Source organism: Slackia sp. CM382 (assembly GCF_000293015.1).
Lineage (GTDB): Bacteria > Actinomycetota > Coriobacteriia > Coriobacteriales > Eggerthellaceae > Slackia > Slackia exigua.
The window spans coordinates 1-56,178 of record NZ_ALNO01000016.1 but is presented as its reverse complement, the minus strand read 5'-3'; the positions used below and the strand labels follow the sequence as shown (position 1 = coordinate 56,178).

At 62.4% G+C, this 56,178-nt stretch carries 51 protein-coding genes and 4 tRNA genes (1 of these 55 only partly in view); 14 read left to right on the top strand and 41 right to left on the bottom strand.

Going from position 1 to position 56,178, the window contains the following annotated elements:
- From HMPREF1155_RS05535 to HMPREF1155_RS05520, 5 genes are all read right to left on the bottom strand, one after another.
- A protein-coding gene (locus HMPREF1155_RS05535; protein WP_009078610.1) for an ABC transporter ATP-binding protein crosses the window boundary here: on the bottom strand, positions 1 to 968 show its 5' portion. Its footprint begins 778 nt before the window's first position; only the first 968 of its 1,746 coding nucleotides appear in the window; it begins with the start codon at positions 966 to 968; the stop codon falls past the left edge of the window.
- A gap of 10 nt (positions 969 to 978) precedes the next feature.
- Entirely contained in the window at positions 979 to 2,742 is a 1,764-nt protein-coding gene (locus tag HMPREF1155_RS05530; protein WP_238319121.1) for an ABC transporter ATP-binding protein, read from the bottom strand.
- Positions 2,743 to 2,879: 137 nt separating this feature from the next.
- Positions 2,880 to 3,485: an MptD family putative ECF transporter S component gene (locus HMPREF1155_RS05525; RefSeq protein WP_009078448.1), complete on the bottom strand. Its 606-nt coding sequence runs from the start codon at positions 3,483 to 3,485 to the stop codon at positions 2,880 to 2,882.
- Between the two features lie 247 nt (positions 3,486 to 3,732).
- The gene (locus tag HMPREF1155_RS08895; protein ID WP_238319138.1) at positions 3,733 to 4,701 is read right to left on the bottom strand and encodes an AraC family transcriptional regulator; all 969 of its coding nucleotides are present in this window, start codon (positions 4,699 to 4,701) and stop codon (positions 3,733 to 3,735) included.
- A 411-nt stretch (positions 4,702 to 5,112) separates the two neighbouring features.
- Positions 5,113 to 5,535, bottom strand: coding sequence for a molybdopterin-binding protein (locus tag HMPREF1155_RS05520; RefSeq protein ID WP_009078309.1), 423 nt, complete (start codon positions 5,533 to 5,535; stop codon positions 5,113 to 5,115).
- Positions 5,536 to 5,625: 90 nt separating this feature from the next.
- Here HMPREF1155_RS05520 and HMPREF1155_RS05515 point away from each other — a divergent pair, with 90 nt between their 5' ends.
- Positions 5,626 to 6,711 (top strand): helix-turn-helix transcriptional regulator, encoded by a 1,086-nt coding sequence (locus tag HMPREF1155_RS05515; RefSeq protein ID WP_009078552.1) that lies wholly within the window; start codon positions 5,626 to 5,628, stop codon positions 6,709 to 6,711.
- Positions 6,712 to 7,048: 337 nt separating this feature from the next.
- Here HMPREF1155_RS05515 and HMPREF1155_RS05510 read toward each other — a convergent pair whose 3' ends face one another.
- From HMPREF1155_RS05510 to HMPREF1155_RS05490, 5 genes are read right to left on the bottom strand one after another with little or no spacing between them, the layout of a single operon-like run.
- On the bottom strand, positions 7,049 to 8,791 hold the full coding sequence (locus tag HMPREF1155_RS05510) for an ABC transporter ATP-binding protein (protein ID WP_039993430.1): 1,743 nt from the start codon (positions 8,789 to 8,791) through the stop codon (positions 7,049 to 7,051).
- 2 nt (positions 8,792 to 8,793) lie between these two features.
- Positions 8,794 to 10,578 carry an ABC transporter ATP-binding protein gene (locus tag HMPREF1155_RS05505; RefSeq protein WP_009078255.1) on the bottom strand — a complete coding sequence of 595 codons (1,785 nt, stop codon included), beginning with the start codon at positions 10,576 to 10,578 and terminating at the stop codon, positions 8,794 to 8,796.
- A gap of 2 nt (positions 10,579 to 10,580) precedes the next feature.
- Positions 10,581 to 12,206: an ABC transporter ATP-binding protein gene (locus tag HMPREF1155_RS05500; RefSeq protein WP_009078720.1), complete on the bottom strand. Its 1,626-nt coding sequence runs from the start codon at positions 12,204 to 12,206 to the stop codon at positions 10,581 to 10,583.
- The gene (locus HMPREF1155_RS05495; protein ID WP_238319136.1) at positions 12,203 to 12,877 is read right to left on the bottom strand and encodes an energy-coupling factor transporter transmembrane protein EcfT; all 675 of its coding nucleotides are present in this window, start codon (positions 12,875 to 12,877) and stop codon (positions 12,203 to 12,205) included. Before HMPREF1155_RS05495 ends, HMPREF1155_RS05500 begins: the two co-directional genes overlap by 4 nt.
- Before the next feature lie 34 nt (positions 12,878 to 12,911).
- On the bottom strand, positions 12,912 to 13,586 hold the full coding sequence (locus tag HMPREF1155_RS05490; protein WP_009078332.1) for an MptD family putative ECF transporter S component: 675 nt from the start codon (positions 13,584 to 13,586) through the stop codon (positions 12,912 to 12,914).
- A gap of 134 nt (positions 13,587 to 13,720) precedes the next feature.
- On the opposite strand from HMPREF1155_RS05490, the gene HMPREF1155_RS05485 reads away from it, so the two are divergent.
- Positions 13,721 to 14,734, top strand: coding sequence for a helix-turn-helix domain-containing protein (locus HMPREF1155_RS05485; protein WP_009078311.1), 1,014 nt, complete (start codon positions 13,721 to 13,723; stop codon positions 14,732 to 14,734).
- 84 nt (positions 14,735 to 14,818) lie between these two features.
- Positions 14,819 to 15,781 (top strand): RsmB/NOP family class I SAM-dependent RNA methyltransferase, encoded by a 963-nt coding sequence (locus tag HMPREF1155_RS05480; protein ID WP_009078224.1) that lies wholly within the window; start codon positions 14,819 to 14,821, stop codon positions 15,779 to 15,781.
- A gap of 20 nt (positions 15,782 to 15,801) precedes the next feature.
- Here HMPREF1155_RS05480 and HMPREF1155_RS05475 read toward each other — a convergent pair whose 3' ends face one another.
- On the bottom strand, positions 15,802 to 16,527 hold the full coding sequence (locus HMPREF1155_RS05475; RefSeq protein WP_009078621.1) for a CpXC domain-containing protein: 726 nt from the start codon (positions 16,525 to 16,527) through the stop codon (positions 15,802 to 15,804).
- Between the two features lie 342 nt (positions 16,528 to 16,869).
- On the opposite strand from HMPREF1155_RS05475, the gene HMPREF1155_RS05470 reads away from it, so the two are divergent.
- Positions 16,870 to 17,880 (top strand): asparaginase, encoded by a 1,011-nt coding sequence (locus tag HMPREF1155_RS05470; RefSeq protein WP_009078307.1) that lies wholly within the window; start codon positions 16,870 to 16,872, stop codon positions 17,878 to 17,880.
- On the opposite strand, the gene HMPREF1155_RS05465 is transcribed toward HMPREF1155_RS05470, so the two are convergent.
- From HMPREF1155_RS05465 to HMPREF1155_RS05450, 4 genes are all read right to left on the bottom strand, one after another.
- Positions 17,874 to 19,133 carry a DUF2130 domain-containing protein gene (locus HMPREF1155_RS05465; protein ID WP_009078461.1) on the bottom strand — a complete coding sequence of 420 codons (1,260 nt, stop codon included), beginning with the start codon at positions 19,131 to 19,133 and terminating at the stop codon, positions 17,874 to 17,876. The genes HMPREF1155_RS05470 and HMPREF1155_RS05465 overlap by 7 nt on opposite strands.
- A gap of 265 nt (positions 19,134 to 19,398) precedes the next feature.
- Complete coding sequence (locus HMPREF1155_RS05460; RefSeq protein WP_009078141.1) at positions 19,399 to 20,454, bottom strand: hypothetical protein; 1,056 nt, start codon at positions 20,452 to 20,454, stop codon at positions 19,399 to 19,401.
- A 144-nt stretch (positions 20,455 to 20,598) separates the two neighbouring features.
- Positions 20,599 to 20,674 (bottom strand) — tRNA-Lys (locus tag HMPREF1155_RS05455).
- A gap of 85 nt (positions 20,675 to 20,759) precedes the next feature.
- Positions 20,760 to 20,836 (bottom strand) — tRNA-His (locus HMPREF1155_RS05450).
- 248 nt (positions 20,837 to 21,084) lie between these two features.
- Here HMPREF1155_RS05450 and HMPREF1155_RS05445 point away from each other — a divergent pair.
- Positions 21,085 to 21,160: transfer RNA gene (locus HMPREF1155_RS05445), tRNA-Arg, on the top strand.
- A gap of 137 nt (positions 21,161 to 21,297) precedes the next feature.
- The gene (locus tag HMPREF1155_RS05440) at positions 21,298 to 22,569 is read left to right on the top strand and encodes a DUF4190 domain-containing protein (RefSeq protein ID WP_009078188.1); all 1,272 of its coding nucleotides are present in this window, start codon (positions 21,298 to 21,300) and stop codon (positions 22,567 to 22,569) included.
- Between the two features lie 272 nt (positions 22,570 to 22,841).
- On the opposite strand, the gene HMPREF1155_RS05430 is transcribed toward HMPREF1155_RS05440, so the two are convergent.
- From HMPREF1155_RS05430 to HMPREF1155_RS05425, 3 genes are all read right to left on the bottom strand, one after another.
- Positions 22,842 to 23,801 carry a hypothetical protein gene (locus HMPREF1155_RS05430; RefSeq protein WP_009078761.1) on the bottom strand — a complete coding sequence of 320 codons (960 nt, stop codon included), beginning with the start codon at positions 23,799 to 23,801 and terminating at the stop codon, positions 22,842 to 22,844.
- An 87-nt stretch (positions 23,802 to 23,888) separates the two neighbouring features.
- Positions 23,889 to 24,026, bottom strand: coding sequence for a hypothetical protein (locus HMPREF1155_RS09060; protein ID WP_009078574.1), 138 nt, complete (start codon positions 24,024 to 24,026; stop codon positions 23,889 to 23,891).
- 17 nt (positions 24,027 to 24,043) lie between these two features.
- Positions 24,044 to 24,988, bottom strand: a complete 945-nt coding sequence (locus HMPREF1155_RS05425; RefSeq protein WP_009078541.1) for an ABC transporter substrate-binding protein — start codon at positions 24,986 to 24,988, stop codon at positions 24,044 to 24,046.
- A 452-nt stretch (positions 24,989 to 25,440) separates the two neighbouring features.
- Between HMPREF1155_RS05425 and HMPREF1155_RS05420 the strand changes: the two genes are divergently transcribed.
- From HMPREF1155_RS05420 to HMPREF1155_RS05405, 4 genes are all read left to right on the top strand, one after another.
- Positions 25,441 to 26,139 carry a ComF family protein gene (locus HMPREF1155_RS05420; protein ID WP_238319118.1) on the top strand — a complete coding sequence of 233 codons (699 nt, stop codon included), beginning with the start codon at positions 25,441 to 25,443 and terminating at the stop codon, positions 26,137 to 26,139.
- Between the two features lie 81 nt (positions 26,140 to 26,220).
- Positions 26,221 to 26,598, top strand: a complete 378-nt coding sequence (locus HMPREF1155_RS05415; RefSeq protein WP_050999276.1) for a hypothetical protein — start codon at positions 26,221 to 26,223, stop codon at positions 26,596 to 26,598.
- Between the two features lie 63 nt (positions 26,599 to 26,661).
- Positions 26,662 to 26,736, top strand: a tRNA-Thr gene (locus tag HMPREF1155_RS05410).
- A gap of 66 nt (positions 26,737 to 26,802) precedes the next feature.
- The gene (locus HMPREF1155_RS05405) at positions 26,803 to 27,594 is read left to right on the top strand and encodes an HAD hydrolase family protein (RefSeq protein ID WP_009078500.1); all 792 of its coding nucleotides are present in this window, start codon (positions 26,803 to 26,805) and stop codon (positions 27,592 to 27,594) included.
- A gap of 60 nt (positions 27,595 to 27,654) precedes the next feature.
- Here HMPREF1155_RS05405 and HMPREF1155_RS05400 read toward each other — a convergent pair whose 3' ends face one another.
- Together HMPREF1155_RS05400 and HMPREF1155_RS05395 are read right to left on the bottom strand one after the other, a co-directional pair.
- Positions 27,655 to 28,671, bottom strand: coding sequence for an aspartate-semialdehyde dehydrogenase (locus HMPREF1155_RS05400; RefSeq protein ID WP_009078368.1), 1,017 nt, complete (start codon positions 28,669 to 28,671; stop codon positions 27,655 to 27,657).
- A complete protein-coding gene (locus HMPREF1155_RS05395) occupies positions 28,671 to 30,062 on the bottom strand; it encodes an aspartate kinase (protein ID WP_009078550.1) in 1,392 nt (463 codons plus the stop codon). Before HMPREF1155_RS05395 ends, HMPREF1155_RS05400 begins: the two co-directional genes overlap by 1 nt.
- 117 nt (positions 30,063 to 30,179) lie before the next feature.
- Here HMPREF1155_RS05395 and thrC point away from each other — a divergent pair, with 117 nt between their 5' ends.
- On the top strand, positions 30,180 to 31,667 hold the full coding sequence (thrC, locus tag HMPREF1155_RS05390) for a threonine synthase (protein ID WP_009078673.1): 1,488 nt from the start codon (positions 30,180 to 30,182) through the stop codon (positions 31,665 to 31,667).
- Positions 31,658 to 32,542 carry a homoserine kinase gene (thrB, locus tag HMPREF1155_RS05385; RefSeq protein ID WP_009078377.1) on the top strand — a complete coding sequence of 295 codons (885 nt, stop codon included), beginning with the start codon at positions 31,658 to 31,660 and terminating at the stop codon, positions 32,540 to 32,542. Before thrC ends, thrB begins: the two co-directional genes overlap by 10 nt.
- Here the strand turns inward: thrB and HMPREF1155_RS05380 are convergent.
- The 16 genes from HMPREF1155_RS05380 to HMPREF1155_RS05305 form a co-directional block, all read right to left on the bottom strand.
- Positions 32,539 to 33,492: a radical SAM protein gene (locus HMPREF1155_RS05380; protein ID WP_009078506.1), complete on the bottom strand. Its 954-nt coding sequence runs from the start codon at positions 33,490 to 33,492 to the stop codon at positions 32,539 to 32,541. The two genes, thrB and HMPREF1155_RS05380, sit on opposite strands and share 4 nt — an antisense overlap.
- A 10-nt stretch (positions 33,493 to 33,502) precedes the next feature.
- Positions 33,503 to 34,432, bottom strand: a complete 930-nt coding sequence (locus HMPREF1155_RS05375) for a DegV family protein (RefSeq protein ID WP_006361602.1) — start codon at positions 34,430 to 34,432, stop codon at positions 33,503 to 33,505.
- Between the two features lie 158 nt (positions 34,433 to 34,590).
- Positions 34,591 to 36,066 (bottom strand): nicotinate phosphoribosyltransferase, encoded by a 1,476-nt coding sequence (locus tag HMPREF1155_RS05370; RefSeq protein ID WP_009078391.1) that lies wholly within the window; start codon positions 36,064 to 36,066, stop codon positions 34,591 to 34,593.
- A gap of 71 nt (positions 36,067 to 36,137) precedes the next feature.
- Complete coding sequence (ricT, locus tag HMPREF1155_RS05365; protein WP_009078208.1) at positions 36,138 to 37,568, bottom strand: regulatory iron-sulfur-containing complex subunit RicT; 1,431 nt, start codon at positions 37,566 to 37,568, stop codon at positions 36,138 to 36,140.
- Positions 37,561 to 38,682, bottom strand: a complete 1,122-nt coding sequence (locus HMPREF1155_RS05360; protein ID WP_006361605.1) for a DNA polymerase III subunit delta' — start codon at positions 38,680 to 38,682, stop codon at positions 37,561 to 37,563. Before HMPREF1155_RS05360 ends, ricT begins: the two co-directional genes overlap by 8 nt.
- The gene (tmk, locus tag HMPREF1155_RS05355; protein WP_006361606.1) at positions 38,675 to 39,418 is read right to left on the bottom strand and encodes a dTMP kinase; all 744 of its coding nucleotides are present in this window, start codon (positions 39,416 to 39,418) and stop codon (positions 38,675 to 38,677) included. Before tmk ends, HMPREF1155_RS05360 begins: the two co-directional genes overlap by 8 nt.
- Before the next feature lie 133 nt (positions 39,419 to 39,551).
- Positions 39,552 to 39,839, bottom strand: a complete 288-nt coding sequence (gene rplW / locus HMPREF1155_RS05350; RefSeq protein ID WP_006361607.1) for a 50S ribosomal protein L23 — start codon at positions 39,837 to 39,839, stop codon at positions 39,552 to 39,554.
- On the bottom strand, positions 39,839 to 40,462 hold the full coding sequence (rplD, locus tag HMPREF1155_RS05345) for a 50S ribosomal protein L4 (RefSeq protein ID WP_006361608.1): 624 nt from the start codon (positions 40,460 to 40,462) through the stop codon (positions 39,839 to 39,841). The genes rplW and rplD overlap by 1 nt, the downstream gene beginning before the upstream one ends.
- A gap of 33 nt (positions 40,463 to 40,495) precedes the next feature.
- Complete coding sequence (gene rplC, locus HMPREF1155_RS05340) at positions 40,496 to 41,116, bottom strand: 50S ribosomal protein L3 (protein ID WP_009078446.1); 621 nt, start codon at positions 41,114 to 41,116, stop codon at positions 40,496 to 40,498.
- A 14-nt stretch (positions 41,117 to 41,130) separates the two neighbouring features.
- Positions 41,131 to 41,439, bottom strand: coding sequence for a 30S ribosomal protein S10 (gene rpsJ / locus HMPREF1155_RS05335; RefSeq protein WP_006361610.1), 309 nt, complete (start codon positions 41,437 to 41,439; stop codon positions 41,131 to 41,133).
- Between the two features lie 34 nt (positions 41,440 to 41,473).
- Positions 41,474 to 43,585, bottom strand: a complete 2,112-nt coding sequence (fusA, locus tag HMPREF1155_RS05330; RefSeq protein WP_006361611.1) for an elongation factor G — start codon at positions 43,583 to 43,585, stop codon at positions 41,474 to 41,476.
- A gap of 12 nt (positions 43,586 to 43,597) precedes the next feature.
- Positions 43,598 to 44,068 carry a 30S ribosomal protein S7 gene (gene rpsG / locus HMPREF1155_RS05325; RefSeq protein ID WP_006361612.1) on the bottom strand — a complete coding sequence of 157 codons (471 nt, stop codon included), beginning with the start codon at positions 44,066 to 44,068 and terminating at the stop codon, positions 43,598 to 43,600.
- 92 nt (positions 44,069 to 44,160) lie between these two features.
- Positions 44,161 to 44,532, bottom strand: a complete 372-nt coding sequence (gene rpsL / locus HMPREF1155_RS05320; RefSeq protein WP_006361613.1) for a 30S ribosomal protein S12 — start codon at positions 44,530 to 44,532, stop codon at positions 44,161 to 44,163.
- 293 nt (positions 44,533 to 44,825) lie between these two features.
- The gene (locus tag HMPREF1155_RS05315; RefSeq protein ID WP_009078590.1) at positions 44,826 to 45,293 is read right to left on the bottom strand and encodes a universal stress protein; all 468 of its coding nucleotides are present in this window, start codon (positions 45,291 to 45,293) and stop codon (positions 44,826 to 44,828) included.
- Between the two features lie 65 nt (positions 45,294 to 45,358).
- On the bottom strand, positions 45,359 to 46,153 hold the full coding sequence (proC, locus tag HMPREF1155_RS05310) for a pyrroline-5-carboxylate reductase (RefSeq protein WP_006361615.1): 795 nt from the start codon (positions 46,151 to 46,153) through the stop codon (positions 45,359 to 45,361).
- Positions 46,154 to 46,177: 24 nt separating this feature from the next.
- Positions 46,178 to 47,542, bottom strand: a complete 1,365-nt coding sequence (locus HMPREF1155_RS05305; protein ID WP_009078289.1) for a putative manganese-dependent inorganic diphosphatase — start codon at positions 47,540 to 47,542, stop codon at positions 46,178 to 46,180.
- Between the two features lie 145 nt (positions 47,543 to 47,687).
- Here HMPREF1155_RS05305 and sdaAA point away from each other — a divergent pair, with 145 nt between their 5' ends.
- On the top strand, positions 47,688 to 49,325 hold the full coding sequence (sdaAA, locus tag HMPREF1155_RS05300) for an L-serine ammonia-lyase, iron-sulfur-dependent, subunit alpha (protein WP_009078425.1): 1,638 nt from the start codon (positions 47,688 to 47,690) through the stop codon (positions 49,323 to 49,325).
- A gap of 206 nt (positions 49,326 to 49,531) precedes the next feature.
- Here sdaAA and HMPREF1155_RS05290 read toward each other — a convergent pair whose 3' ends face one another.
- Together HMPREF1155_RS05290 and HMPREF1155_RS05285 are read right to left on the bottom strand one after the other, a co-directional pair.
- On the bottom strand, positions 49,532 to 51,844 hold the full coding sequence (locus HMPREF1155_RS05290; RefSeq protein ID WP_009078758.1) for an ATP-dependent helicase: 2,313 nt from the start codon (positions 51,842 to 51,844) through the stop codon (positions 49,532 to 49,534).
- A gap of 79 nt (positions 51,845 to 51,923) precedes the next feature.
- The gene (locus HMPREF1155_RS05285; protein ID WP_009078175.1) at positions 51,924 to 52,856 is read right to left on the bottom strand and encodes an undecaprenyl-diphosphate phosphatase; all 933 of its coding nucleotides are present in this window, start codon (positions 52,854 to 52,856) and stop codon (positions 51,924 to 51,926) included.
- 479 nt (positions 52,857 to 53,335) lie between these two features.
- Here HMPREF1155_RS05285 and guaA point away from each other — a divergent pair, with 479 nt between their 5' ends.
- Positions 53,336 to 54,928: a glutamine-hydrolyzing GMP synthase gene (gene guaA / locus HMPREF1155_RS05280; protein WP_009078661.1), complete on the top strand. Its 1,593-nt coding sequence runs from the start codon at positions 53,336 to 53,338 to the stop codon at positions 54,926 to 54,928.
- Positions 54,929 to 55,042: 114 nt separating this feature from the next.
- On the opposite strand, the gene HMPREF1155_RS05275 is transcribed toward guaA, so the two are convergent.
- From HMPREF1155_RS05275 to HMPREF1155_RS05265, 3 genes are read right to left on the bottom strand one after another with little or no spacing between them, the layout of a single operon-like run.
- Positions 55,043 to 55,456 (bottom strand): SMI1/KNR4 family protein, encoded by a 414-nt coding sequence (locus tag HMPREF1155_RS05275; protein ID WP_009078514.1) that lies wholly within the window; start codon positions 55,454 to 55,456, stop codon positions 55,043 to 55,045.
- A complete protein-coding gene (locus HMPREF1155_RS05270; RefSeq protein ID WP_009078366.1) occupies positions 55,456 to 55,902 on the bottom strand; it encodes an HNH/ENDO VII family nuclease in 447 nt (148 codons plus the stop codon). Before HMPREF1155_RS05270 ends, HMPREF1155_RS05275 begins: the two co-directional genes overlap by 1 nt.
- Positions 55,902 to 56,177 (bottom strand): DUF4417 domain-containing protein, encoded by a 276-nt coding sequence (locus HMPREF1155_RS05265; RefSeq protein WP_009078576.1) that lies wholly within the window; start codon positions 56,175 to 56,177, stop codon positions 55,902 to 55,904. The genes HMPREF1155_RS05270 and HMPREF1155_RS05265 overlap by 1 nt, the downstream gene beginning before the upstream one ends.
- Between the last annotated feature and the right edge of the window lies 1 nt (position 56,178).

Below are 56,178 nucleotides of genomic sequence, written 5' to 3'. Positions count from 1 at the left end.
CCGCTCTTCAGCAGGGGCATGGTCTGCAGTTTACCCAATTTGCTGACGGCTGAATCAATGATGTTCATGAGCGATACCGAATTGCCTGCGAAGTCGAGGGAGGTGAATAATACGAACGATAGAATCAGGAGGAAGAGGCAGGTCGAAAGCTCCATCGTTCCCGCAAGGAAAAGCGCGGTCGAGAATGCCGCAACAACGACAGAGGCGGAAGATAGCACGATTTGCTGAACCGCCACCCAGGGAATGGATTTGAGATTGAACTCGGTGGTGCGCTGACGAGCATCGTCAACCGCTTTTCTTACAACATTGTTCTGAGTTCCCGCGAGTCCGAACGCCTTCACTACCTGCATGCCCTCTACATACTCCAATACCGCGCCGACAAGATCTTCTTGAGCTGCCTGCTTTTTAGGAGCCAAGGCAGTTAACGCATGCTGCTGCAGCCGAGCAACGCTGAAGTAGATCGCCACCGTCGCAAGCGCTATCAAGCCGATGCGCCAATCGAACATGAGGACGAATACCGCCATGACCGTCGTACCGATGACGCCCGATACGAACTGCACGAGCACAAGCGGGCCAAGCGTCTCCAACTCATCGAGCGTCGTGGTGAGAACGGTAGCCAACTCAGCTAGGTTAACGTCAGCGAAAAAACCCATGGGCACATACCGCAATCGATTGGCCACGAGCAAACGCTTGTCCCGCGACAGCGAATAGCCGATCCCATTCATAGACGCCATCGACACCGCATCGGCGAAGCACCTGCCCATAACGCCGATGAAGACGAGGGCCACGGCCTCAAAGATCACCTCGAAGGAGAAAGCGCCCGCAAGCAACGCATTGATCGCCACGTATATCGCAAAATAATCCAGCAGACCGAACAGAGCCTTAATGAAGTTGGCGGCTATGGCCTTGACGAGCAAGCCGTGCTGCGGCTCGGCAAACTGCCATATATTTCTAATCGTGTCCAGCATCGCATTCTCCCTACAGCTCTCGCGCACCGACGTGCAAATCCCACATATCGCGATATAGAGGACAAGTCGCGATCAGCTCCTCATGGGTGCCCGTCGCGACGATTCGGCCGGCATCGACGACGGCAATGCAATCGGCATCTCGCACGGTGGATAGACGATGCGCGATAACCACCAGCGTCTTATCTCGCACAAGCGCACTGAGAGCCGTCTCTATCTGAGCTTCCGAATCGGGATCGGTAAAGGCCGTGGCCTCGTCCATGACGACGATCGGCGCATCTTTGAGCATGGCGCGTGCGATGGTGACGCGTTGACGCTCACCGCCCGAAAGATATCGTCCCCCCAAACCCGTCGAAGTCTGATAGCCCTGCGGCAATGACGCAATGAAATCGTGGCATCCGGCTGCACGCGCAGCCTCTACAATCTCTTCCGATGTAGCAGAGGGCCTGCCGATACGAAGGTTCTCCTCGATGGTCGCATCGAAGAGGAAAGCATCCTGCGACACATAGGATATGAGCTTCCCTGCCTCCTCAAGCGAGATATCGCGCACATCAGCGCCCCCGATGCGTACCGCTCCTTTAGTCGGATCCCAAAACCCTGCGATAAGCTTGCCTATAGTGGATTTTCCGCCACCCGAAGGTCCGACGAGCGCAAGCTTGCAGCCCTCATCCAATGTCAAGTTAATGCTGTGCAGCACTTCGGCATCTTCTGCATCATAAGAGAAGCAGACATCCTCAAGTGATACGGATGCATCGCGTGCCGCGGAAGAGCTATCCGGCCGCACAAGATCGTTCTCGTTCACAACGGCGAACACGCGCCGCGCCGTAGATCGAACCGCCGATATCTGGTCTGGATACTTGAATGCGGCCACAATGGGTCCTACCCATGAGAGCGTGAGCACTATAAGCTGCAGGAACACCGTCGTTTCAAGCGTTCCTTGCGCCATGAAGAAAAGACCCGCAGGCAACACGAACAAAAGGGACGCGCCCATTATCACCTGCGCTGACGCGGCGGCAGGTGCGATCTCGTTCATCCATGCTATCGAGAATCCCGCATTCTTTTCCGCAGCATCTTTGAACCTACGATACGACTGGGCATCTTGATTGAAAATCTTAATGACTTCAAGCCCATTCACGAATTCGACGAGCGCGGCGTTCACCTTACTTGAAAGAGCCACTTGCTTTTGAAAATTCACGTCGTAATTCTTGAAAGCGAGCATCATGAGAGCAAGACCCAAAGGAACCACGGCGAGCCCGATGAGCCCTATACGCCAGTCGAGAACGATCATATAGGCGATGACGAACGTCGGCACGATGATGTTCGCGGTCATCTCGGGAATGACGTGCGCGAGGGTCGGCTCGAGCGACTCGATACCATCCACGACAATGCTTTTGATCTCCCCTGTTGGACGGCCTTGCACATATCCGAGCGGCATGGTGTACATTTTTTCTAATAGTTTTTCGCGAATATCGGCAAGCGTCTTGAAGCAGAAATGATGCGAAACGGCCATTGAAATCGCAGCTGCCGCATGTCCGATGGCATAAGAGAGAGCCATTGCGGCAAACCAGCCTCCGTATACGGCGACATGCCGTTCGCCCTCGATGAGAGCACCTATGATCTGCGCGAGAAGCAGATAAGGAATCACCTTTCCTGCCACACCCACCACGGCAAGCGATATGGAGGCGATATAACCTGCTTTGTATTTCATCGCAGCATCGACCAAGCGAGCGAATGCGGCTTCTTCTTCGGCAATGATCGCCTGTTGGGAATTCTTCATACTCTTTTCTTCGAGCAGGTCCTCCATGCATTCCTCCCGCACCCTTCAAATTCTTTATCAATACGCCCTCGACGACTCCATCGCCCAATCTGCAGCCCTATAAAGGGAAAAGGCTAGGCGCATTACATGAATGCTGATTATTTGAGAATAGGCTCACGTTTCACAGACTCGCCGCCATGGAAAAACTTCTCATAGACCGAATGCCCGATAGCCATTCCAAAGAAAGCGCAGATAAGGCATATTCCTATAATCGAAATGATCGCCAGCGGCGAATAAAGCATATGTTGAAGGGTATGCGCTCCATCGACGGTATAAGCATTCGGAAACATCAGCAACAGCCTGTCAACGCCAATTATGTAAAAGATGAATACCGGATGAAGGGCGTATACGACATTACTCAGAACGTAGGCACCGGTGATGCGCCATCTGTTTTTATATGCGCCCACGGGAATCAAGCACAGCTCTCCAAGAAACCCTGCAATCGCAAGTATGATCGCCATGGTCCAAAATCCCATGATCAGATAGAGAGAACCCATGATGGTGAAGTAAGCGAACGACGTACCCCTTCGAGGGACCTTCTGCGTGAGAACATAGTAGACAGCGCCTCCAAGAAACGCGCCGAATGCAACTTCACCAGCAAAGGAATAATTTCCCAAAAGCGGCGTAGCGAGCGATCCGACCAAGCTTAGTCCAAAACCGACAATGGACAGCAGAGCGATTCTGACCACATCTTTGGTTTTCATTCCGAGACCTCTTCTCTCTTTAAGGCAAGGTGTTGATATTGGATTGCGAAACGCAATGTAATAATGAGTTAGATACGACTAACTATATTTTCATATCGCCTTGAGAGACAATGCCCGATTAGCACAAGTCGCCCGTATGACATTTTTTTTGAGAGGATAAGAAGGCATGCTCTTACGAACGGACGCGCAGAACGCATCTGTCCTGGCGCGCATCGCATGAAGACCATGCCATTTCGTAAGATTCTCGTTATCTGCCGTTCAACTGATGCATCTTGCGGTATTCCAGAGGCAAAAAGCCCGTAAAACGCTTAAAGTTATATGCAAACTTGCCATGATTCGCGTAACCTACCGATTCGGATACCCTTGAAACAGGCATGTCGGTTCTTTCCAGAAGCTCTTTCGCTCTTTTCATCCTCATGTCATAAGCAAGATTTGAAGGCGTCTTCCCATACACATAGCGAAAGTAATTCTTCAACGAGGTCGCACTGATTCCGTAGATGGCCGCTAGCTCTTCCGCCGATATACGTTGGGATAAATCCCTTGCAATAATGTCGCGACACTCCTCAACGATCTGACGCTGAGCAGAAGTGATACGTCGATACCGAGGTCGTGGCTCATCTCTGAACGAAGGTGATGCGCAATATAGAAGCAGATTCTTCACTGCATCGCGCGCAACGTGTCGATCAATCCTGCCTATCGTTTTTCGAGGTGCAAGAAGTTTAAAATGCTCTTGAAGACCGCTATCGCCAGAAAATGCATAAACGAACGTTTCCGACCGATCGTGGGAAGAGACGTTTGGGAAAGAGCGCATTGCTTCATCAAACAGCGTTTTTAGGTCCGCGCTCATCGACGAGGGATTGAATAGCAATTCGCTGCCGATATAATGACCCGAAGGAAATATGTACGATTGTATTGGAAGCTTGCTTATGCTCGCTGAATTAGGCCCCAGCATAACGGATCCTGCAGCGCTGTAATTTATTTCACAACATCCTTCACTGCAAAAATTAATGAAAAGAGAATCGGTTCGAAACCAAGATGGCAACGTGATGCCGCAGGCATCGACCACGTTATACGCCACAGCAATACCGGGTAGCGGCTCGCAGAGATGCATCAATCCGCTCCCGCATCTATCATGGGAGTAATGCACGATGCACCCGTCTTCAAATATTTCCTTTCGTATGTCCCATTCTTTAGGGAAGACTGGCGGGATTTCCATCGACACTTTCATAAATCCTTATCTTGCATCACGATAGAGCCTCATGACACCACGCGAATATCCTCAAGAACGATAATTCATTCTTCTGAGAGAAGACGATCCGCCTCTTGCGAAAACAAACGTCGAGCATATTGTCGCTTTCGTACGAAACCGAGAGGGAGGGCTCACATTCTTTTGCGCGTAACACCACTCCACAGATAGAGAGTATCTGCGATTCCTACAGCATAATCCTCCGACATCTTAAGTTTTTCCATCAAGCGCACGTGCTAATTCCCATACATTCGTCAATGCTCAAACCAAAACCACGCATTCACCGTCAAATACCTTGACTTGAAAACGACAACAAATGCTCGAGAGACAAGCTGAAAAAGTCTCTCGAGCATTTGCAGAAATGCCTATGAAATTCACAGCTTAGTCGACGGCGACCATGACGTCGGTGGACTTGATGACGGCGACGGCCTTCTTGCCTTCGGCCAGACCGAGTTCTTGGATGGAGGCATTGGTGATGGAACCGGAAATGCGCACGCCGTCTTCATCCTCGATGGTCACATGCCCGTTGACGGCGCCTTCCTTGACGGAGACGACGGTACCCTCGATCTGGTTGCGCGCGGACAGACCGGCGATGCGCTCGGTGGCGAACATGACGTTAGTGGCCTTGATCACGGCGTAGCATTCCTTGCCTTCGGCCAGGCCAAGCTCCTCGACGGCCGCCATGGTGATGTCGGCGGTGATGGGGTTATGGTTGCCGCGGCAGATGACGACGACCGCGTTGACGGCGCCTTCCTTGACGGTCTTGACGGTGCCCTTGATCTGGTTGCGTGCGGAAATCTTCATGCTCGTTCCTTTCCCGGCCGTCGCGTCGCGCCGGCCTTCTCTCATGCAGATGCGGCCCTTCGCCGCCCTGCCTTTCTGACGAAATCCACTATGTCATCCATTCGGAGCTCCATGCAGCGCGACGACCATTCATCACAATCTCGATCCCGATTCGTCCCTCTTGCTCATTTTCCGTCCTCGTTTATTATTCTTATATCACTATATTCTGATTGGATATATATGACACCGAGCGACATAGCACTGAACGCAAGCGACGTGGCAAGGATTCTGCGAATCGGACGGAACGCGGTCTATGCGTTGGCGAAATCCGGCGAGCTGAAGTCCTATCGAATGGGACGCAAGCTCCTCTTCACCCTCGACGACGTGACCGAATACCTCGCACGCGTCAGAGGAGAGAGCCTCGCCGATGCGGATGCGGGCACAAGACCATCGACGCACGACATCGCCGATGCCATCGCTCCTTTCAAGCCGAATGCCGATCCGTTCGTCATCGCAGGCGAGGGATCGGTCTGCGATGAGGTGACCGGCCTGTTGCGCGCGCATGGCTTGAACGTCGCGCATCTGGCCATGTGCGACTATGCAGCCCTGGCAAGCCTCTATGCGGGAGATGCGGATGCGGCCGTCACGTGCCTGCACGATCGAAAGACCGATAGCTGCACCATCCCCTATGTCCAGCGTCTGATCCCTGGAACCTCATTGGTCGTCATGCGCATCGCTTCTTATCCCGTCGGGCTTATCGTGCGAGAAGGCAACCCGAAAGGCATCACGAGCTGGAGCTCCCTCTTCCGCCGCGGCGGCACTCTTGCGAACAGGCCGCGCGGCACGGCGGAGCGCGTGATCCTCGATGAGAAGATCGCCGCGTTCGAGCTCGTCGCCCAAGACGTCGAAGGCTACGAAAGCGAAGCGGCCACCGCCCACGATGCGGCGATGCTGGTGGCGCATGGGCTTGTCGACGTCTGCATCGGCTCCGCGCAGACGTCGAGTCTCGTCCGAGGCGTTCTATTCGTTCCTCTTCAAGCGGTCACCGCCGATCTCGTCATCGTCAAGAACGACCGCACGCGCGCGTTTTTGCAGGATGCGAAACGCATCGTCGCATCCAAGACGTTCCGCGCGCTTTTCTCGAAGGCTCTCCCCTTCGACGTCTCCACCATGGGAGCCATAACCTACGAGCTCTAGACGGATTCATGCGGCCGGCACACGGAAAGCGGCTCTCGGCATAAAGAATGTCGAAAGTTTTTTCCAAGAGTCGCTTGACCGCATCGGACTGCTGGGGTATAAAGTTTCCCGTGGTTAACATCCACTGGGAAGCGGACGGGTTCTCAAGGCAATCGGTTGCCCCCTTTTTCCGAGATCCTAGAACCCGTCGATTTTATGCGGACACCCATGGATGCAACGTCGCCTACCCGTAAGCGGACGGCACGTCAAGCACCTCTCCCCCTTGGTGCAGCGTGCCGATCCGCCTTTTTTGTATGCAGGGATGACGAGCCCGTCTATAACCCGCCGTTGCGCATCGCTAAGCGATCGTCCAACCGACCGCAGCCTTCCTCAACTCTATGAAGCTGCGGTACAAGCCCTCTCCTTCCATCAACTGCCCATGGCGTCCCTTCTGTACGATACGACCGCCGTCAAGCACGATTATCTGGTCGGCCGTCTTCACAGTGTTCAGGCGATGGGCGATGGATATGACGGTCTTGCCTGCGGTCAGCCGCGACAAGGCAGCAATGAGATCATGCTCGTTATCGGGATCGACCGAGCTCGTCGCCTCATCGAGGATGACAATGGGCGCGTCTTTGAGAATCGCCCGGGCGATGGAGATGCGCTGGCGTTCGCCGCCCGAAAGGCTCGTCCCGCCCTCTTCGAGCACCGTGGCATATCCCTGAGGCAGCGCTTCGATGAAGTCATGGCAGCACGCCGCCTCGGCCGCCGCCGCGACCTGTTCGCGCGTAGCCTCAGGCACGCCGAAACGTATATTGTTCTCAACCGTGTCATTGAACAGATAGACGTCTTGGAAAACCATGGATATCCGTGCAAGCAGACTCTCGGCCGTGCCGCTGCGCACGTCGGCTCCGCCCACCTTCACCGATCCGGAATCCACGTCCCAGAATCGGGCGATGAGATTCACCAGCGTCGTCTTGCCCGAACCGCTCGGTCCCACAATCGCGCACGTAGTACCCTCGGGGATGAACAGGCTCACATCATGGATAACCTCGCGGCCATCGCCGTATCCGAAGCTCACGTGATTGAGCGCAATGTCGTTGCCTTCCATGGCAAGCGGTCTGTCCGAGGCATCTTGTTTAGGAATATCGCAAACTTCGTCCACGCGATCGAGCTCATTGCCGATCTTCTTGGAGAGAAACGCCCCGTTGTTCGCGCTGATCAACTCTCCGTAGATCATGAAAGCTGCTACAAGAAGCGTGAGGGCCCATGATAAGGGCAGTGCACCGGAGAGGAACAGGGCGCACGCAGCGAACAGCACGCCGCAGCTGGCCAGGTTGAATACGAGCGCGTAAAGCTTCAGCAATCCCTGCCCAGCGGCTTCCTGCACGTAGTCCGCCGCGCGCTTTTCCTCGAAGCTCCGCTCGACCGACGACAAGGCATCCGCAGGTGTGCTGAAAGCACGCAAAACCGCCATGCCGCGCGCGTATTCCATCACTGCATCGCTCATCGACTCCTGCGCCTCAAGCACCCGTTTCGTCGCCTTGCCCGAACGCCTCAAGAGCACGCGCAGAACAAGGAGGCCCGCTGCTATTCCGGCGAACGTGATCGCCGCGACAGGCGGGGCCACGAAGGCGAAACCGACGCCAATGATGACGGCCATCGCAACACCGCCCGAAAGCCCCGTAAGACAGATGGTCATGAACTCCTCGAGCTGATGAAGCGTGGTAGCAAGCGTGGTGGAGATCGCGCTGAGACGCTGCTCGATGAAATAACCCATCGCGGCGCCTTTCAGGCGATCGCCTACGCGTATACGCAGATCCCTGAATATATCGAAACCTCGAGCATCCATGGAAACATCGACGGCGTACTGCATCGCATACTGCCCTGCCACGCTTACCAGCAACAGGAAAAGGCATTGCCAGATGACGTCCGATCCAAAGCCGTCACGATGCTCCAGGGCCCAGAATACGGCGATCATCATCGCCGCCATGAAGAAGCTTTTGATCACGTTGCAGGCCATTCCGATGATGAGGCTGCGTCGCGCCGCCACGGAAAAGCTGCCGGCCAGATCGAGTATCCGTTTCACCAATGCAAACATGCCTATGCCACCTCAATCGTGCTCATATGCTGGCTCCACATGCGCCCATACAGCTCGTTTCCAGCCAGCAACTCTTTATGCGTTCCGTGCCCAACGACCCTTCCGCCGTCGACCACGAGGATCTGCTGCGCATTTCTAATGGTGAAGAGGCGATGGGCGATCACCACGAGCGTCTTGCCCTCGATCAGACGGCCGACCGCCCGCTCGACGAGAGCCTCGTTCTCGGGATCGGCATAGGCGGTGGCCTCATCCAGGACCACGATGGGAGCATCCTTCAGAATCGCGCGGGCGATGGTCACCCGCTGCCGCTCCCCGCCCGAGAGCCGCCCTCCCGCCTCGCCTGCCGACGTGTCATAACCATGCGGAAGCGCTTCGATGAAGTCATGGCATCCCGCCGCCTTCGCGGCAGCAATCACCTCCTCCATCGTCGCATCCCGCTTTCCCATGCGGATGTTGTCGGCAAGCGAGCAGTCGAAAAGGAACGTGTCCTGCGCGACATAGGAGACGTTTTCCATGAGCTGCGTAAACGGGATGTCCTTTACATCGATGCCACCTAAGCGGATCGCGCCGGCGCTTGCATCCCAAAAGCCGACCATCAGCTTGGCGATGGTGCTCTTGCCTGAACCTGAAGGCCCGACGATCGCCGTGATCTCGCCCGGCACGGTAGCGAAGCTCACCTCGTGCAGCACTTCCGCGCCTTCGTGATAGGAGAAGGAGACCCGATCGAACTCGAACGAACGATCGCCCAACGTCACTCGCCCCTGAGGACGGACCAGCTCCGGTTCTCCGAGAAAGTCCCAGATCGCGTTCAGACACGCGTCCATGCGCGACACCATGCCGGCCGCCTGGGCGAATCTCATAAGAGGACCGATGAAGCCAAGAGGAATGACGATGCAGCAAAGGAACGCCGGCAGCGTCAGCTCGCCTGCCGACATGAGCATCACGCCGACAGGAAGCGAGACCAGAAGCGTGCAGGGCACCACCGACTTTATCGCCGCCATCCACACCCAGCTTTGCTTGAACCAGTCGAGCGTAGAGTCGTGATAGGCTGCCACCGCCTCCGAGAACGCCCTGTACGACGAGGCCGTTCGACCGAACGCCTTGATGACCTTGATGCCGTTCACGTATTCGACCAACGTCGAGTTCATGTGGTTCTCCGTACCGATATAGTGCGCCATCTTTTCCTGATAGCCACGCATCATGCCTGAATAGAACAGCACACCCAAGGGTATGGTCGCCAGTCCGGCAAGGCCCATGCGCCAGTCAATGACGAAAACGACCGTCATCGCCAACAGCGGACCGAATACATTGGAGGGAAGCTCGGGCATGAAATGGGCGATCGCGTCCTCGAGCATGTTGACGTTGTCGACGAAACGGTTGCGGAACACGCCCGTCGGCGTATCCACGATCGTACCCAGGGGGACGCGCGCCATCTTGGCGGCCATCTGCTCGCGCATGGTGCGCAGCGCCTTGAATGCGATCCTATGCGACATCATCGAGCTGCGCCAGGTGAGAACGAATCGCGCGACATGGGCGAACGCAGCCGCCAACGCAAGGAGTCCAGCACGTTCGAGCGTGAGGCTGCCATCGATGAGACCGGCAGCAAGCAGCGCCACGACCAGATACGGAATCATACCGCACACCTCTCCGATGCAGGCGAGGATGAGCGAAACCCCCATGCGGGCGCGGTCGGGCCGCATGAAGTAGTACAGCTTCGCGAAAGCACTCGGCCTCGCAGCACGATTCATCGGCGTCAACCGACGGGCACCCTTCGATTCCCTTTTCATGATCACGTCCTTTCCAGCTCTATCACCGCATCGGCCGCAAGGTTCACAAGCAACTGGTCATGGGTGATGATGACGATGGTCTTTCCGAATTCCGCCAGCGTCCGACACCAGTCGGAGATCTGCTTCGCACCTCTGCCGTCAAGCCCGCTCGTCGGCTCATCGAGAACCACGAGATCTGCATCGGAGCAGTATGCGGCAGCCAGCGTCACGCGCTGCTTCTGACCTCCCGAAAGTGACAAGGGATGTCGGTCTGCCAAATCACGCAGGCCGAAAGCATCGAGCGCCGTCCAGGCGCGATTCTTCAGCGCTTCATCCATCCCGCGGCCTAACACAACCTCGTCGGCCACGCTTCCCGCATACAGCTGATAGTCGGCATCCTGCATGACGAAGTAGCTGGAGCGCCTGCGATCGCTGCGCGAGATGGGCTCGTCACTGCGTAAGACCCTGCCTCCCTGTTCGCGCAGGACCCCGCAAAGCACGCGGGCAAGCGTCGTCTTGCCGACGCCGTTTACTCCGGAAACGACCGTCACGGCCCCTGATGCGAAATGCGCGCTGACCCCTCGCACCCCGCGCTTTGTTGAAGGATATTCATAGACCAGATCACGAACCGACCAATCCGACCCTTTCGTCTGGGTTGCGTTCCATGGACTCGAAGTATTCGACCGACCGAACGCGCCCGCCGGACGAAAGCGCATATGCGCAGAATGGTCTCCTGCATGCAAGACGAGCGGATCCGATGGCTTCGCCGCATGCAGAATCGGCGGCTTCGGCTTCGCGAGACTGCACGCCGGATGCGTGCCTTCACGCTCGGCATCGGGATGGCGCAATCCATAGACAGCGACCTCATCTGCGGAAAGACCCATGAATTCCTCGGCGCTCCAGCGCTTCGCGATGCGACCGTCGGAAAGACATAGATAAGCATCCGCCACAGGAGCGAAACGATGCAGGCGATGCTCGGAAATGACCAGGGCGATACCCTGTCGCTTCAAATTCGCGATAATGTCCACGAGGATTCGAGCGCCCTCGTCATCCAGGTTGGACGTCGGCTCGTCAAGCAGCAGCAGGTTGGGCCTCCCGGCAATCGCCGCCGCGAGCGCCACCCGCTGCTTCTGACCGCTCGACAGCTGGGTGAGATTCTCCTCAAGCAGATTCGTCACACCGGTGAGTCGTGCAGCATGCTTGACGCGCGCGATCGTTTCGTCGGGAGCGATGCCGAGATTCTCGGAAGCGAATGCGATCTCGTCGAACACCGTGTCCATGAAGAACTGGCTGCGAGGATCCTGCATCACTACGCCGAGGCTCGCAGCGCGACTACGAGCACTCCAATCCCGCACGTCGCATCCGCATACCTCTGTGCGACCGGCAAGGACTCCGGGAAAGAACGCGCCGGCCAACCCGTCAATCATACGCAGAACGGTGGATTTGCCGCTGCCTGAGCTCCCGCAGAGCACCAGGCACTCGCCTGCTTCCACACACAGGGATATGCCGCGCGCGCCGATGCTTTTATCCTCCGACGACCCGCATGCCCCATCGGCTTCGGGGCCGCCGTTCTCATCGGATGAGCCATACGCGAAAGAAGCGTCGAACATCCGCACGATAGGACGGGAGTCGCGCGCATGCTGCTTCATAGCGACACCGCCGACGCGATGACGAGGGCGGCGCACAGAATCGCCAGAAGTAGAATCGCCGCCGCATCCCGCCAGCAGAATCCGATATGGTATACGGAAGACCTCGTACCCGTTGCGAGCGCGCCGCGCAGCTCCGCCGACGCGGCAAGCTCCGAAGACAGTCGCAGGCTACGCATCACCAAGGGGACGTACAGGCATTCGCAAGCCAAGGCCGGGTGGAGCAGAACGTCCCGGCGCCTCGCGAAGATACCCCGCATACGGATGCCGCGTATGACCTGACAGGTCTCGAAACCGAGAAGGCTCACGAAACGAAACATCATGCACACCCCGATTCGCACGATAGGCGGAACATGCCAACGGGAAAGGGCTCCCATGATGGCCGAGGGCGAAAGCGAGAACAGAGCACAGCCCACCGTGAACGGCGGGGTCGTATGCATGAGGCTCACGAAGAGCACGCCGTAAAGGCCCGGAAGAGGAGCGAAACTCAACGCCAGAACCAAAGCGAAGAACGCGCAGCACCTCACAGCCAGGCGGACGCGGTCGTTCAAACAGAGATATACGGCGGCAGCGACCTGCAGGAGAACCTCGAGGGGCATCTCCGCGATCATGATCGTGGAGATGCCGACCAAGGCGATGGCCGCCAGATGCGTACGCGGATCCAAGCCGAGCACGCCTTGCATAGAATCGGACGCCCTCATTCGTCGCCTAGGCGATCTTCGCTTTGCGGACATGTTTCTTCAACAGGCGCGCGCCGATAAGGCCGCCTACGGCGGTACCGACGGCGAATTGCACCATCATCAGGAGTATCCACGGCAACTCGGTGTACTGCGCGACCATCGCCATTACATCCTCGGTGCTGTAGAGGGCGCTCAGCTGAGCTACGTAGGCATCTTGGAACAGAAGATACGGAATCACCCCGTAGAGACCGAAGATGACCCAATACACGAAGAACCCCATCGCGACGCGCAAGGGCTCGCGATAAGAATCTCCGCCCCACATGGAAAGCTCTCCAATCACGGCTCCGATGAGAGCGATCGGGAGACAATAAAGGCTTCCCATGAGAGCATAGAGCGTCCCGAACACCAGCGTAGTGGCTGCGAGAACGCCATGCTTTCCGACGCGATCGGCCATGACGAGATAGAACGGCGTGCTTGCCAGAGGAAACAGCCACGATCCGATAAAGAATTCGGTCTGGGGAGAGAACAGCAGGTCCTCGCCCATCTTCAGCACGAACGTGATCGCTATGATAATGAGGTTGAAGGCGACGAGCGTCACCACATCTCTCACCGTCCAGCGCTCTTTTCCTCGCTCATGGATGCGCCGCCCGTCGACCCCCGATGCTCCATCGGTCGCCCGAGCCGCCTGTCTTCCGTCCGGCATCCTGCCGCCCCTTCCCTTAGTTAGCTTCACTTAACATTTGCTATACTCACAGGAAAGAACGCTGGATTATGCCTTGTCGACCGAATGCCGTCGTTTCAAGGCAGCGGACCGACCGTTTCAGGCAGGAATCTGCGATGCAGAGCATCAAACACGACCTCTACGATGCCGCTTTCGAGCTGTACGACATGGAGCCGGCACGAGATGCCGACCGATACAATCCCGAAGGATCCCTTTACCGGTTCCAGGACGAACGGAGTTCCGGCGAGTACTGGGCCTACTTCCGCGACAACCTCTTCGCCGTCAATGTATTCGACTTGCGCTTCCATGCGAGCGGCACGATGCGCTATCGGCACACGGAGCATCTCTGCATCGCCTATTACGAGCGAAACGACCTTGTCGTGCGCGGGCTTCCGTTCTCGCAGGGATCCCATGTCATCGGCACGTATGTCGCCGACGAAGGAGGAGAATACCTGGCCCGCTTCGACGCCGGCGCGGTCGCCCGCGCGACGAGCATCACGATTTCGCCCGATTACTACCGACGCTATCTGCTGGGGCGTTTCGGTTCCATTCCCGACATCCGACGCATGGTCGCCCTCGTCGACGGCAGCAGGAACTTCCCGGCACTGGTGGCGCTGTTCAAACGGATACGCGAATATCGAGGCACGGGCATCGCCGCCGAACTATTCTACGAAGGGGCCGTCGCAGAGGCGGTCGGCCTCGTGATCGACCGGGCAAACGAGATCGATCTGGAACGGCAAGGAGGGGAAAATCGCGCGGCTATCGAGGCGAAGCATGTCAAAATACCACCTGCGCGACGCATCTCCGCAGATGATGCCCGCTCCCTTGAGGAAGCGGAAGCGTATATACGGCGCAGCCCTGACGCGCGCCTCGACTGCCGAACGCTCGCACGGATAGCCTGCATGGGGCAGACCAAGTTCAAGGAGTCGTTCAGGAGCCGGTACGGATGCTCGCCCGCATCATTCGTGCGGCGCGTCCGCATGGAGCGCGCAGCGGAGCTGCTCTCCGGCACCGACCTCCCGATACAGCAGATCGCCAAGGAAGTGGGATACGCCAAGCCGGGAGCCTTCGCGGCGGCGTTCAGCAGAACGACCGGCGTGCTTCCCAGCGCCATCAGAACAAGCGAATGATCATAGAGAGAGATACGTTTGTCCTCTGGATCCACCTTGCTCCATAATGATGCCGACCGAGGAGATTCAGCAAGGAGCATGCGCATGGAGCCGCCCTCATTCCCCGCATATTTCAGAGAGCGCGTTGAAGAGGCCTACGGGGCCGATAGTGCTCGACTCATCTTGGAAGGCTGCTCGGCGCCGCGGCGTTCGTCGCTGCGCGCGAACGCGCTCAAGGCGTCGCGAGACGACGTGGCGCGTACGCTCGATGCGGCAGGCATCGCCTGGAAAGGCGTGACATGGTACGAAGACGCCTTCCTGCTGGACGCGGGAGCCGATGAAGCCGTGCGTGAAACGGATGCCTTCGAGCGCGGCGAGGTGTATCTGCAGAACTTGTCGTCCATGCTTCCCGCACTGCTGCTCGATGCGCGACCGGATACCGACATCCTGGACATGTGCGCCGCGCCCGGCGGCAAGACGACCCAGATCGCAGCCCTTGCCGCCGCAAAGGCGCGTGCGGGCGCGACGGATGTGCGCATCACCGCCTGCGAGATGCATGCCCCTCGCGCCGAGAAGCTCGCCTACAACCTGAAACGTCAAGGGGCGCACGCCGTAACCGTCATGCGCACCGATGCGCGCAGGATCGATGCGTTCTTCCGGTTCGACCACATCCTGCTCGACTCGCCATGCACGGGTTCGGGAACGATGCGCGCGCACGACCCGAAGGCGGCCGCGCGCTTCACGCCCCATCTTCTGAAGAAATGCGCCGCGGCGCAGCGAGCGTTGCTCGATCGCGCGCTCACGGTGCTCAAGCCGGGCGGCACGATGGTCTATTCCACCTGTTCCATCCTCCCTGAAGAAAACGAGCGCACCGTGCGCGAGGTTCTGGGCCGCAAGGAGCATGCCGATCGCTTCGAGCTGCTCTCCCCCGCGCTGCCGACGTTCGATGCGGACCGCCTGAGGGCGGAGCTGCCGCTTCTTCCCTGCACGATGGAAGAAGCCCTCTGCGTGCGTCCGACCGACGCATACGAGGGCTTCTTCATGGTGAAGATCAGGCGCGTTCGGTAGCGCCGACGAGCCGAGGCGGTCTAGAAGACCGTGAGCTCGTCGAGGATGTCCGCCGCCCAATCGGCATCGACCACGTAGGGTTCCTCTTCGAGGTACCCGCCCGCCTCAAGCACCTCTTCGGCTTCGTCGTAGGCCTCGCGCGAGATGTGCGCCTGGTCAGTGCTGCGCCCCTCATCGAAGAACGCGACGATCATGTCGTCGCGATCGTCCAGGCCCCAGTAATAGGCGACCTCGTCGCCTGAGAGCGACCCGTCTTCGGCATAGGCCGCCACAAGGCCCGCCTTCAGGTATTCCATCACGCGATCGTCCAGGCCGTCGCGGAAGATAACCGCCTTCTCGCGCAGCGTATCGGGCTGATGCGTCAGACGAATGCGATAGCCCAGAGCATCGCCCAGCCGCTTGAACTCTCCGTCGTCCACGCCATCGATGGCATCGGCCGCTTCAGCGATCTGATCGGCGTAGGTCAGACGGACCATGGCCTTGTGCTCCCTGTCGTTGTAGAGACAGGGATATGCGGAAAAGACCTGTTCGCCGCAGGTCGGGCACGTATAGTCGAACAGCGTGCCCTCGATGAGGCGCTCGACGGCACCCGGCGTGAGGGCGTCGCTTAGAGCGGTCCAGACGGTCATCTGGCCTTCGAAGCCGCAGGATGGACAAGCTATGACGGACTGGGCAGGCTCGGGCATCTCGATGGATTCGAGGATGCGGCGCTGATCTGAAACGGGATCGGTATCATGGGCGGACATGTTCGCCCTCCTCTCTTGTCATGCGCCCATGATAGCGCCTCGCGTCCTGCCCGGCGCATCCGCATCCTCTTATGGACGGCGTATGGAGAAACCTCTCATGATTTCGCGTTTTAGAAATTACCTTGACCTAACTTTATCGAAACGATATAAAGTATCCCGTGGTTAACGAAACCGCACCGCTTACTTCTCCTACCCGAAGGCGAGCGGCGATACGAAGCACCCTTCCCCCTTGGTGCACGTCGCCGGCTCGCCATTTTTGTTGTCTTCACGCTCTTCGTGCATCTCCCGTGCCCATGAGGCATACTTCCCTCACGTAATCAGAATCAGAGAACGGGAACCCTCATGCCGAACGCCGACGTCGATTCACACGCCGCCCTCCCTACCATCGTCGTCCTCGCAACCGGAGGCACGATCGCCGGATCGGGATCCCAAGGACGTGCGACGAACTATCGGCCCGGGCAGATCGGCATCGAAGACCTCGTCGGATGCGTCCCCGGCATCGATGCGGTCGCGCACGTGAGGGGCATGCAGATCTGCAACGTGAACTCCGACGATATCACGGACACGCACTGGATAGCGCTCGCGCGCACCATCGACGAGCTTGCCGCCCGTACCGACATCGACGGCTTCGTCGTGACGCACGGCACCGACACGATGGACGAAACGGCCTATTTCCTCAACCTGACCGTGAAGACCGACAAGCCCGTCGTCCTTACCGGCTCGATGCGTCCCGCGACCGCAACCTCGGCCGACGGCCCTATGAACCTTTTCCAGGCGCTCTCGTTGGCCGCAAGCCCCGATGCGCGCGGGCGCGGCGTGATGGTGGCGTTTTCCGACGCCATCTTCGGCGGACGAGACGTGCGCAAGGTATCCACCTTCCAGACCGACGCGTTCTCTGAGAACGACTTCGGATGCATGGGATATCTCATCGACGGCCAGCCGCACTTCTTCAATGTCTCGACCAAGCTGCACACTCTCGGCACGGAATTCGACGCATCGGAAATCGACGGGCTTCCACGCGTCGACGCGGTCTATTTCACCGTGGATGCCGACCCCGGCGTCATCGACTACTGCGTCGAGAGCGGCGCACGAGGCATCATCGTCGTCGGTGCGGGATCGGGCGGCTACAGCACGCCTTGGAACGACCGCATCTCCGCGTTCGCCGGCCGCGGAATCCCCATCGTACGCTGCTCGCGCGTCGGCGCGGGTCTTATCACGCACGATGATTTCTACCGCGGCGACCTTGTGCGCGGATGCGATCTGCCGCCCCAGAAGGCAGCGGTGCTTTTGCGCCTCGCGCTTACGAAGACGAGCGATACGGCGCTGATCCAGCGCATGTTCGACGTCTACTGAGCCGGAAGCCCCGGCTTCTTTTCCGACAGCTCGTCGAATTTCGCCTTCATCGTCGCGTTGCCGCGCGTGAGCTTGCGCACCGTGAGCGCATCGGCCTTGTCGTTGGCCAGACGCAGGTTGCGTTCCGAGCCGATCAAGGATTCCTTTACCTTCTGCAGATGGTCGATCGTCTTGTCGATCTCGTCGATGGCGTTCGAGAACTTCCTGCTTGCAAGATCGTAGTTGCGCGCGAACCGCTCCTTGAAATCGTTCAGGCTCTCTTCGAAGTTCGTCACGTCGATGTCCTGCTGACGCACGAGCGCGAGCTCGGAGCGGTATTTGAGGGATTCGAGCGCGGCATTGCGCAGGATCGTGATCATCGGGATGAAAAACTGCGGACGGATGACGTACATCTTGTCGAAGCGATACGACACGTCCACGATGCCGCCGTTGTACAGCTCGCTTTCAGGTTCGAGCAACGACACGAGCACGGCGTATTCGCATTTCTTCTCGGTGCGGTCGCGGTCGAGCTTCTTGAAGTGATCTTCGTTCCTCTTGTGGTGCGTAGCGCCGTCCTGCTCGTTTTTCATCTCGAACATGATCGAGATGATCTCGACGCCGTTCTCGTCGGTCTCGCGGTAGATGTAGTCGCCTTTGCTGCCGCCCGATGCGTCGTTGTCCTTCTCGAAATAGGCATTGCGAAACGCCGTCGCGCGCAGGCGATTGAACTCGATTTCGCAGTGCTGCTCGAGCGACTCGCCCAGAAGCTTCGTGTTCAGGCGCGACCGCATGTCGCGAATACGTTCGATCTCCGCATCGCGCTCATGGATGACCAGGTCTTTCGCGTTCAGTTTGTCACGCAGCTCGCTTTCATGCTCGGCGGCGACGCGCCGCGCATCGGCCTGCTGCTGCTCGACGCGCGAGCGCAGAGCATCGCGGTCGCGTTCGACCTTCGCCAAAGCCTCGCGATGGCGCTCCTCCTCTTCAAGCAGGCGGATGCGCGTCTGGGCCTCCCCCGCCTGCGCAAGCCCCTCGATGCGTGCGGTAAGCGCGGCGATCTGCGCGTCCTTTTCCTGAACGGCCTTTTGCAGCTCAAGAGCGGATGCGGCTTCGCGGGCAAGGCGCTGCTGCTCGTGCGCATCGCGCTCGAGGGCCAGACGCGCATCGATTTCCTGAGCGAACTCCGCGTCTCGGACCTGACGCACGATGCTCAGGTAGTCGCTTTCGTCCACCGTGAACACCGTTCCGCATTCAGGGCATTTGATTTCGCTCATGTCGCTCCCATCCTCTTGTCGGCGGCCCGCAGATCGAACGGCGTGCCGCTTGCGGCCGAAGCGGCACGCCGACATGCATTCGAGCTTCGGGGAGCATTATAGGGAAACGGGCGCGCCTTGCGCGTCCTGCGATCGGGACAGGCCCTGGATCGCCGGATGGAACCGGGAGCCTCGAAACGGGAATCCTGTCGAGAACTCCCGTCGAGAACGGGCGATCTTCGCCGAGCGCGATGCCGCATTCCGGTACGGGGCGTTTGGGCTGCCTTTACCCCTGGAACAGCCGCGCGCGCATCTTGAGCGCTTGATACTGCTCGCGATACGTGCGGATGGCGGCGTGGAACGATTCGACGGCTCCGCGCAGATTCATCGCTTTGGTGCAGGTCCACGACGCATCGTTCACAAGAGCGGCGAATTTGTAGGGAAACGACCGCTTCACGTGCGACAGCTGGGCGCGCACGCTTTCGAGCTGGGCCCGGATGAGCTCGCATTCGACCGCCATCTCATCGGCGGACAGCGGTGCCCCGTCGGACGGTTCGCCTGCGTTGACGAGGCCTTCGACATCGATCTCCAACGCCAGCTGCCGCAAGCCGTCGGCATCCCCGCGCGCATAGAGCTCGTGCGCCTCGGCGAGCCGATGGGCGTCGAGGAGGCTCGTCCCGTGCGCGACCGTCGAATGGCAGCGGCGGATGATGAGCCGATAGTCCTCGCCCATCTCTTGCCACTTCGTGCCTGTCACATCGTGCGACGCGAAGCACATGCTCATATCGTCCACGGTGCGGGACCGCATGCCGGACAGCCGCTCGTCTGCAGCGCCGTATTTCGCGAAAACCTGGGCGTCGATGCGCTCGTCGATGATCGGGCGTCCCTCGAAATAATCGTCCGTCGCCAGCTCGAGACGAAGCTTCGCCTTGCGCGCATCGAGCTTCGCCTTGCTCAACGCACGTTCCCAGATGCCGATGTTCACCGAATAGCGCGCTTCGGTCAGAGGATTCACCCGCAACGTGACGTCTTCGAATTCGAAGACCGCATCGACGAAGTCGTCGACGAGCATTCCGTGTTCGAGCGCAAGGAGCTCGGAATCGGAATACGCGCCGGAAAGCTCGAGCGCTATCCCGTCCGCCATGCCCTCGGCGACCTTCTCGCACACATCGCACGCCCCGCACCCCGCATCGCAGGCGATGTCCGCCTGCAGAGGATCTCCGTCGAGAAACGTGCCCTCCATCCGATCGTCCTGCGCATCCTCGCGACCGCTCAAGCTCGGCATCGCGTCGCGCGTCGCGAATGCGCGATGCGCCGGACTGTCCGTTTCGTTGAATTCCATGCTCATCCCTTGGTCTCTCGTCATGTGTCGTAACGCATGGTACCTGAGATGACGCCGATAGTTTCCATAAACTAACTTTTAAAGGCGAAAAGCATGAATGCCCCTTAAACATGAGAAAGGCTCCCGAAGGAGCCTGCGGATTCATGGTGGATCGTCGGGGACTCGAACCCCGGACCTTGGGATTAAGAGTCCCCTGCTCTACCAACTAAGCTAACGATCCGTGAAGATATGTGGTGCGTCTTGAAAAGCGCTTGGCCATTATAGCGTAGGAGACACGCTTTGCAAGGGCTTTTCGTGCAAAAAGCTGGGGTGGGTGAAGGGACTCGAACCCTCGATCTCCAGAGCCACAATCTGGCGCCTTAGCCGACTAGGCCACACCCACCGTTTAACGCAAGTGGATACTATAGGGGCGTTCCAGGCTTTACGCAAGCCCTTTTCTCGTTTGCATCGAATCGAACGTTTTATGCACATCGGGCGATGCCGAAACGCATAGGCGTTTCGCGTACGTGCCGCACGGAACCACGTAAGCGTGCGAAAAACGGCTTCGGCCGCACGCACCCTTCGGGCGCGACGCGCGACGGCCCTGCGGCTGCTTGCTATATAATGCGTTCTGCGCATCGTGCGCCGCGTGCCCCTGTGGCTCAATGGATAGAGCACCGGACTTCTAATCCGATGGTTGTGGGTTCGAATCCCGCCAGGGGCACCATTCCTCGCTTCTTCTCCACGTCTTCCCGCGCATGCCGATGACCGCCGTGCCCGGCGCATGATTTTCCTTGCACGCTTTCGACTTGATTCCGAGAGCCTTATAATCAAGGGAGGCGATGATGAAAGGAAGGAACGATCATGACTGACGCGAACACCACGAACGACGGCCAGGTTCCTCAGACCCCCGCAACTCCTCCTACCCCTCCCGGGGTTCCGCAGATCAATTACACCTCCGGACCGGCGTTCACCACCACGGAGGGCGCCACGCCCCAGAATCCCGGAGGATCTTCCGCCCCGGGCGCCGCGCCGGCCGCTCCGGCAGGCGCGCCTGCGACCCCGCCTGCAGCACCCGCATCGGCACCCGGCACGCCGACCGCACCCTATGCGCCCACGTCGGCTCCGGGCACCGCGCCTTCCTACGGCAACGCGGCGCCTCAGCAGCCTTTCGCAGGAGCGCCCGCCGGCTCCCATGTGCCTCCTCAGGGCGCGCCGCATGCGGCCCAGTATCCGCCATACGGCGGAGCAGCAGGCATGCCGTCTGCCAATCCATCCAACGGCAAGGCCGTAGGCGCGCTCGTCTGCGGCATTCTCGCTATCGTCCTGTCCGGCTTCCCCCTCGTCGCCATCGTCCTCGGCATCGTCGCCATCGTCCTGGCCGGCCAGGTCGCCAAAACGGGATTCGAGGACGGAAAGGCCAAGGCAGGCAAGATCTGCGGCATCGTAGGCATCGTCTTCGCGATCATCTGGTTCCTCATCGGCTTCATCATCGGCATCGGAACCCTCGCCACGCTCGCCGATGAAATCGAACACGGCTCCCCGTACGACGTCCCCTCCACCACGACGCCTGAAATCAACAACGGCACCGGAATCGGCTCGAACACGGCCGTCCCCGACCTATCGTTCGACGAAGCGGAGACCAACGCCGTCGGTGCGCTCGTCGATCCGACCATCGACGCCATCGAGAACCCTCCGGCGGCCTATCGCGCCGCTTGGGCACGGAACATCGACAGCGACTACGAGCTTGCCTGCGGCTACAGCTTGACCGAAATGGGCAAGGATCCCAACGCCGTCATCGACTGGGTTCTGGGCGGCATGACCGCCAGGCCCGATGGCGAAAGCTGGTATGCCTATACGGACGGCACGGGCGTCATCTACCTCGACGTGTACACGAATGATGCCTATCAGCTGCTCAACCAGACGTTCAGCGAGATAGCGGCGCTCGACAACCCCACCAAGGAAGATTGCAGCGCCGCATTCGACCATGCCTTCAACGACGCGAACGCCAACCCGAAAGCGTATGTTTCGAACTACTACGCGGCAATAGGCGTGGACAAGCAGCCTGACGGATCCTACACGCTGAATCAGCAGTCCCTCGAAACCGAGATGAACTACATGTTCGGCAACTTCTAGAACCGCCGGCCGCCTGCATGGCGGCTCGCAGAAACGCGTTTAGGAAAATTGAACGCACCTGGAACGAAAGAAGGCCCGAAACGGGCCTTCTTTCGTATGCCGAACCAGTAAGACTCGCCGACATACCCGTTCAAGCGGATATGCACGGCAGCGATCGCGTGCAGGGAAACACCATGCGAATCCGATATGCGATGCATCGGTACGGCCGCATATGCCTCGCTTCTGCAGAAACGCCGCGGCGCTGCGCCTCGATCGAACGAGGCTTGCCGAATCTACGAGGATGCGATGGACACGTAGACGAGCTTGATCGTGTCGCTCAGGTTGCCGGACACGTTCGCCGAAGAATAGTCGTACGACAGACGAAGCGTCCATACGCCCGATGCTCCCGAATTGAACTGCCCCGATCCCTTGAACGTGTAGCTTTCCTGCAGCACGGTCTGGCCGTCTTCGGCATACGTCGTGTATTCGGCCTTGTCGGACGGAAGCTCGATCGCATCGGACGACATCACGCCGACGGATGCGAGCGTGTTCTGTACGATCTGCTGAGCGCCGATCAGATCGGTGAAGCTCGCGTCGCCATACCCGAGACGAGAGACCGACGCCGAGCATCCGGCGCTTATGACCACGCCGTTCGCATCGGTCGTCACATAGGCCGACGACGCCGTCGAATCCTTCGGAAGGGCGATGGTGACGTTCTGCCCCACGGCCGCAGGCTCGGCGCCTTCGGCGGCATCGTCGCCCGGAGCCTCGGTCACGTCCGTCGAAGACGAAATGCTCGCACCGGGGCCGAGCGCCTTGACGGCATCGTCGAGCGAAAGGCCGAGCAGCGACGGAAGCGCGATGATCTCGTCGACCATTCCCACGCTCGACGTGCCCGCATCGCCCATGTCGCCCGTGACGATCACCGTGGCGGAATCGTCGGTGGAATCGGACGCGAGATCCTGGGCCTCGTTCACGAAGCCCAGGAAGAAGTAGACGAGCGCGGCCAAGAGCGCGACGAGCAGCACCGCGCAGATGCTCAGCGTGATGCGCACCTTGCGCGAATGGTTCCTGTGGTCGAAGCCGCGCACGCCCGACGGCATCTCATTGCCCATGCGATCGGCAAGGGATTCCCCGGCCGGGAGGACGGGCGTGACGGCGCCCGCCTCATGAAGCCCCGAAGAAGCTGCTCCGGCGGCCTGGTTCTTCGATTCGACGGCTCCTGCCGGCGCCTCATGCTTTCCACGCGCCATACATCGCCCCTCTCGTAGGATTGAAACGAAACGCCGCCCGCGTCCCCGCCTTCCCGGACGAGCATGGCGCGGACGGCGTCGATACGGTTAGCCGAATAGATAGTAGAGGACGAATGCGACGATGAACAGCACCGCTCCTGCGAGCACATATTTCTGCGTCTTGTCCATCGGCCCTGCGCCGAGCGGGTCGCGCTTCTGTTCGTCCTGCTTCTTCGATGCGCCCATGTTCCTCCTCGGGTTCGTTAGCGACCCTTCGTCTGCCCCTGGATGACCGCATTCGATCCGGCCGTGCTGGCGCTGTCGTTCAGAAGCGCCTCGTTGCTCTTGGTGGACTTCGCGCCCGTGGAGGCAACGACGGGAAGGGACGAGAGATCGGTCGTCGAACCCAGCCATTTATTGGAGATCAAGCCGAGCACACCGCCTGAATCCAGCGAGGACAGCGCGTCGGTGACGGCGGACTGGAGGTTCGCGTTGCTCGACGGCACGCCGATGCAGTATCCGCTGGGCTCTTCGAGCATGGCGATGGGAGCCACGTCGACCTTGGAGGTATGCGCCGCGTAGGTGCCGATGACGGCATCGGCCGCGACGTAGTCCGCATCGCCGTTGGATAGGGACGAGAACGCCGACTGGAGGTTCGTCGCCGCGACGACCGACGCCTCGCCGAAGAGGTTCTCGACCGCCCACGCGCTGCGCGAGGAAACCTGCGCGGCGATCGACGGCGAGGAATCGGCAGTGGGCACCGTGGTGGAACCCGGCTTCGCGAAGAGCGTCACGCCGCTTTTGGCGTAGGGAGCGGACAGCCAGACGCCGTCGGCAGGATTGGACGTCGCCATGCCCATGGCGATATCGGCCTTGCCCGACGAGAGGGCCTCGGCCGCACCGGAATCTCCGACGTCTACGAGTTCGAGCTTAAGCCCCAGCTTGGACGCAAGCGCAGCAGCCACGTCCACGTTGTAGCCGACCGGCTTGCCGTCGGAGGCGCCTGCGAAAGGCACGTCGTCGGCGTCGATGGCGACGCGCAGCGTGCCGGACTGCCCGATGGTCGGGGTGTCGACGGTCGGGGTCGGAGCCTCGGGTTCATAGGCTTCCGGTTGAAGGATGGACTGCACCTGGGCGCAGCCTGAAAGCGCCACCGCGGCGCAGAGTGTCAACGCGAGCACGAATGCGCCCACGAAACGACGTTTCATCATCGTTCCTCTATTCCTGCTTCATCTACCTGCATGAATGACGGCTTCTTTCGGCTGACCTAGTCTTTGCCCCCACACTCGCGCACCGGGGATTCGCGTCGCCGCTCCACCCTCTCTTCCAGGCGGCCTGGATGGCCGCGGAAACGACCGGAAGGTACGACTTACTTCTAGGATACGCCATGCTCGCATGCGCCGAAACGCAGCTTACGTGGACCCTTTTGACCGCATCTGCCATGGGCTTGGAGGTTGCCCTCCGCAACTACAGACCCGAAAGAATTACCGGGACAGTTTAGCAGATTTTCTTCTATGCGCCTGAAAGCCCCCGTCCTGTTCGGGATCTGGAAGAATCCTTACAGATGGACGTCACATATGCGCACGAGGCCGGCAAGGTCCGAACGCTAGCATCGCCCGAGCGAAGGACGGACGGGACGAAGCGAAGGGAACGAAGGCGCATGCTGGCATCCGTGGCGCAGGCGGCGATCGAGATGCTCTGGCCGACGCGATGCGCGGCCTGCGACGCCCCGGGATGCGTGCTCTGCCCTGCATGCCGGTCGTCCCTTCCCTGCATCGATGCGTTGAATGCATGCCCGACCTGCGGCGACCCGCACGGGCGCATCCAGTGCGCCCGCTGCGCGATGCGGTCCATGGCAGGCTCGGACGCGCCCGTGGACGAATGCCGCAGCGCCGCACGGTTCGAAGGCGGCATGGCGCGCGCGATGCGCGCCTACAAGGATCAGGGCGAACAGAGGCTTGCGATTCCCTTCGCGCTGCTCATCGCAGACGCGACGCCTGAATCATGGACAAGGGGCGAGACGGCGGTCGTGCCCGTGCCGCCGACGAAGGACGCGCTGCGCCGTCGAGGCTTCGACCATATCATGCCTATAGCCCGGGAATACGCCGGCATGCTCGGACTCGAGGTCGCCCCCGTCGTGTCCGCAGGACGGCGCGCCGATCAGAGAAAGCTCGGAAGGGCCGAGCGCATCCGCAATATGTCCGAGGCCTTCGCGCCGCGCGAGGGGATGCCGTTTCCGCGCAGCGCGATCATCGTCGACGACGTGTTCACGACCGGCGCGACCACCGACGAAGTCGCGCGCGTGCTACGTCGCGGCGGCACACGGCTCGTTCGCGCCATCACGATCGCCCGGGCCTGAAGAGACTGCTATCATGAAGCGAAACGCATGCCGCGACGCCGCGAACGGACGAAGATTCCGACGGCATCGAAAGGTGGCATCATGCCCGCAATGATTCTCGCACGCCTCTACCGCATACTGCCCCTGCTGGTCATCCTTGCAATTCTCGCTCTCGGCATCTACGCCTTCGTGTCATGGCGCTATACGCCGAATCGCGCGAAGGAAGTCGTCATCAAGCTGTTCATCGTGCTGAATGCGGGGCTTGCGGCCTTCTTCGCGCTCGCCACGCTCTATGCCCTGCTCGAAGGCAACGCGTTCGTGACCGATTTCTTCCTGACGTGCGCCCTCATGATGCTCGTCCTGCTCGTTGCCACGCTCGGCTGCCGCCGGCGCTTCCTGAAGAACCATCCGCACTACGCATGGAAGCGGACCGACTCCTCTGCGCACGAACGCCTGCGAGAGCTTCTGAAGAAGCGCTGATGCGCGCAGCTGTCGGGAAGCGGCGCGCCTTCTATGCTAGAATGCCCGATGGCTCATCCACGTGCCAGTGTGGCGCAACGGTAGCGCAACTGATTTGTAATCAGTGGGTTGCAGGTTCGATTCCTGTCACTGGCTCCATGTATGAACGCAGGTCAGAAGATTGCTTCTGACCTGCTTTTGCGTTATGCCCGAAAGGCGGACCGCATGCGCACGCGCTACCTCTTCTTCGATATCGACGGCACGCTCGCCGCTGGGCCCATCGGCCGCCGCTACATCCCGGAAAGCGCGAAACGCGCTATAGATCTGGCACGCGCCGCCGGGCATGTCTGCGCCGTCGCGACCGGCCGCAGCCATGCGATGGCGGAGCCGTACCGTCGGGAACTCGGGCTCTCCCTCATGGTGAGCGACGGCGGCGCCGGCATCACGATCGACGGGCGCCTCGTCGCGCTCGAGCCGCTCGACCACGAGCCCTGCCTGTGCCTGCTGGAGGAATGCGAGGAAAAGCGCGTGCCTTGGGCGATTTCTTCCGACGACAGCAGATTCCGCACGACGATCGACCGCCGTTTCGACGATGCGGTATCCGAAGGGTACATGGACACGATCATCACGCCTGACCTGGATTTCCACGACGTGCCCGCGTTCTACAAGCTCTATATCGCCTGCACGGCCGCCGAGGAGCATCGGCTTGCGCGCCTCTCCGACGTGCCGCAGGCGCGCTTCAGCCCGGATTGCCTGTTCATCGAGCCTGTCGACAAGGGTGCGGGCATACGACGCATCATGGAGCATCTGAACGCTCCCGTAGAAGACGTCATCGTGTTCGGAGACGGCAGCAACGACCTCAGCATGTTCTGCCCCGAATGGACCTGCGTCGCCATGGGAAACGCCATCGACGAGCTCAAGGAGCGCGCCGACCTCGTCACGACCGATGCGGACGACGACGGGATATGGAACGCCTGCGTCCGCCTCGGCCTGTTCCCTGCGAACGATGCGTCTTAGCGCGCAGCGCCTTGCGAAAGGCAGGGGCTCGGAACGCGGAAGCTCGATGCCGATGCTCGGCTATTCGAGCGTAAGGAGCTTGGCGATCTGGACGGCGTTGCTCGCGGCGCCTTTGCGGATCTGGTCGCCGACGCACCAGAGCGAGAGCGCGTGCACGCCATCGGCGGCCGAGATATCCTCACGCACGCGGCCGACGTAGACGAGGTCCTGATCGGTCGTCTCGAGCGGCATCGGATAGCGCGCGGATACCGGATCGTCCACGAGCTTCACGCCCGGCGCGCAGGAGAGGACCTCGCGCGCCTCGTCGGGAGAAAGCGCGCGGTCGAGCTCGACCGTGATGCTCTCGGAATGCGAACGCATCACCGGCACGCGCACGCAGGTGCAGTTCACGCGCAGGTCGGGCAGATGCATGATCTTGCGGCCCTCGTTCTGCATCTTCATTTCCTCGGACGTGTACGCATTGGCGCCGAACCCGCCGATCTGCGGGATGGCATTGAACGCGAGCTGATAGGAGAAAGCCGTCGGTTCGGCGACGGCCTTTCCTGCCGCGATGCGGCGCGACTGGTCCTCGAGCTCGCGCAGGCCCCCGATGCCGGCGCCCGAAGCGGCCTGATAGGTCGAAGCGATGATGCGGCGGATGCCTGCAGCCTTATGAAGGGGGTTCACGGCGACCAGGCCTATGATCGTGGCGCAGTTCGGATTGGCGATGATGCCCGTATGCGCGGCGATGTCTTCGGGGTTGACCTCGGGAATGACGAGCGGCACATCGGAATCCAGACGGTACGCGCTCGAATTGTCCACCGTGACGCAGCCCTTCTCGCACGCGATAGGCACGAAACGGCGGGCGATATCGTTCTCTGCGGCGCCGAGCAGGATGTCGACGCCATCGAACGCGGCGTCGGCCGCTTCCTCGACGACGAGCGTCTCTCCTTTGAAATCGACCGTCTTGCCTGCGCTGCGCGCCGAGGCGAAAAGCTTCACCGACGCAAGCGGGAAGTCCTGCTCGTCCAGGCACTGCAGCATCTGCTGACCGACGACGCCCGTGGCGCCGAGGATGGCGACGTTGTACGAACGCATTAGAATCCCCTGTTCTTCTTCTGCCTGCCCTGCTCGCTCTGCTCGAGTTCGGCAACCGTGATCACGTTCTCGTCGGAATCGATGAAGCCATGGTAGATGACGCTGATGGCCTTCTCGAAATCGGCATCGTCGACACCGACGATGATGTCGAGCTCTTCGGAACCCTGGGCGATCATGCGGATATTGATGCCTGCGCGGCCGAGCTCGCCGAACAGGCGGCCGGAAACGCCCGGACGATGCGGCATGTTGCGCCCCACCGTCGAGATGAGCGCGATATGGTCGACGATCTCGATCTCGTCGGGTTCTATCTCGGTGTTGATGTCGGCCACGATGGAGTACAGACAGTCCTTCACATCGTCGCCCTGAACGACCACGGCGAAGGAATCGATGCCCGTCGGAATATGCTCGATGCTCACGCGGTAGCGTTCGAAGATCGTGAGCGCGCGGCGCACGATGCCCACCTTGTTGGACATGTGGTTCTGCTTGATATGCACCGCCACGAAGTCGCGCTTGCCGGCGATGCCCGTGATGATGGGCTCGTCGGTCGTGGGATCGGTGAATTCGCTGATGATCGTACCCCGGTCCTGCGGACGGTTCGTGTTCTTGATGGCGAGGGGAATGCCGGCTTCCTTGACCGGGAAGATGGCTTCCTCGTGCAGGACGCTCGCGCCCATGTACGAAAGCTCGCGAAGCTCGGCGTAGGTGATGCGCGCGATGGACTTGGGATTATCGACGATGCGCGGGTCTGCGGACAGGAAGCCCGAGACGTCGGTCCAGTTCTCGTACAGATCGGCGCCGACGCATTGCGCCAGGATGGCGCCCGTGATGTCTCCGCCGCCGCGATCGAGCAGACGCACCTCGCCGTCGGGAGCGGCGCCGTAGAAGCCCGGCAGCACGAAGCGGCCGTGCACCTCGATCGCCTTCTGCACCTGGGCGGCCGTCTTCTCCATGTCGATCTGGCCGTCGGGCGCGAAGGCGATGACCTCGGTCGCGTCCACGAACGGGAAGCCCAGGTTCTCGGCCATCAGGCGAGCGGTGAAATACTCGCCGCGGCTCACGATGAACTCGGGCGTGTAGTCGCCGGCGACCGCTCTATGATGGAAGCGGCCGAATTCCTGGCTGATCGGATACGTAAGCCCGAGGTCGCGGGCGATTTCGCAGAAACGCTGGCCCACCGTGCCCAGAAGGTCGTCGCAGGAGACGCGGTACTGCAGGTGCGCGTTCGCCAGATACAGAAGGTCGGTGACCTTGGAATCGCGCGAGTCGCGCTTGCCGATGGCCGAGACCACGACGAACTGGCGCGCGGGGTCGGATTCGATGATGCCCTTGATTTTCTTGAACTGGCCTGCGGAGCTGACGCTCGAACCGCCGAACTTCGTAATCTTAATCATGCGTTAACGTCCTTTCGGGTGGCGCGAAGGCTCCGCGCGGGAATGCTTTGCTAGACTTGATGCATGCCGCGCGAGGCCCCGTTCCCGCGCGAAGGCGGAGAGACCAGGAGAAGTCGCATGCCAATGTATCACAGCACCCGCAGCGCAACCGAGCAGCTGACGGCCAAAAGCGCAGTACTCGCAGGAATCGCACCGGACGGAGGCCTCTATGTGACCGACGACCTCTCCGAGTTGCGCTTCGACCTGTCCGACATCACGTCGAAGGATTTCCGCGGCATCGCGCGGCAGGTGCTCGGGCGCCTCTTCGACGACTATGCCGACGAAGAGATCGCCGAATGCGTCGATGCGGCCTACGGATCGACCTTCGACTCCCCCGCCGTCACGCCCCTTGTGCCCGTGGGCGACGACTACGTCCTCGAGCTCTTCCATGGACCGACGAGCGCGTTCAAAGACGTTGCGCTTCAGATGCTTCCCCAGCTCATGAGCCATGCGCGCCGCGATGGCGAACGCATCATGATCCTGACGGCCACGAGCGGCGATACCGGCAAGGCGGCGCTCGCGGGCTTCGCCGACACGCCGGGGCTCGGCATCGCGGTCTTCTATCCCCAGGGCGGCACGAGCGATATCCAACGCCTCCAAATGACCACGCAGGAAGGCGGCAACGTCTCCGTCTGCGCGATCGAGGGCAATTTCGACGATGCGCAAAGCGGCGTGAAGAAGCTTTTCGTGGATACGGCCCTACATGACGAGCTCGCGGACGCGGGCGTGCGCCTCTCGAGCGCCAACTCCATCAATATCGGACGCCTCGCACCGCAGATCACCTACTATTTCGATGCGTATGCGCAGCTTCTGCGCGCCGGCGCGATAGAGCTCGGCGACGAGGTCGAGTTCTGCGTGCCCACGGGCAACTTCGGCGACGTGCTTGCCGGCTGGTACGCACGCGAGCTCGGACTTCCCGTCGCGCGCTTCATCGTGGCGAGCAACGCCAACGATGTCCTGACCGACTTCTTCGCCACGGGCGCCTACGACCGCAACCGCCCCTTCTTCCGCACCATATCTCCCAGCATGGACATCCTGATCTCGAGCAATCTCGAGCGCCTCATCTACTACATGAGCGGAGGGGATGCCGCGTACGTGAACGGCCTCATGGAAGACCTCGCGCGCGACGGGCGCTACGAGGTGCGCCCCGACATCATGGATGCGATCCGCACGCTCTTCGCAGCCGGCAGCGCCGACGACGACGCGACGCGCGCCGAGATCGCGGCATGCCTCGACGCGCACGGCTACGTGCTCGACCCGCATACCGCCGTCGCCGTCCGCGTCGCACGCGACCTGCCGCGCACGGCCGGCGCCAAGGCGCGCATCATCCTTGCGACCGCAAGTCCCTACAAGTTCGCCGCAGACGTCTGCGAGGCGCTCGACATCCGCGCCGACGCCGCCGCGCCGTTCGACTGCATGCGTGCGCTCGAAGACGCGACCGGCACCGCGGCGCCCCGCCCCCTCTCGGCGCTCGAAGGCGCGACGGAAAGGTTCGACGACGCCATCGCGCCCGAGCAGATGCGCGCCTATGTCGTCCGCGCATGCAAGGAGGCGACATGGGAGTAAGGATCACCGTTCCGGCCACCTCGGCGAACATCGGCATCGGTTACGACTGCCTGGGCATGGCCATGACGCTGCATGCGACATTCGACTTCGCGCGCGCCGACGCCCTGCGCATCACGGGCTGCCCCGAAGAATTCCAGAACGAACGCAACCTGGTCTACCGCTCGTTCGTCCTCGCCCTCGCGCATTGGGGGGAAGAGCCCTTCCCCATCGCGATCGATATGGACTGCCCTATCCCCATCGCGCGCGGCCTGGGATCGTCGTCCGCATGCACCGTCGCAGGCATCATGGGCGCCGCATCGCTGACCGGACGCATCATCCGCCGCGACGAGGCCGTGGCCATCGCGACCGAGATGGAGGGGCATCCCGACAACGTGGCGCCCGCCATCATGGGATCGCTCGTCTGCTCGTTCATGCCCGAGTCCGGCGTTCCGGAATGCATCCGTTACGAAGTCAACCGCAAGCTGCACTTCGTCACCGTGGTGCCGCCCTACGAGGTGCACACCGCCGACGCGCGCAAGGTCGTGCCGACGAAGGTCGACCTCTCGACCGCCGTCTGGCAGATGGGCCGCATCTCGGGGCTCACGCGCGGGCTCGAATCGGGCGACGCCGCGCTCATCTCGTCCGCCTGCCACGACAGGCTCCAAGAGCCGTTCCGCAAGGCGCTCATCCCCGACTACCAGGATATACGCGACACCTGCATGGACGGCGGCGCGCTTGCGATGTGGATTTCCGGGTCGGGGTCGACGATGATGGCCGCCATCGACGACGGGCTCGTCGCGGAAAGCCTGCGCGCCCGCATCAAGGCGATGCACCCCGACTTCGACGTCTCCGTGCTCGACTGCGACCCGCACGGCGTGCGCATCGAGATGGACTAGCCGACGGAGCCTACGGCCGTCCGATCGAGCGACGCCGGGACGAGCACCCCTTCGTATGAAAGGAAATCGGGGATGAAGCTCTCCTCGGCCGCCGCGCCGTCCTGCCAGAAATAATCCTCGATTCCCAGCGAATCCGCGAAATCGAGCAGTTCCTCGTATTCGTCGGCGGTCACGCGCCGCGAAAGCTCAGGGTGCTGCGAAAACGTGCGCATGGGCGTGTATTGGCTCATGAGGCTGAGCGTCACGGCATCTCCGTAGGCCTCGGCCACGTGATGCACGTTTTCGCACGCTTCGCCCACATGGCCAGGCAGAAGCAGGATGCGGACGATGACCCGGGCGCCTGTCGCCGCCATGGCGGCCAGGGCTTCGCGGGCGACGCGCGGGTACTCGGGCGCATGCGAGAACGCCCGCGCGGTTTCAGGATGGGCGTAACGCAGGTCGGTCAGGAACGTGTCGACGTACCCTCTCAGGGACGCGATCGCGCGCGGCGCCTCGTATCCCGACGTGTTGTACACGATCGGAAGGTTCAAGCCGTGCGCGCGGGCCTCGTCGAGCGCGATGCGGATATGCGGCACGTAGTGCGTCGGCGTGACCAGATTGATATTGAGCGCGCCTTGGTCCTGCAGCTCGAGAAAGATATGCGCAAGCCGGTCGATACCGATATCAAGACCCGCATCGCCGTTCGCGATGGCGCGATTCTGGCAATAGATGCAGTGAAGGGGGCAATGGCTGAAGAACACGGTGCCGCTGCCCGCCTCCCCTGAAATGGGAGGCTCTTCCCAATGATGGAGGGCCGCGCGCGCGACGCGCACCGATGCCCCTGCGCCGCACACGCCCCGATGCCCGGCGTTCCTGTCGGCGCCGCAGGCGCGCGGGCAGAGCGCGCAGCGCGAGAGTTCGGGAAGCGTCGGGGCGGGACGCACGGCGCCGCCCGGCGATGCGGAAGCCATCGGGTCGGCCTTATTCCGCGCGACGGATCCTGCGGGCGATGCGGTCGGCGACCGATACGGACTCGCGGCGATCGGAACCCCAGAACACGAGCGAGAACATACCTGGTCCCACATGGCAGCCGATGACGGGACCGACCACGCTGTCCATGAAGACGACGTCGTCGTGATCCTTGAGGATGGCTTCCTTGAGCTTCTCCATATCGCGGGCATTGTCCGCGTTGCCGACCGCGAGCAGATGCGAGGGCGCGTCGGCATCGGCGTTCGCCGTGTAGAAATCCGCCATCTGGCGAATGGCCTTCTTGCGTCCGCGCGCAACGCCCTTCATTGCAAGGGTGCCGTCGAGCGCGAAGTTGAGCAGGGGTTTCACGTCGAGCTTCGAACCCGCATAGGCGATGGAGTCGGGAATGCGGCCGCCGCGGCGCAGAGATTCGAGATCGTCGACCATGAAGATCGCGTTCACGAAGTAGCGGGCCTCCTCCACCCATGCGACGAGCTCCTGCGCGGACATGCCCTTGTCTCGCTGGCGGATGGCCTCGGAGACGAGGAAGGCCTCGGCCGTGGAGGCCATGAGCGTGTCGACCACGTAGAGCTCGGCCGACGGATGGCTCTGCATCACCTGGTCGCGCACCATGATGGCCAGATCGAAGCTGCCCGAAAGCCCGGAGGTGAAGCTCAGATACACCGTCGGGACGCCGCTTTCGGCCGCGGCGAGGAAGGCGTTGGTCAGCGACGCGATCGACAGCTGCGCGGTCGAGGGCTGCTCGCCCTTGCGCATGCGCTCGTAGAATTCATGCGGCGTCATGCTGCGCCATAGATCGTCGAAATGCTCCTCGGTACCGAAGAAGAACGGGAATTCGAGCAGCGTCACGCCTTCCCTGTCGATCATGTCGACGGGAAGCTCGCAGCAGGAATCGACGATGAGGTTGCATTGGGGCTCCATGGGGCCGCCTTTCTTCTTTCAAGCCCTCGGCCCGCAGGTCGCGGCGAGGAACCAGAGCTTAAGGAGGCGTATTCTCTCACACGTCCATGATGATATCGTCGAGAGCCGCGTCTGCATGCCGCGCGCGAGGCGCGCCGACGATGCGGCGGCGGATGCCCCTAGGCATGCACGCTCTTCTGCCCACGCAGGCGCGCGACCAGGTCGGCGCGACGGTTCCACAGTCCCATCTCGAGTCCGACCGGATAGGAATGGGGACGGTAGAGCCGCTTCTGCGATTCGTCGAGCTGCGCCAAGCCGGCCGCGACACGATCGCGCGCCGCCATGGCGCTGCGGTCCTCGTCGGCAAGGACGGACGCGCCTGCGCGCGCGAGCGGGGCAAGAAGCGTGGTGCACGACATGCCCGCAAGCGCCTTCCGGCGCAGCACGTCGGCCGGATCGACGATGGTCTCCTCGGCACCCACGCCCGCATCCACGTCAAAGACCATGTCGCCCGCAAGACGCCCTTCGGCATCCACATAGCGACGGACGTCGAGCACGCCTGGAATCGTCAGCTTGGAGGACTGCTCGGATACCTTCAGGCGGCCCGTCCATGCAACGTCCCCGGATCCGCGCGTGGCGGAAAGCTTGTAGACGCCGCCGAGGGACGGCTGGTCGTAGGCCGTCGCCAACTTCGTGCCGACGCCCCAAGAAGAGACCTGAGCGCCCTGGGCGCGGATGGAAGCGATGGCATGCTCGTCCAGATCGTTGGACAGGACGATGCCGCAGTCGGACAGTCCTGCAGCGTCGAGCTTCTCGCGCGCGTGCTTCGCGAGCCAGGCCAGATCGCCCGAGTCTATGCGGATGCCGAGCAGACGCTCGCCGCGTTCGCGCATCTCGAGGCCGACCGTGATCGCGTTGTCGATGCCGCGCTTCACGTCATAGGTGTCCACGAGCAGCACGCAGTTCTTCGGGAAGCTGCGCGCGTAGGCGCGGAAGGCCTCGAGCTCGTCGTCGAAGGCCATGACCCAGGAATGCGCATGCGTGCCCGACACGGGAATACCGTATTTCTTGCCCGCGAGGACGTTCGAGGTCGAAGCGCAGCCGCCCACGACGGCCGCGCGGCTCGCCCAGAGCGACCCGCCCGCGCCCTGGGCGCGCCTCAGGCCGAACTCGGCGACCGGCGTCTGCGCCGCCAAGCACACGCGCGCCGCTTTCGTCGCGATGAGCGTCTGGAAGTTCATGCAGTTGAGCAGTGCCGTCTCGAGCAGTTGGCACTGCATGATCGGTCCGGTGACGCGCACGATGGGTTCCATGGGAAAGACGATCGTCCCCTCCCGCACCGCATCGATATCGACGGAAAGCCTCATCGTGCTCAAATATGCGAGAAAGCGGGCATCGAAGAGCGGACCGCCCGCAGGAGCCGTGAGCGAGGCAAGATAGGAGATGTCATCCGCATCGAAGCCGAATCCGTCGACCATCTCGGCGAGCTGGGCGCATCCGCAGGCGACGGCGAAACCGCCCTCGAACGGGTTGTCGCGGAAGAACATGAAGAAGCATGCCTCTTCGTCGCCTTTGCCCGTCTCCCAATAGCCTTGGGCCATCGTGATCTGGTAAAGGTCGGTCAGAAGCGCATACCGAAGCGTTTCCCTGTCCATGGCGTCTGTCCTTTCATGCGAACGCATATGAAGAGGCAGGCCGCGCGGGCCTGCCGAAAAAGGTCGGTCGATCAGCTTTCGGAACCGGGGGCGTCCTTGCCCTGGGTCTTGTGCGAGCGCCTGCGCGCGCGGCGATGCTCGTCTGCGGGCATCGGCTTCGCGTCGGACAGCCCGCTTGAGCGCTGGCCCGGACGCGCACCCGATGAGCGGCGGAGCCCCTGGTCGTGGCGCGGCTGCTTGGAAGACGCGTCATGGGCCGCCTGGCCGTTCGCCTCATGGCGACGACGAGGACGCGCCTCGTCCCGCGGGCGCCTGGACGCCGCGTCCTGCGCGCGTTCGGCCGTACGGCGGCGCGGCTGACGACGAGGCGCGGACGGCTTGCCCTCGGACGACGCATCGGGGGCGGAACCGGAAGAGCGGCGGCGCCGGGGCGTGCGCGAGGACGAGGAACCCTGCGTATCCGAAGACGAGTTCGGCCTGCGGCGGCGTGAACGGCCGAGCGAAGGATCGGACGCATCCTTGCGTCCCGTGCGGGATGATCCGCGGCGGACGACGCCGCGCTCGGCGAGCGTGTCCTTGCCGGTGAAGATGGAATCGTCCACCAGGCTGCTCGTCTTCGCCGCGGCATCCGGATCGGCATGGTCGAAGTAGGCGTCTTCGGGCACGGTGTCGGGGCGGCCGCTGCCGGAGGCGTTGCGCTCGACCGTCATCTCGTCGACGGGCACCTTGATGCGCGTGCTGTCCGGCGTGAGCAGCGTCACGGTCTCGCGCGGGACGTTGATTTCTATCACCTTCGCCTCGCCGTCGGGCACAGCGACCTTCGCGCCCATCTTCGGGCAGCGGCACTTGAATTCCTTGTACACGTTGTTTTCATAGCGCAGGCAGCACATGAGGCGTCCGCAGACGCCCGAGATCTTCTGGGGGTTGAGCGAAAGGTCCTGGTCCTTGGCCATGCGGATGGACACGGGGTTGAACTTGCCGCCGAAACGGCGGCAGCACAGCTCGAGCCCGCAATGCCCCAGGCCGCCGACGATGCGGGCCTCGTCGCGCACGCCGATCTGATGCATGGCGACATGGACGTGGAATTCGGACGCGAGCACGCGCACCAGGTTGCGGAAGTCGACGCGATCGTCCGACTCGAAGTAGAAGATCGCCTTGTCGCCGCCGAAGAGGAATTCCACGGTCACAGGGCGCATGTCGACCTTCTGCTCGGCCACGATGCGCCTGAAGACAGGCAGCGCGTCTTCGGACTGCCGGCAGAGATCTTTCCATGACGCCGTGTCTTCCTCGGTGGCCACGCGCTCGACCGGCTTCAACGGCGAGCGCAGCGCCTTGATCGACTCCTGGTCGACGTCCATCAGGTTGTTATCGGCGATACCGTATTCGAGCCCGCGCTCCGTACGCACGATGAGCGCATCCCCGCGCGAGAATTCGACTCCGGCAGGATCGAACCACAGGGTGCGCGGATTATAGGTCAGCCGCACGGCTGCGACCTTAGGCATAGAGAACCTCTCTTATCTCGAAGAGCAGAGCTTCGATGCTTAGCTGCGGAGAAACATTATACGAAATGGCTTCGTCGGCCGACGAAGCCCGGGCGAGCGCCCTACATGCTTTCTGCACCGACGTGCGCGACGCGGCATCGGCGACGGCATCCCGCGCATCCGCGTTGACGACGAGCTCGGGCGTGCCTGCGCACGTGACCATGACGTCGCGCAGCCATGAACGGATGATCGACGTCATTTGAGCCAGAAGCTCGGTCGTCGCGCGTCCGAGGGCGCGCTTCTGCGTGGCGGCGAGTTCCTTGAGCGCCGATTTCTGCAGGTATTCGGCGCTTTCCTCGAGGATGCGCGCGTGATCGCGCTGGACTTCGTCGAGCGGTGCCTTCGAAGACGTGACCAGGTCGGCCGCGTAGTCGAGCACGTCGAGATCGTCGGCGCGCGCGAGCGATGCCAAGACCGTGAGAACCTTCTGGCGGAACAGCCCGCGCTCGGAGGAGCGCAGGAAAGCCGCAGCCTTGGTGACCGACCCGCCGCAGGTCTGGATGGCGATCTTCGCCTCGGCATCCGAACAGCCCACGTTCTGCACGAGGATCGACGCGGCCTCGTTCGCGGGGATGGTGCGGAACGGCACGACCTGGCATCGCGAGACGATGGTGGGAAGGATGCTCGAGGCGGTGCGTCCGAGCAGGATGATGACGACGTCGTCGGGCGGCTCTTCGAGCGTCTTCAGGAAGGCGTTCGCCGCCGAGGTGCCCATGCGGTCGACCTCGTCGACGATGTAGATCTTGCGCGCGCCCTGCATCGGCGCGAGCGTCACGTCCGCGACGACGGACCGCACCTGGTCGACCAGATAGCCCTGCGCGCCTTCGGGCGACAGGTGATGGATGTCGGGATGCGTGCGTCGGGAAACGCGGCGGCGGATGTCCTCGCGCGCGGACGGATCGTCTTCGTGCGCCTTGAGGATCTCCTCGGCGAAGGCGAAGGCCGCGGTCTCTTTGTTGGACCCGGCGACGCCCGTGAAGAGATAGGCATGGCTCACGCAGCGCTGCGCGACGCACGAGCGCAGGTAGGCCCGCACGCGCGGCTGCCCGTAGATGGCATCGAAGGCGTCAGGCATGGGACGCCTCGCACGGGCATGCCGATGGCGCGGATGCGGCGGCTTCCGCCAGCACCTCGGCAAGCATGGAAAGAAGAGCCTGCTGATCGACGTCGAAGAGGTCGGATACAGAAGCGACGACCTGCACCGCCGTATCTTCGACGCTGCCGGCCGACGAGACGGCGCGGAAGCGCTCGGGTTCGCAGGCCGCGAGGGCGTCGAATCCTTGCGCGACGCGCGCATGGAACCGATCGCTCGCCTGCTCCATCCGATCGGCGCCGAGCGTCGTCGCCCGAGCAAGGCCCGCATGCGCATCCGCGGCCTGCATGAGGAGCGTGCGGGCAGGAAGCGTTCCCTGGCATGCGAGCAGGTTGAGAAAGCGGACGGCATCGAGATCGATGCCGCGTCCATAGGCCTGGTAGGCCGTCGTGGAATCGATGAACCGATCGCAGAGGACGACCGCGCCGCGCTCGAGCGCAGGGGCGATCACCTGGGAAACGAGCTGGGCGCGCGAAGCTTCGAAGACGAAAAGCTCGGACAGGCCGCACATCTCCTCCCGATCCGGATCGAGCACCACCGCGCGCAAAGCCTCGCCCACGGACGTGCCGCCCGGTTCGCGCAGGCGCAGCACCTCATGGCCCAGACGCTCGAGCACATGGGCCAGAATGGCGATATGCGTGCTCTTCCCCGCCCCTTCGCCACCTTCGAAGGTGATGAAGACGCCGGATGAAGCGCTCTGGGCAGTGTGAATCGGCATAGGGCGGACCTTCGGGAAAAGGAAGCGCGCACGGGACGGAGCGCTTCCGATGAACATGAACCGTAACCTAGCAGTATAACGAAAAAGCCGCCCCGGAGGGCGGCTTTCACGCTTCATGCGGTTTCGTCGCGGCTTAGTTGCCGGCGAACAGCTCGATGGTGTCGCCTTCGGCGACGGTGACCATGGCCTTCTTCCACGAACGGGTAAGGCCGGGCTGCTGACGGACGCGCTTGGGCTTCGGCTTCACGTTGAGCGTGTTGACCTTGACGACCTTGACCTTGAAGATCTCTTCGACCGCTTTGCCGATCTCGATCTTGTTGGCATCCTTGGCAACCTCGAACGTGTAGACGTTACGGCTCATCATGTCGTAGCTATGCTCGGTGATGATGGGGCGGATGATAACCTCGCGAGGATCCTTCATTATGCAAGCACCTCCTCGAGGCGGTTCAGGGCCGCAACGGTCAGGACCAGGGCCTTGTTATCGATGATCTCGAGCGTGTGGGCGTCGGCCACGGGGATGACGGTCACGTTCGGGATGTTGCGGAAAGACAGGTACGTCACGACGTCGTCGTTGCCGATGACGATCGTGGTGCGGCGGTCCAAGCCGAGGGCCTTGAGGGCCGCGACGGCCTTCTTCGTGGAAGGCTCTTCGAAATCGAAGCCTTCGACGACGGTGAGCTGGCCGTCGGCAAGCTTCGCGGAAAGCGCGGAGCGCTCGGCGAGCTTGACTTCCTTGCGGTTGACGCGGAAGGCGTAGCTGCGGGGATGGGGTCCGAAGACCGTGCCGCCGCCGACCCAATGGGGCGCGCGGATCGTGCCCTGACGCGCACGGCCGGTGCCCTTCTGGCGCCACGGCTTGCGGCCGCCGCCGGAAACCTGGCCGCGGGTCTTGGTGCTGTGGGTGCCCTGACGCAGCGCCGCCTGCTGAGAGCGGACGACCTGATGCATCACCGGCACGTTCGGCTCGATGCCGAACACAGCGGCGTTCAGATCGGCCTCTTTGACCGTCTTGCCGCTTGCGTCTTTGATTTCAATCTTTGCCATTCTGATGAACTCCTCTAATACCGGTGCGGCGGATTAAGCCATGCGGACGCGCACGATGCCGCCCTTAGCGCCCGGAACAGCACCCTTCACGAGAATCAGGTTCTGCTCGGCGTCGATGCGGACGACCTCGAGGTTCTTCGTGGTCACGGTGTCGGTGCCCATGTGGCCCGGCATGCGGACGCCCTTGAAGACGCGGGAAGGCGTGGCGCACTGGCCGACCGAGCCGGGAGCACGGTGGAAGTGCGCGCCGTGGCCGCCCGGGCCGCCGGCGAAGCCGTGGCGCTTGATGACGCCCTGGAAGCCCTTGCCGATGGACGTGCCGGTCACATGGACCTTCTTCACGTCGGCGAAAACTTCGACGGTCTGGGTGTCGCCGACCTTGTAATCGGCGGCGGATTCGACGCGGACCTCGCGCAGATGGCGGGTGGGCTCCACGCCGGACTTCGCGAAATGGCCGCCCATGGGCTTGTTGACCTTCTTGGCCTTGATGGCGCCGAAGCCCAGCTGAACGGCCTCGTAGCCGTCGGTTTCCTTGGTCTTGACCTGGCAGACCGTGTTCGGCTCGGCAACGATGACGGTCACAGGGACGACCTGGTCGTTCTCGTTGAAGAGCTGGGTCATGCCGAGCTTCTTGCCGTAGATGGCGTTGATCATCTCTCACACACTCCTTACAGCTTGATCTCGATGTCGACGCCAGCCGGCAGGTCGAGGCGCATGAGCGAATCGACCGTGTTGGGGGTCGGCTCGAGGATGTCGATCAGGCGCTTGTGCGTGCGCATCTCGAACTGCTCGCGAGAATCCTTGTCGACGTGCGGGCCGCGCACGACCGTGAAGAGGTTGCGCTCGGTCGGCAGGGGGATAGGTCCGGAGACCTTGGCACCGGTCTTCTGGGCGGTGTCGACGATGAGCTTGGTGGACTGGTCCACGATCTCATGGTCATAGCCCTTCAGGCGGATGCGAATCTTCTGATTAGCCACTTTGATTTCCTCCGTAAGAATCCAGCATGCGCCCTTAGGAAGCGCTGCCGCCAGCTTTGCTGATGATTTCCTCGGCAACGTTCTTGGGAACGGCCTCGTACGAGTCGAACTGCATGGTGTAGGATGCGCGGCCCTGCGTCGTGGAACGAAGGTCGGTCGCGTATCCGAACATCTCGGACAGAGGCACCTTGGCGGAGATGGTCTTCGCGTTGCCGCGATCGCCCATGCCCTGGATCTGGCCGCGGCGGCTGGACAGGTTGCCCATGACGTCGCCCATGTAATCCTCGGGAGTCTCGACCTCGACGGCCATCATAGGCTCGAGGATGACCGGAGCGGCCTTGCGCAGGGCGGCCTTGATGGCCATCGAGCCTGCGACCTTGAAGGCGGCTTCGGAGGAGTCGACCTCGTGGTAGGAGCCGTCGACCAGCTCGACCTTGATATCCACGACCGGATAGCCGGCCAGGACGCCGGAGTCGAGGGCTTCCTGGATGCCCTTGTCGATGGAGGGGATGTATTCCTTCGGCACGACGCCGCCGACGATCTTGTTCTCGAATTCGTAGCCCGCGCCCTGCTCCTGCGGATACAGGTTGATGACCGCATGGCCGTACTGGCCGCGGCCGCCGGACTGGCGGACGAACTTGCCTTCGACGTTCAATGCAGGCTGCGTGGCGGTTTCGCGGTACGCGACCTGCGGCTTGCCGACGTTGGCCTCGACCTTGAATTCGCGGAGCAGACGGTCGACGATGATCTCCAGGTGCAGCTCGCCCATGCCGGCGATGATCGTCTGGCCGGTCTCCTGGTTGGTGGAGACGCGGAACGTCGGATCCTCTTCGGCGAGCTTCTGCAGCGCGAGGCTCATCTTGTCCTGCTCGGCCTTGGTCTTGGGCTCGACGGCGATATCGATGACCGGGTCGGGGAATTCCATGGACTCGAGGATGATCGGATGGTCGGCATCGCAGAGGGTGTCGCCCGTCGTGGTGTCCTTGAGGCCGACGGCGGCGACGATATCGCCCGCGGCACAGTTCGTGCGATCGATGCGGTCGTTCGCGTTCATCTCGAGGATGCGGCCGATGCGCTCGCGCTTGCCCTTGGTGGCGTTCAGCGCGTAGGAACCGGACTCGAGGGAGCCGGAATACACGCGGAAGTACGTGAGCTTGCCGACGAACGGGTCGGTCATGATCTTGAAGGCGAGCGCGGCGAACGGCTCCTTGAGGTCGCTCGGACGGGCCTCCTCTTCGTTGGTGTCGGGGTTCGTGCCCGTGATGGCCGCGACGTCGGTCGGGGCGGGCAGATAGTCCACGACGCCGTCGAGCAGTTCCTGGACGCCCTTGTTCTTGTAGGAGGAACCCACGAAGACCGGGTGCAGGGCGCAGTCGATGGTGCCCTTGCGGATGGCGGCCTTGAGCTCGTCGACCGTGACGGCTTCGTCCATGAGGACCTTCTCCATCATCGCGTCGTCGCAGTCGGCGGCGGCTTCGAGGAGCTCCTGATGGCGAATCTCGGCCTCTTCGGCGAATTCGGCCGGGATGGCGTCCATCGGCTCGGGATAGGTCATGCCCTTGTCGTCGGCCTTGAAGTCCCAGGCGGTCATCGTCACAAGGTCGATGACGCCCCAGAAGTTGTCTTCGGCGCCCATCGGCATCTGCACGGCGACGGCAGGCGCGCCCAGACGCTCGTGCATCGTGTCGATGGCATGGAAGAAGTCGGCGCCGACGCGGTCGTACTTGTTGATGTACGCGATGCGGGGCACGCCGTAGCGGTGGGCCTGGCGCCAGACGGTCTCGGACTGGGGCTGGACGCCGGCGACCGCGTCGAAGACGGCGACGGCGCCGTCGAGCACGCGCAGGGAGCGCTCGACTTCGGCGGTGAAGTCGACGTGGCCCGGGGTGTCGATGATCTGGATGCGGTGCTCGACGCCGTCCTTCTCCCAGAAGGTGGTCGTGGCCGCGGACGTGATGGTCACGCCGCGCTCCTGCTCCTGGACCATCCAGTCCATCGTGGCCGCGCCCTCGTGGACCTCGCCGATCTTATGGGTCTTGCCCGTGTAATAGAGAATACGCTCGGTCGTGGTGGTCTTACCGGCATCGATGTGGGCCATGATGCCGATATTGCGCGTATTCTTCAGAAGGTTTTTCTTGTCTGCCATGAGTTGCGCCCCTTAGAAACGATAGTGAGAGAACGCACGGTTGGACTCGGCCATCTTGTAGAGATCCTCGCGACGCTTCACGGAAGCGCCGGTGTTCTCGGAGGCATCGATGATCTCCTGCGCGAGGCGCTGGGCCATGGTGTGCTCCTTGCGCTTGCGGGAGAAGTCGACGATCCAACGAATGGCGAGCGTGGTCGCGCGACGGGGGTTGACCTCCATCGGGACCTGATAGGTTGCGCCGCCGACGCGCTTGGGCTTGACCTCAAGGGTGGGGCGGACGTTGTCCATGGCTTTCTTGAAGACGGACAGGGCATCCTGGCCGGTCTTCTCGGCGACGATGTCGAACGCACCATAGACGATGTTCTCGGCGACGGACTTCTTGCCGTCGAGGAGAACCTTATTGATCAGCTGCGTGACCAGACGGTTGTTGAACCTTGCGTCCGGCTGGACTTCACGACGGGTTGCTGCTGCACGACGCGGCATAGTGTTGCTCCTTCATGTTCTGTGCGTGCTTCCGGGCGGCCTTCCGCCCATTAGGCCGGGCCTCTTGCCTGACCCGCACGGCTTACTCCTACTTATTTAGGGCGCTTGGCGCCGTAACGGCTGCGAGCCTGCCTGCGCTTGTCGACCGCGGAGCAGTCGAGGGCGGCGCGGATGATCTTGTAGCGGACGCCAGGAAGGTCCTTGACGCGGCCGCCGCGGATGAGCACCATGGAGTGCTCCTGCAGGTTATGGCCTTCACCGGGAATGTACGCGGTGACTTCCATGCCGTTGACCAGACGGACGCGCGCGACCTTGCGCAGCGCCGAGTTCGGCTTCTTCGGGGTGGTGGTGTACACGCGGGTGCACACGCCACGCTTCTGGGGGTTGCCCTTGAGCGCCGGGGTCTTCTTCTTGTCGACCTGCTTGGCGCGGCCCTTGCGGACCAGCTGGTTGATAGTAGGCAAAGCTTTGCTCCTTTTTCGCCTATCTTGCCTTGACCTCGCGGTTCGTCCTGACATCGACGGACGGGCCCTTCGGTCCTTACGTGTCTTTGCACGCAGCTGAAGCGCACGAAAACAGTGCCCCTCGCGGAGACACGAGTGGGAACTTTATCACCGCTGACATGGGGTGTCAAACGCCACGCATCCGGGCGTATCCATATCATGAAGCCAAAGAAACGCCTGGTGGAGGGGTTAACGAAGGATACGGGAGCACCCGACGACCATCAAAGCACGACAATTCGCGGAAATGCAGGGAGCTAACGTTCGATCAGCACGGGGCATTCGACGTTGCGCAGGACGGCGTAGCTGACCGATCCGAGCGTGCCGCGCACCGCATCGAGGCCGCGGCTGCCCATGACGATCACGTCCACGTCGTGAGCGCGCGCATAGCCGGCGATGACCTTGCTCGGCTTGCCCTGCTCGACGACGAGGTCGAAGCCGTCGGCCGATCCGAACTGCTTGGACACCATGGATTCGAGCTTCGCGCGCTGGAACGCGAGGTAGCTCGCGCGCATGGCATCGAACCGGGCCTCGCTCGCACGGCCCATTCCCGACATCTCCTCCGCCAGGATGAACGGGGTCGAATCGAAATCGGGCACAGCGGCGACATAGAGAACCGTCACCTTCGCATCGGGCGTGGAAGCCGCCCAGCCATGGGCGGTCGCCAGCGCGTTGCGCGACGAATCGGACCCGTCAAACGGAACGAGGATGCTCTTGTACTCCATTATGACCTCCTTTTTCCGAATGCGAGGCATCTGCCACGGCATCATTGTACCGCAGCCGCGGGGCCTTAGCCGAAATCGCGCGACTTCTCGCAGGTCGCATGCAGGGCTTCCATGACGGACGAGCGGAAGCCGAGCTCCTCGAGGACGCGGACGCCTTCGATCGTGGTGCCTGCCGGCGAGCAGACGGCATCCTTGAGCGCGGCGGGATGCGCGCCGTCTTCGAGCGCCATGCGCGCCGATCCGGCGACGGCCTGGGCGGCGAAGCGGTAGGCCTGGGCGCGCGGCATGCCTTCGAGCACGGCGGCATCGGCCATGGCCTCGATCATCATGAAGACGAAGGCGGGCGACGAGCCGGCAAGCGCGGTAGCCGCATCCATGAGCGATTCGGGGATGACCTCGAAGCGGCCGAAGGCGGCGGCGATGGATTCGGCCGTGCGGCGATCGGCGGCGCTCACCGCATCGGCGAAGGAGACCGAAGTCATCCCCTCTCCTACCGCGGCGGGCATGTTGGGCATGAAGCGCGCGACGTTCTCGGTGCGGGCGCGCGACGCAATCCAGGCGATCGGCTTGCCGGCAGCGATGCTCACGAGCAGCGCATCTTCGCGGATGATGCCGTTCACTTCGGATAAGACCAGATCGCAGACCTGAGGCTTCACCGCAAGCACGACGACGTCGCACGCGGCGGCCGCCGCATTGTCGGCGGAAACATTGATGCCGAAGCGCGCGGACGCATCCGCACGCGTCACGGACGAGGGCGCGCACGCCGTGATGTCGGCGGCGGCAAAGGCCTCCGATGCTGTCAGGCCCGCGATCATCGCGCGCGCCATCTTCCCGCAGCCTATGAACCCGATCGTCGTCATGGAAGCCTTCCTTCCTCGCGTCCTCTACGCCCCGAGAATGCGCGCGGCGACCTGCTTCTTGCGCGACAGCACGCCGGGCATCCAAGTGCTTCCGTCCTTGCAGCTGATATCGAAGGCGCGCTCGACGATGCGACGGTTGCCCTCGGAGATGAACTGGCTGCCTTCGGCGATGATGTCGGTCACCATGAGCAGGGCGAACTCGTAGCCGTGGTCTTCGACCAGCGTGCGCAGGTATGCGCGGATCTCGTCCTCGCGCTCGAGCACCGCCTGCAGGGCGACGGTCTCGTGCTGGGCGATGAGCACGACCGAATCGCCCAGCTGGAATTCCTTGGAATCCGCGCCGACGAGCTTGCCGACGGGCAGATCCGCCTCGCCGCCGCGGCAGCGGAAGATCTCGATGCCGAATTCGACGTGGTCGACGCCGAGGATGCTCGAGAGATAGGCGACCTGGTCGCGGTCGAACGCGGTGGCGGTGGGCGACTTCAGGATGACCGTGTCGGTCAGGCAGGCGGACAGGAGCACGGCCGCGATCGGCACGGGGATGTCGATCCCTTCGTTGCGCGCGAGGCTCGTCACGATGGCGGCCGACGAGCCGACCGGCATGTTGGTGAAGCGGATGGGCAGCGCCGTGGAAACGTCGCCGATGCGGTGATGGTCGACGATCTCGACGATCTCCGCCTCTTCGATGCCCGTGGCGGCCTGGCGGGTCTCGTTGTGGTCGACGAGGATGACCTTCTGGCGCGGCTTGGCGGCGACATCGGAGCGGGTCACGATGCCGATGCACATTCCCGCGTCGTCGAGGACGACGGCCTCGCGCAGAGCGCTCGCCATCAGATCCTCGACGGCTTCGCCGAGCAGGCCCTCCGCCTCAAGCGAGAGCACGTCGGTCTCAAGCACGTCGTCGACCTTTTCGAACAGGGACTTGACCAGATCGTCGGTCACCGCGGCGCAGGCGTCCTTCGCGTCGAGCGCCTCGTCGTCGACGCGGTCGGTGGCGGAGATGTAGCGCTCGGCGATCATGCGGGTCGTGATCAGGCCCGCATAGGAGCCGTCGTCGTTGGTGACGACGAGAGACCGCACGTTGTGCCTGCGCAGCGAACGGCCCGCCTCGATGAGCGGCGCGTCGTGCGCGATGCTGATGGGATCGGCGGTCATGACGTCGCGCACGCGGGCGCAGACGTTGGAGATGGCGCGCGGCGCCTCGACGCCGTACTTCTCGAATATATAGGCGGTCTCCGCTGGGAGAGGGCCCAGACGCACCGGCTCGAAGACGTCGTCGGAGCCGTCGCGACGGGCGATCTCGTTTTTCAGCCACGCGTATCCGACGGCAGACGAAATCGCATCGTTATCTGGGTTTTTGTGCCCCATCACCAGAATCGGTGAAGCCATTTTGCATTCCTTTCGGGTCAGTCGTGATCCACAGCGGGCAAGTGTATCATGGGCACGCGCATGCCCCTCGGCCATGCCCGCGGGATGCGCTCGAAACGCACAATCAGGCATTGAGCCGCGCCTCGGGCGCGGAAAGGAGCCTTACGTGAAGATCATCAGCATCCGCGACGTCATCGGCCCCATCATGATCGGCCCGTCGAGCAGCCATACGGCCGGCGCGCTGCGCATCGCGCTCATGTGCCGGCGCCTGCTGTCGGGCACGCCCGTCGCCGCCGATTTCAAACTCTACGGAAGCTTCGCCCAGACCCACGACGGTCACGGCACCGACAAGGCGCTCGTCGCCGGCATGCTCGGCATGGCGCCCGACGACGAACGCATCCGCGACTCGTTCGACTGCGCTCGGGCGGCCGGGCTCGCCTTCACGCTCACGCCGCGCGCCGCCGACCACGTCGACCACCCCAACACCGTGGACATCGATGTGACCGACGACACCGGCGCGCACGTATCGGTGCGCGGCGAGAGCATCGGCGGCGGCGCGGCCGTCATCACGCGCATCAACGGCGTCGACGTACGCTTGACCGGGGAATTCCACAGCGTCGTCATCCGACAGACCGATGCGAAGGGCGTGCTCGCGCACATCGCGAGCATCATCAGCGCCTGCGACATCAACATCGCCACCACGCGCCTGTTCCGCGAGAAGAAGGGCGATACCGCCTACACGATCATGCAGACCGACGACGAAATCCCCGCAGGGATCGCCGACGCGCTGCTGGTGCACCCCGACATCCACGACGTGCGCATCGTGAAGAGCGACCGCGCCTCCGACGCCATCCCGCCCGAACACGCGAGCGGCCCCGGCACGGGCTTCGGCGCGGACATGACGGCCGAGGAAGCCGCCGCGGCATTCGATGAGATCGATTTCGCGAACGGCCGCGAGCTGCTCGCCTACTGCGAACGCGAAGGAATCAGAATTTCGGAGGCCATCTGCCGGCGCGAGCGCTGCCTGCTCGCCGCCGACGGCATCGCCGTGGACGACACGCGCAACTACCTGATGGGCGCGCTCGAGATCATGCGCGCCTCGGCCACGACGCCGATCGCAGCGCCGAGGGAATCCATCGGCGGGCTGCTGGGCGGCGAAGCACAGAAGCTCGATGCGCTGACGACGGGGCCGCTCGACCCGCTCATGGCCAAGGCGACCACGTACGCGATGGCCGCGCTCGAAACCAACGCGTCGATGGGACGCATCGTGGCCGCGCCGACGGCGGGCGCCTGCGGCGTGATCCCCGGCGTGCTGCTCGCCTGCCAGGACGTCTACGGATTCACCGACGAGCAGCTGCGGGACGCGCTCGCGAACGCCGCCGCGATCGGATACCTGATCACGCGCAACGCCAGCGTGTCGGGCGCGGAGGGCGGCTGCCAGGCCGAAGTCGGATCCGCCTCGGCCATGGCCGCGAGCGCGGTGACGGAGCTCTTCGGCGGCACGCCGCGCCAATGCCTCGACGCGGCGGGAAACGCGTCGATGGGGCTCATGGGGCTCGTATGCGACCCGATCGCCGGCCTCGTCGAGGTGCCCTGCCAGAAGCGCAATGCCACGGGAGCCGCCAACGCGCTCGTTTCGGCGCAGATCGCGCTCGCCGGCATCGGCAACTTCGTCAATTTCGACGAGACGATCGACGCCCAGCGCCGCGTAGGCGCCTCGCTTCCCTTCGAGCTGCGCGAAAGCGCCTTGGGCGGCATCGCCGCCACCCCGACGGCCTGCTCGTTCTGCGCAGGGTGCAAGTAGACGAAGCATGCACGGCGCCGCCGTCGGCCGTCCCGCATCGATGCACGACGTCTATCCCCCCGCTTCGATGCGCCATCGCTCGCTCGGAGGCGCCGCCGACCGCCCCATTCTTCTAGCACGAGAAAGGCCCGCCGATGCGGGCCTTTCGTCTATCTGCACGTACCGCGACGAAACCGGAATGCACAGGCATGCAGCCGCGAGCCGCCCTACGTCTCGATCTTGACGATGGGCGCGTAGTCCTTCAAGAGCTTCTTCGTCACATTGCCCTTGACGAACTTTATGTGCAGCATGTCGCCATCGACCTTGGTCACGCGACCGCGGCCGAAGGTCTTGTGGTCGACGACGTCGCCGGCGGCGAACATGACGGACGCCGCCGATTTCTTCCCGATGTTCGGGCTTACGCGGCCGCGGCTGCGGCTGTAACTCGTCGACGAGAGGCCGAAGACGCGCCCCTCCCCCGCCTCGGTGCCGCTGCCCGAGATGCCGCGGCGGCTTCCGCGCTTCTCCCAGCCGGTGCCCGATAGGCCCTCGCTGCCGAGGCCGATGCTATGCCGCAGGTCGGAAGGGATCTCCCCCACGAAGCGCGATACGGGGTTCGCGTTGGTCTCGCCGTACATCTTGCGCGTGGCGGCGCAGGTCAGGTACAGCTTCTTGCGTGCGCGCGTGATGGCGACGTAGGCCAGGCGGCGCTCTTCCTCGAGGCCCGCCTCGTCGTGGCTCGAATTCATATGCGGGAAGAGCGATTCCTCCATGCCGGCGGAGAAGACCGCGTCGAATTCCAGGCCCTTGCTCGAATGGATCGTCATCATCGTGACCGCATGGCCGTCGGCGTCGGCCGCGGCATCCAGGTCGGTGCGCAGACGGACCCATTCGATGAAGTCGGCCATGCTCTCGGGCGAGAGCTGGCGCACGTCGGCGAGCAGGCGCACGCCTTCGGGCGGCAGCGCGCTTTCATCGACCTCGTGCGTTTCGATGTATTCGTCCACGACCGACAGGAATTCACGGATGTTCTCGACGCGGCTCTGAGCCTCGTCCGTATGCTCGGCTTCAAGAGCCGCGATCAGCCCGCTCTTGTCGATGACGGCCTCGATGACCTTGCGCAGATCGCCTGCATAGGTGCCGGCCTCCGCGATGAGCCCGGTGAAGGACGCGAGCGCGCTGCGGGTGCTCGCGCGCAGGGTTTCGTCGGCGACGCATGCCTGAGCGGCCTGCATGAACGTCAGGTGCAGGGTCTGGGCCACCGCATCGATGTGTTCGATGGTCGTGCGGCCGATGCCGCGGCGCGGGACGTTGATGACGCGCTTGGCGGCGATGTCGTCGGCCGGGTTCACGATAAGGGTCAGATAGGCCATGACGTCGCGGATCTCGGCGCGATCGAAGAACTTGGTGCCGCCGACGATGCGGTAGGGCACGCCGGCGCGCAGCAGCATGTCTTCAAGCGACCGGCTCTGCGCATTGGTGCGGTAGAAGACCGCCGTCTCGTCGTACGAGATCCCTTGGCCGTGCAGGCGTTCGATCTCGCCTGCGATCCAGCGGCCTTCATCGCGTTCGTCGGGCGCCATATAGACCGATATCTTGTCGCCCTCGCCCGCTTCGGTGAAGAGCTTCTTGGCCTTGCGATTGCGGTTATGGGAAACCACGGCGTTCGCGGCGGCAAGGATCGTGCCGGTGGAGCGGTAGTTCTGCTCCAGCTTGACCGAGCGCGCCTGCGGATAGTCCGACTCGAATTCGAGGATGTTGCGGATGTCGGCGCCGCGCCACGAGTAGATCGACTGGTCGTCGTCGCCCACGACCATGATGTTGCGGTTCTTCGCCGCGAGCTGCTTGGTGATTTCGTACTGGGCGTGGTTGGTGTCCTGATATTCGTCCACGAGCAGGTACTTGAAACGGTCCTGGTAGGCGGCCAGCACGTCGGGATGATGCTTGAACAGCAGGTACGTGTAGAGAAGCAGGTCGTCGAAGTCGAAGGAGTTCGCCGCGCGCAGGCGCTCCTGCAGGCGCTCGTAGACGCGGGCGCATACCTTGGCGGTCGGGTCGTGGGCTTCATCGGCGAAGACGCCGGGCACGATGAGCTCGTTTTTCGCCGTGGATATACGGCTGCGGATGGCGTTGACGGGCCAGCGCTTCGGGTCGATGTTCAGCTCGGCCATGATGTCTTTCACCAGGCGCTTCGAATCATCGTCGTCGTAGATGGTGAAGCCTTGGAAAAAGCCCAGGCGCTCGCAGTCGGTGCGCAGGATGCGCACGCACATGCTGTGGAAGGTGCTCACCCACATGCCGCGGGCGGCGGGGCCCACGAGGCGGCCGAGGCGCTCGCGCATCTCGGCGGCGGCCTTGTTGGTGAACGTGATGGCCAGAATCTGCCACGGCTGGATGCCCAGGTCTTCGAGCATATGGGCGATGCGATACGTGAGCACGCGCGTCTTGCCGCTGCCGGCGCCCGCGAGGACGAGCAAGGGTCCTTCGGTGCAGAGCACCGCTTCGCGCTGGGGGCCGTTGAGGGTATCGAGGTCTATCATCCGTGCGTGCCTTTGCCTTTCGCTGTGTCGATTCCGGAGTGCGCCTGCATCGCCTCCCGTGGCGGTGCGTTCGGCGGCGTTACGCGGCCAAGCCTTTCGCGAGGAAGTAGCCGAGCACGATAACGCCGACGACGATGCGGTAGACGCCGAAGGGCGCGAAGTCGTTGCGTTTGATGTAGCCCATCAGGAATTTGATGGAGACGACGGACACGAGAAACGCGGTCACGATGCCGACGACGAGGACGGCGATCTCGGTCGAGTCCATGGCAAGGCCTGCATGCGCGATGTATTTCACAATCTTCACCAGGCCCCAGCCGAACATGATGGGGATGGCCAGGAAGAACGTGAATTCCGCGGCAGCCGTGCGCGAGCAGCCGGTAAGCATGCCGCCGATGATGGTGGCGCCGGAGCGGGACGTGCCGGGAATGATGGCGAGCACCTGGAAGCAGCCGATCTTGAGGGCGGTCCGCCAATCGATGTCGTCGACCGTGCGCACGGCGAACAGGCCGTCGGGATCGAGCGAGCCGTCGGCTAGACGCGGAACGTCGCCTTTGACGGCGCCGGATTCCACGCCGCGCGCATAGGCGGCGAAGCGACGGGCGTTGCGGCGCTCGAGCGCGATGAAGATGACGCCGTAGGCGATGAGCATGGCGGCCACCACGTAGGCATGGTAGAAGTGCGTGTTCACCCAGTCGTCGAGCAGGATGCCCACGACGGCGGCGGGCACGCATCCGATGACGACCATGCCCCACAAACGCCAGGTGCTGCGGCGCTCGTCCGGGGTCTTCGTGCGGGCGAAGGGGTTGAGCTTCGAGAAGTACAGGATGATGACGGCCATGATGGCGCCGATCTGGATGACCACGAGAAAGAGCGCGAGGAATTCGGGAGTGACGTCGAGCTTCACGAATTCGTCCACCAGGATCATGTGTCCGGTGGATGATACGGGAAGCCATTCGGTCAGGCCTTCGACAACGCCGATGAGCAGCGCCTTGAGCGCTTCGAGTGCGATCATGGATACCGTCAGCTTTCGGTTGGAAGCGCGCAGGAAGCGCGCATGGTTCGGGCGGGAATTCAGCGTGGATATGATACGCGCATAGGCGCGCCGGGACGAGGGGCCGGGCAGGTCTTCGGAGAATCAACGCAGGGGCGGATGGAGTCGCCGGTGCCTTCGCTATTCAAGGCCTGATGAACGCTGCAAGGATGGACAAGACGGCGAGACCTCCCCTGTTTTGAGCTTCGTGGACATGGTGCTGGTCACGAGTTTCGCGCCGGTGCGCATCCGTCTCCGCTGTCGCCGGCGTATGCGAGGCAGCGCTCCCGATCCATGCTGAGGCTTCCGATTCACGCTGCGGCTCCTGATGCGGTTTCATCCCTTCTTCGCCCATTTGCACACGCCATGCGCTATGCTTGCAACCCGAAAACACTTGCCTGGATATTCAGGCAAGCACGTCTTGAGTGCATATGTAGGCGCATATCAGCTAAGGAGCCCGCATGAGTGAGACCGCCCTGCCCGAAGAGAACGTCATCGTGCTCGATTTCGGCGCCCAGTACGGGCAGCTGATTGCACGGCGCGTGCGCGATCTGGGGGTGTTCTCCTCCATTGTGGCGTGCGATGCGCCCGCCGAGGAGATCGCCGCCATGAAGCCGTCGGCCCTCATCCTGTCGGGCGGCCCGGCGAGCGTGTATGCGGAGGATGCGCCTTCGGTCGATCCGAAGGTCTTCGAGCTGGACGTGCCTGTGCTCGGCTTCTGCTACGGGCAGCAGATCATGGCGACGACGCTCGGCGGCGAGGTCGGCCATACCGAGAAGGGCGAATACGGCGCGGCGCCGCTGTCGCGTCGCGGCGAGAGCAGGCTTCTGGCGGGAACGCCCGAGGAGCAGACCGTCTGGATGAGCCATCGCGACGCCGTGAGCCGCGTGCCGGAAGGGTTCGTCGTCACGTCGGTCACCGACACCTGCCCGGTGGCTTCGATGGAATGCGCAGAGAAGATGCTGTTCGCGACGCAGTTCCATCCCGAGGTGCGCCATACCGGCCACGGCAGCGACATGCTGAAGAACTTCCTGTTCGAGATCTGCGGGCTTTCGGCCACGTGGTCGATGGAGAATCTGGTGGATTCGATGGTCGCGTCGATCCGCGAGACCGTGGGCGACGATCGCGTCATTTTGGCGCTTTCGGGCGGCGTGGACTCCAGCGTCGTGGGCGCGCTCCTGTCGCGTGCGATCGGCAAGCAGCTGACCTGCGTGTTCATTAATCATGGACTGCTGCGCAAGAATGAGCCCGAAGAGGTGGAGCGCGTGTTCACCGAGCAGTTCGACGTGGATTTCGTGCACGTGCATGCCGAAGAGCGCTATGCCGAGCTGCTCGACGGCGTGGTGGAGCCGGAACAGAAACGGCGCATCATCGGCACGCAGTTCTGGAAGGAGTTCTTCGCCGTCGCGCAGAAGACGGGCGGCGTGAAGTACCTGGCCCAGGGCACGATCTATCCGGACATCATCGAGAGCGGCGCGCGCAAGACCGGCGGCAAGGCGTCCACGATCAAGAGCCACCACAACCTGATCCCCTTCCCCGAGGGCGTGCATTTCGATCTGATCGAGCCGCTCGACCACTTCTTCAAAGACGAGGTACGCGCGCTGGGCACGGCGCTCGGGCTGCCCGACCGCATCGTGCATCGCCAGCCGTTCCCGGGACCGGGCTTGGCGATTCGCATCATCGGCGCTGTGAGTCCCGAGAAGCTCGAGATCCTGAAGAACGCCGATGCGATCGTGCGCGAAGAGCTGGATGCATACAACGCGCGACTGTTCGAGAAGACCGGCGAGAGGAACAGCGAGCACAGCTGCTGGCAGTACTTCGCCGTGCTGCCCGACATCAAGAGCGTGGGCGTCATGGGAGACGAGCGCACGTACGCGCGGCCGGTGATCCTGCGCGCGGTGGAGAGCTCGGACGCTATGACGGCCGACTGGGCGAAGCTGCCGTACGACGTGCTTGCGCGCGTGAGCGGCCGCATCGTGGCCGAGGTGCCGGGCGTGAACCGCGTGGCGTACGACATCACGTCCAAGCCGCCTGCAACGATTGAGTGGGAGTGACGGAAAGCCGCCCGAAGTGCGCATTTCCCCAGCTTAGCATGCTAAACCCCTCTGTCGAATTGTGCTTGACAGAGGGGTTTTTAGCCCGCATACGCCTTTCTAGGCTGGTTTAGCCTACAGGTTCTCGATTGCGTCGTTAAGACGGTCTACCAGATAATCGTCGAAGCAGGCATATTCGACTCGAGGATCCTCATCGATGGACCAGGACACAACTTCGCCCGTGTTCACGTCGATGCAATACAACCATTCGTCGCAGTTCTCGATAACGAGAAGGCTGTCGGGAAGACCGTCCTCACGATACTCGAGGGTCTCTTCCAAAAAGGAGATGCTCCCATCAAACCCGACCCCAAGAATCTCGAAGCCAATTCCGCCGTGGCTATAAATGTTGAGGTACTCGAGGAACTGCTCGGGGACGATGAACCCAAGCTTTTCCTCTACTTCGGCAAGCATCTCCTGGGTCGGTGCGACTTTGGTAAAAGAGCCCTTGTCCCCAAGTCGGGTCATCAAGTCGTTGATTCTGCCGTTCATTACTTTCCTTTTTTTAGGTGTTGCTGGGCGCGCCACTTCCAATAGGCGCTCCGGAAGTTGTTGTACTGTTTCACGAGGTCAGGGTTGTTCCTGAAGCTGTTGCCTCTACCCACGAGCCCGTGCAAGGTCCGCTTGTACTCTCGGTGGGTAACCTCCCGAACCTCAGCCATCGGACCGCTCTCTTGCTGCAAGATGTGATGCAACTGGACAGGCTTGCCATCGTTTCCGATTGGAGCATCGCTGTCCATCATACGCTGCAGATTTGTCCTTTTCGTCTTGGAATCATAGTAACCGAAGTCGATGTCGTTGCGCTGGTAAACCCTGCGGCTCACGTCGCGCACCTCACCTCCGACGGTGACGGTTCCCTCGTACCAAACCCGCGTGAAGATCTTCGTCTTGCCCGACCCGGAGGTGTAGCCGAACCCGCCGTGCTCGCCGGTACCCATCACGCCACCTCCCCGTGCGCGCGGGAGATCTCGCTGTCGAACTGGACGATCTCGATACCCATGTCGCGGTACCTGCCGAAGACCTCCTCGGGCGCGCTGCCGTAGACGACGATGGCCTTGGGGCAAAGGCGCCTGACGACCACGGCGAGACCTTCCTCGAAGAAGCGCCTGTCCTCGGCGGACTGCACAGCGCCCACCGTGCCAACCGCGATGACGCTGCCCTTGGGTGCCCCGTCGCAGCAGACGCGGTAGGTGCGGCGGTCGCCCCAGCGCACG

What these genes read in the sequence shown, in the direction of transcription:
- HMPREF1155_RS05530 (WP_238319121.1), bottom strand. Translation starts at nt 2,742, where the DNA reads ATGAAGAATTCCCAACAGGCGATCATTGCCGAAGAAGAAGCCGCATTC.
- HMPREF1155_RS05525 (WP_009078448.1), bottom strand. Translation starts at nt 3,485, where the DNA reads ATGAAAACCAAAGATGTGGTCAGAATCGCTCTGCTGTCCATTGTCGGT.
- HMPREF1155_RS08895 (WP_238319138.1), bottom strand. Translation starts at nt 4,701, where the DNA reads ATGGAAATCCCGCCAGTCTTCCCTAAAGAATGGGACATACGAAAGGAA.
- HMPREF1155_RS05520 (WP_009078309.1), bottom strand. Translation starts at nt 5,535, where the DNA reads ATGAAGATTTCCGCACGCAACCAGATCAAGGGCACCGTCAAGACCGTC.
- HMPREF1155_RS05515 (WP_009078552.1), top strand. Translation starts at nt 5,626, where the DNA reads ATGTCATCCATTCGGAGCTCCATGCAGCGCGACGACCATTCATCACAA.
- HMPREF1155_RS05510 (WP_039993430.1), bottom strand. Translation starts at nt 8,791, where the DNA reads ATGTTTGCATTGGTGAAACGGATACTCGATCTGGCCGGCAGCTTTTCC.
- HMPREF1155_RS05505 (WP_009078255.1), bottom strand. Translation starts at nt 10,578, where the DNA reads ATGAAAAGGGAATCGAAGGGTGCCCGTCGGTTGACGCCGATGAATCGT.
- HMPREF1155_RS05500 (WP_009078720.1), bottom strand. Translation starts at nt 12,206, where the DNA reads ATGAAGCAGCATGCGCGCGACTCCCGTCCTATCGTGCGGATGTTCGAC.
- HMPREF1155_RS05490 (WP_009078332.1), bottom strand. Translation starts at nt 13,586, where the DNA reads ATGCCGGACGGAAGACAGGCGGCTCGGGCGACCGATGGAGCATCGGGG.
- HMPREF1155_RS05485 (WP_009078311.1), top strand. Translation starts at nt 13,721, where the DNA reads ATGCAGAGCATCAAACACGACCTCTACGATGCCGCTTTCGAGCTGTAC.
- HMPREF1155_RS05480 (WP_009078224.1), top strand. Translation starts at nt 14,819, where the DNA reads ATGGAGCCGCCCTCATTCCCCGCATATTTCAGAGAGCGCGTTGAAGAG.
- HMPREF1155_RS05475 (WP_009078621.1), bottom strand. Translation starts at nt 16,527, where the DNA reads ATGTCCGCCCATGATACCGATCCCGTTTCAGATCAGCGCCGCATCCTC.
- HMPREF1155_RS05470 (WP_009078307.1), top strand. Translation starts at nt 16,870, where the DNA reads ATGCCGAACGCCGACGTCGATTCACACGCCGCCCTCCCTACCATCGTC.
- HMPREF1155_RS05465 (WP_009078461.1), bottom strand. Translation starts at nt 19,133, where the DNA reads ATGAGCGAAATCAAATGCCCTGAATGCGGAACGGTGTTCACGGTGGAC.
- HMPREF1155_RS05460 (WP_009078141.1), bottom strand. Translation starts at nt 20,454, where the DNA reads ATGGAATTCAACGAAACGGACAGTCCGGCGCATCGCGCATTCGCGACG.
- HMPREF1155_RS05440 (WP_009078188.1), top strand. Translation starts at nt 21,298, where the DNA reads ATGACTGACGCGAACACCACGAACGACGGCCAGGTTCCTCAGACCCCC.
- HMPREF1155_RS05430 (WP_009078761.1), bottom strand. Translation starts at nt 23,801, where the DNA reads ATGGCGCGTGGAAAGCATGAGGCGCCGGCAGGAGCCGTCGAATCGAAG.
- HMPREF1155_RS09060 (WP_009078574.1), bottom strand. Translation starts at nt 24,026, where the DNA reads ATGGGCGCATCGAAGAAGCAGGACGAACAGAAGCGCGACCCGCTCGGC.
- HMPREF1155_RS05425 (WP_009078541.1), bottom strand. Translation starts at nt 24,988, where the DNA reads ATGAAACGTCGTTTCGTGGGCGCATTCGTGCTCGCGTTGACACTCTGC.
- HMPREF1155_RS05420 (WP_238319118.1), top strand. Translation starts at nt 25,441, where the DNA reads ATGCTGGCATCCGTGGCGCAGGCGGCGATCGAGATGCTCTGGCCGACG.
- HMPREF1155_RS05415 (WP_050999276.1), top strand. Translation starts at nt 26,221, where the DNA reads ATGCCCGCAATGATTCTCGCACGCCTCTACCGCATACTGCCCCTGCTG.
- HMPREF1155_RS05405 (WP_009078500.1), top strand. Translation starts at nt 26,803, where the DNA reads ATGCGCACGCGCTACCTCTTCTTCGATATCGACGGCACGCTCGCCGCT.
- HMPREF1155_RS05400 (WP_009078368.1), bottom strand. Translation starts at nt 28,671, where the DNA reads ATGCGTTCGTACAACGTCGCCATCCTCGGCGCCACGGGCGTCGTCGGT.
- HMPREF1155_RS05395 (WP_009078550.1), bottom strand. Translation starts at nt 30,062, where the DNA reads ATGATTAAGATTACGAAGTTCGGCGGTTCGAGCGTCAGCTCCGCAGGC.
- thrC (WP_009078673.1), top strand. Translation starts at nt 30,180, where the DNA reads ATGCCAATGTATCACAGCACCCGCAGCGCAACCGAGCAGCTGACGGCC.
- thrB (WP_009078377.1), top strand. Translation starts at nt 31,658, where the DNA reads ATGGGAGTAAGGATCACCGTTCCGGCCACCTCGGCGAACATCGGCATC.
- HMPREF1155_RS05380 (WP_009078506.1), bottom strand. Translation starts at nt 33,492, where the DNA reads ATGGCTTCCGCATCGCCGGGCGGCGCCGTGCGTCCCGCCCCGACGCTT.
- HMPREF1155_RS05375 (WP_006361602.1), bottom strand. Translation starts at nt 34,432, where the DNA reads ATGGAGCCCCAATGCAACCTCATCGTCGATTCCTGCTGCGAGCTTCCC.
- HMPREF1155_RS05370 (WP_009078391.1), bottom strand. Translation starts at nt 36,066, where the DNA reads ATGGACAGGGAAACGCTTCGGTATGCGCTTCTGACCGACCTTTACCAG.
- ricT (WP_009078208.1), bottom strand. Translation starts at nt 37,568, where the DNA reads ATGCCTAAGGTCGCAGCCGTGCGGCTGACCTATAATCCGCGCACCCTG.
- HMPREF1155_RS05360 (WP_006361605.1), bottom strand. Translation starts at nt 38,682, where the DNA reads ATGCCTGACGCCTTCGATGCCATCTACGGGCAGCCGCGCGTGCGGGCC.
- tmk (WP_006361606.1), bottom strand. Translation starts at nt 39,418, where the DNA reads ATGCCGATTCACACTGCCCAGAGCGCTTCATCCGGCGTCTTCATCACC.
- rplW (WP_006361607.1), bottom strand. Translation starts at nt 39,839, where the DNA reads ATGAAGGATCCTCGCGAGGTTATCATCCGCCCCATCATCACCGAGCAT.
- rplD (WP_006361608.1), bottom strand. Translation starts at nt 40,462, where the DNA reads ATGGCAAAGATTGAAATCAAAGACGCAAGCGGCAAGACGGTCAAAGAG.
- rplC (WP_009078446.1), bottom strand. Translation starts at nt 41,116, where the DNA reads ATGATCAACGCCATCTACGGCAAGAAGCTCGGCATGACCCAGCTCTTC.
- fusA (WP_006361611.1), bottom strand. Translation starts at nt 43,585, where the DNA reads ATGGCAGACAAGAAAAACCTTCTGAAGAATACGCGCAATATCGGCATC.
- rpsG (WP_006361612.1), bottom strand. Translation starts at nt 44,068, where the DNA reads ATGCCGCGTCGTGCAGCAGCAACCCGTCGTGAAGTCCAGCCGGACGCA.
- HMPREF1155_RS05315 (WP_009078590.1), bottom strand. Translation starts at nt 45,293, where the DNA reads ATGGAGTACAAGAGCATCCTCGTTCCGTTTGACGGGTCCGATTCGTCG.
- proC (WP_006361615.1), bottom strand. Translation starts at nt 46,153, where the DNA reads ATGACGACGATCGGGTTCATAGGCTGCGGGAAGATGGCGCGCGCGATG.
- HMPREF1155_RS05305 (WP_009078289.1), bottom strand. Translation starts at nt 47,542, where the DNA reads ATGGCTTCACCGATTCTGGTGATGGGGCACAAAAACCCAGATAACGAT.
- HMPREF1155_RS05290 (WP_009078758.1), bottom strand. Translation starts at nt 51,844, where the DNA reads ATGATAGACCTCGATACCCTCAACGGCCCCCAGCGCGAAGCGGTGCTC.
- HMPREF1155_RS05285 (WP_009078175.1), bottom strand. Translation starts at nt 52,856, where the DNA reads ATGATCGCACTCGAAGCGCTCAAGGCGCTGCTCATCGGCGTTGTCGAA.
- guaA (WP_009078661.1), top strand. Translation starts at nt 53,336, where the DNA reads ATGAGTGAGACCGCCCTGCCCGAAGAGAACGTCATCGTGCTCGATTTC.
- HMPREF1155_RS05275 (WP_009078514.1), bottom strand. Translation starts at nt 55,456, where the DNA reads ATGAACGGCAGAATCAACGACTTGATGACCCGACTTGGGGACAAGGGC.
- HMPREF1155_RS05270 (WP_009078366.1), bottom strand. Translation starts at nt 55,902, where the DNA reads ATGGGTACCGGCGAGCACGGCGGGTTCGGCTACACCTCCGGGTCGGGC.